The sequence below is a fragment of the Bradyrhizobium sp. genome (genome assembly GCF_030693485.1).
Taxonomy (GTDB): Bacteria; Pseudomonadota; Alphaproteobacteria; order Rhizobiales; family Xanthobacteraceae; genus Bradyrhizobium.
In genome coordinates this window covers 1-55,932 of record NZ_JAUYAN010000180.1, presented here as the reverse complement: position 1 = coordinate 55,932, position 55,932 = coordinate 1, and the positions used below count along the sequence as shown (strand labels likewise).

Below are 55,932 nucleotides of genomic sequence, written 5' to 3'. Positions count from 1 at the left end.
ACGAAGATATCGCAAGGACCTATCAACCTTACCTCGAAAAAAAGGTCTCGCAGGCCGACCTCGCGGCGATCGCCTCGGCGGTCAGCGACCTCTACCGCGCGGCCGGATTTCACCTGAGCCGTGCCATCGTGCCGCCCCAGAACATTCAGGGTGGCCATGTCCGCCTTCAGGTGATCGAAGGCGGCATCACGGAAGTGGCGTTTAAGGGCGACGGCGCCGAGCAATTCGGCGTGCGGCCCCTGCTCGGCCCGGTGCTGGCCGAACAGCCGTCGCGCTTGACGACGCTGGAACGGCAATTGTTACTTATCAATGGTCGGCCGGGCGTGCGCGTCACCGATACCGAACTCGAAGAGATCGGCCTCGGCAGCGGGCGCTTTCGCCTCGTCGTTCATCTGAAAACCTGGCGCATCTTCACTTCGTTCGGGATTGATAATCTCGGCTCGTCGTCGGTCGGTCCCTGGCAGACCTATGCGGCGGGCGCGTTCAATTCCTACCTCGCACCCGGCGACGTGCTCGCGGTCAACCTTTCGACCATCACCAACGATCCGCGCCAACTGGCGTTCGGCCGGCTGTCCTATGACGTGCCTGTCGGCACCGACGGAGCGCAGCTTGGTGCGTCCATGCTATATAGCGAGGTCCGGCCCGGCGACATCCGCCGCCTGGACAACGACGTCACTACGACCGAGTCATTCGAGGTGCGCGGCAGCGTCGTCCCGCTGCAAGCGCAAAAATCGACTCTGACGGTCACCGGAGCGCTGGCCTTTACCAACGTCACCGAGAAGGACGTCTTTGGCGCGTTCTATATGGATCACATTCGCACCATCCGCCTGACCGCAGACTACCGGTTGCAAGACGATTTCGGCGGCACGAATTATCTGACGGCGACATGGCGTCAGGGTCTCGACGTCTTCGGCGCCTCGCGCTCGGGCGATTTTCTTGTGTCCCGCGACGGCGCATCCAGCACGTTCTCGGTGCTGAACCTCGGCTTCACACGGTACCAGACGCTGTCCGATGCATGGTCGGTGAAGCTGTCAGGGGCCGGCCAGCTTGCCTCCGGCCCGTTGTTCACCTCGCAGCAGTTCTATTTGGGCGGGGCGGTCTTCGGGCGCGGCTACGGCAGCGCCGCGATCAGCGGCGACAACGCCATGGCCGGTTCGTTCGAATTGCGTTTCGATCAGAAGCTCACTTTCAAATATCTGACGGGCTATCAGTTCTACGGCTTCGTCGATGCCGGAACCGCCTGGAATCACGGATACAGCTACACCGATGGTTTTGCACTCACCTCTGTCGGTCTTGGCGCTCGGCTCTTCCTGGGCAACGATCTGCGGGCGGACATCGCAGTGGCCGCGCCACTGAACTATCGCGCGCTCGACAACACGACGCGCAGCGCACGCGTGCTGTTTTCGCTGTCGAACTCCTTCAAGCTCTGTCCCGAAAGAGCGCTGGCGCAATGCCTGTAAGTCGGACGGATACCGGCACGTCCGCTCCGCCTCCAACCATCGTTGAATCGGCTTTGGCCGGACCATCCGTTCCGAACAATTTGTCGCCTTGTTGAAGCAAATTTTCGCGAAAATTCCACGCCTCGATGTCACGGCTGCTTAAACCTTGAGCCACAGGATATGCGGCTCCTGCGCGGAATGATTGCGCGGACTCTGCCAGGGAAAACAGCTCCGGGGTGTCTCCATGTACTTTGTGGCCGCCGTACTGGCGATCTTGTCTGCCTTGTTCTATGCCGCCGGTAATCAGGAAATTGGCACGCTTGGCGTCGAAATGTGCCGATATGGCAGCACGTTCTGTCGGAGTCCAACTTACGTTCTGGCGGGCGCCATTCTCGCTGCCCTGTGGGGTGCATTTGTCAGCGTCCGCTGAGGGATGGTCATGCCTGCGGGAAAACAGAAGCCCGGGGCGTGACGCGGCACGGGTGGCGAAAAAACCGGCTTGATTAATCCCCCGCTTTTTGCTGGAATCAGGCCCGGGTGAGGTGCGTAATGAAGTGGGTAATGGAGCGCGATCTCTTAATCGCGCAAACAATGGCATTTGTGCAGGCTGTCACCGGGAAGAAGCCGGAGGCTGATGTTCAGGTTGAGCCGCCCGCTTCCCTCGTGTCCCCCGTGGTTTTTGAAACGCTTGAATCGCCGGTTGAAGTCGCGGACCCCCCGCGCAGATTACCCGTTGCCCGGAGCCCCATTCGCGAAGAAATTGAAGGCAGGGTCGCGGCTTTTCGCGCCCATCAGCAGCGCTTCGATCGGGAACGCGACAAGCATTTCAATTCCGTATTGACCGGAATTCGCGCTGCGATCACGGACCCGTCCAGGGGGCCGTCGCCGTAAGCCCGGCGATCGACAGAGCGAAGCGCCACAGCGTCGGCAGGGAACTCACCGGTCCGCATCCTCATTGGCGTACTCATCGGGCACCTGCCCAAACCGGCGCAGCACCAACCTGTGGTTGAATTTGCCCTGCTCGAAATCGCTGGTACGGCTGAACGCTATGGCTCCGGCGTGACCGAACAGTTTCCACTGCCCTTGCGCCGTTTGGATCGCGAGGGCGGGACTTGCGCAGTCAACGGTTTCACTCGGAACAAGCCCGCCATCAACGAGATCGAAAGCCAATGCAATGAACTGAGTGATTTCAGCCATGAATGCCCGCCTTGGAGTTTCCTCACCGATCGCTCTATCTAGCTGATTATCGAGCCCATTGCATTGGCGCTGGCGAACAGCGTAGTCCTTTGGCAGGGAGAGGCTGCAGGCAGAGCCCGTCACCGGCCAGAAGAAAAGCCGGCGCGGGCCGCATCGGTAAGGAGTAAGTTGCCGCAAATGGATCAAAACGAAAGTGACGAAACTCGAGAATCCATAGCGGACGATGCCTTCGTCGCGCTGGTCGGCAGCCGGCAAATCTCACCCTTCTCCTCGAAGCCCGGTGGCCTGAGCGTCGATGACGCCTACCGTGTAACGCCGCGGATTCGACGACTATACGAGGCAGGCGGCGCCAGGGTGATGGGGCGAAAAATTGGTTTCACCAATCGCACGATCTGGCCGGAATATGGCGTCTATGCCCCGATCTGGGGCTATGTGTTCGACCGCAGCCTGCACGCCCTCACCGCTCTCGACACGCTGCCCCTGGGCTCATTTTCCGAACCGCGCATCGAGCCCGAAATCGTGTTCGGCCTTTCGGCTGCGCCCTCCGCATGGATGGACGAGACGGCTTTGTCGTCGTGCATCGAATGGGTCGCACTCGGCTTCGAGATCGTGCAGTCGATCTTTCCGGGGTGGAAGTTCTCCGCGGCTGATACGATTGCAGCCAACGGGTTGCATGGGGCACTCCTGATCGGGCCGCGCCATCCGTTTGCGCCGCGCGCAACGGAGTGGCAACGGACGCTGCCGGCATTCCAGATCGATCTGAATTGCGGCGGTCGGCTGATCGACCGGGGCCATGCCGACAACGTGCTGGGCGGCCCGCTTTCGGCGCTGCGCCACCTTGCGGGATTGTTGGCGAACGACCCGCTCAATCCGCCGCTAGCCGCCGGCGAGATCATCAGCACCGGCACGCTGACAAGGGCCATGCCGGTGGCGGCCGGGGAGGTCTGGAGCGCCGCGCCAGCCGGAATTGCGCTGGACGAAATTCGCGTTCGCTTTGGCTGAGCGCGTCAGGCCGGGATCCGCCCGGGAATAGCGGTTAGAACTTGCCTTTCGACGCATCCTTCGCGGCCGACATCACGCCGCCGGTGATCTGTCTCATATGCTCGCCGGCATTGGTGAACTGGCTCCTCAGGAATTCCGACTGAATTCGCATCGCCTCCTGGAGATCGGTTGCATGAACCAGCTTTCGTGCATGATCGAACGCAGCCTTCATGTTCTGTTCGGTGAACGACAGCGCCTGCCTGGACATCTCCGTTCCCGGGCTCGGAACCGACGCCATCGACTTGCCCGCGGCATCGAAAAACATCCCGAAGGCCTTTTCCGCCTGGTCGATGGTTTTTTCGGCCAGTTCGCGCAATTCGGTCGGGACTTCCAGTTTCGGTTCAATCATTCCGCCATCCTCCGGTTTGGGCCGAGAATTATCACATTTCCGCAGCGACGTCTTTGCAGAGTTTGGCCGGACCGCCGGACAGCGGCGTGACCGGCTTTACCGGACTGGGCCTTGCTGAGAGGAAAAACCGTCCGGCTTAAGCCAAAAAATCGAGCCTTTCCGCGTAGCCCGCGAGAACTGCTCTCAATAATGGTAAGGCTCAATATCCAGCAGGGGGAAAGCGCTGAGCACATGGGGAGGATTGGTCGGCGTCCCCTGGTGTAGATAGGCCTTGTCGAGTTCGGCGAAACTGGTGACGCCAAGCAGCCCAAGGCACCGCATCACCTCGTCCTCCAGCAGTTCCAGCATGCGCACGACCCCGGCCTCACCGGCAGCCGCAAGCGCCCAGCATTGCAGGCGGCCGATACCGACGAGATCTGCGCCCATCGCGATCGCCTTGACGATATCGGTGCCGCGACAGAACGAACCGTCGACCATGATTTTTGCCCGACCGCCGACCGCAGCGACGATCTCGGGCAGAACCTGCATGGCGCCGCGGCCATGATCGAGCTGACGCCCGCCGTGGTTCGACACGTAGATCCACTCGACCCCATGATCGAGCGCGATGGCTGCGTCTTCCGCGGTCGCGATCCCCTTGATCACCAGCGGAATCCTGAATTTGTCCTTGATCAGCTTCACGGTGCGCCACTCCAGTCCCTTCTGGAAGTCGCCCCCGGTGGCGCGAACCCGGCTGGCACGGACGTAGCGCTTGGCAATATCGCGTTCGCGCCGGCTGTAATGCGCGGTATCGACGGTCAGGCAGAATGCAGCATATCCGTTCGCGATCGCGCGGCTGACACAATCCTCGACGAAGGCATCGCCGCCGCGAACGTAGAGTTGAAACATGCGCAGGGCATCCGGCGCGGCTTCGGCGACCCCCTCGAGGCCAGGTTCTGACACCGAACTCAACATATGCGCGGCACCGAATGTACCGGCCCCACGTGCCACGGCCGCGCCGGCGTCGGGATTGAATATCTCCAGCGCGCCGACCGGTGCCAGCACGACCGGCAATCGCAACTTGCGGCCGAACACCTCGACGGAGGTGTCGACATTGGTGACGTTGCGCAATACGCGTGGGCGAAATGCAATCTCGTCCAGAGCCATGCGGTTGCGCCGCATGGTGGTCTCGGTCTCGGCGGCCCCGACAATATAGTCCCAGGCATTCTGATTGAGATTCGCCCGTGCTCTGCGGATGAACTCGTGAAGGTTCTGGTACTCTTCGCCGCTCGCGCCGAGTTCGGCGGCCATCGGTTGAATGGGCGTCCCGTCATTCATGGTGTTTCGCTCCCCTTTTGGGGAACAATAGCCGCTGCGGACGGACTGGGAAAGCTGCCTGTCCTGTCGGCATCCTGTCTTTGCAGGAGTTGCATGCACCTACCCACGTCAACAGGCTCCCGATCCTGGACGTCGACGATCAGTCGCTGGTCTATTCGAGGCCGAGACGATAGCTAACCCGTCATCGGCTGGCGATTTGCATTGGTGCTGAGTGGAAAATTCCGCCCCCGGATACCTGCGATGCGATCAGGAATGCAGCCATGACGGCTGGTACGCTGATGAACCTCAAGAATTGATCCACGGAAAGCATCGGTGTCGTCCCCCCAGACAGAAAAGCCAGCGACAGCCGCCAGCTTCAGTTCTCGCCCTGCATCGCCTGATCGCCGATCAAAATCTGATCCGTGTAGGCTGCCCCGGAGATCGTAAGCAGCGCCAGAATCGAAATGACGGCCAAGGTTTTCATGGCGACATGGTTGATTTCGATTGTGGCGAAAAATGTCAGACGTTGGCGCATTTTCGAGACGAACCGGGGAAACATCGTGTCTGCCGCAGCAAGTGTCCGATCAGCCCGAAAAGCGGTTTCGATATTCCGAAGGCGATATACCGAGGTGCCGGATGAATGCCCGCCGCATCCGTTCGTCATCGCCGAAGCCTGCCCGCCGCGCCACGTCGACCACGCCGCGGATCTCGCTGCTTTCCAGCAGCAGCCGCGCGGTCTCCACGCGCAGCGCCTCTACCCCGCTTGCCGGCGTCATTCCTGTACGACTGGCATAGGCACGCGCGAAGGTTCGAGGGCTCATGCCGGCCTTTTCGGCGAGCGTTTCAACCTTGAGATCGCCGGCGATGTTTTCAATGATCCAGGCGTGCAGCGCACTGAAACGTCCCTCGACGTCGGAGGCCTGCGCCGCCAGCACTGTTGAGAACTGGCTTTGGCCACCGGGGCGTTTGAGAAACACCACCAGCCGGCGCGCGACGTCGAGCGCAGTGGTATGGCCAAAATCCTCCTCGATCATGGCGAGCGCGAGGTCGATGCCTGCGCTGACGCCGGCCGAGGTCCAGACCCGCCCGTCCTTGACAAAAATCGCATTCGGTTCGACGCGGATTTTTGGAAACCCGTCCGCCAGTCTTGGACAGTAGCGCCAATGCGTCGCGGCGCGTTTGCCGTCCAGCGCGCCGGTCCAGGCCAGTGCGAATGCTCCAAGACAGACGGACGCCACGCGCCGGGCCCTGGGCAGCACCTCTGAAATCCAATCCATCAGGATAACGTCCTGCCGCAACGCCCAGATTCCCGGGCCGCCCGGGATCACCAGGGTATCGACCTGGTTCGGCCGAATGCTGGAAATCGGGGCGGTATCGATCATCATCCCGACGTCGGTCGGCACTAATCCACCTGATGTCGAGAGGTACGACAGCGAGTAGCTCGGCGCGGGCAGTTCGATCGCCGGCAGTTCCGCGAACACCTGCGCCGGGCCTGAAATATCGAGCAGGGTCACCCCGGGAAACGCAACGATCGCCACGCGCCTTGCCGCGGCTTTTTCGCGCGGCTCCGGCCGCCGGGGGGTGGCAGATTTCGAGGGCATATTGTCCTTTAAGCCATTCGAGGCTCGCCTGTATAGCTCGCTCAGATAGCTGGGGTGTCGGATATGTCGCAAGAACTGCGCCGCCAATACGGAACCATCAAATCGCCCTGGCCCGATTACGCGGTCTACAGTTTCCCGGATGCGACGCGGGTCAGCCCCGCCGAACAACGGCCGTTGATGGATGCGATGAACAACATCATCGCCGTCAACTGGCAGGCGACGGAGCCGCATTGGACGCCGGCCGCCTCGCCGTTCGACAGGAAATTCAGCCTCATTCTGGTCTACGGCGCTTCCGGACTGGTGGCGTTTTCGGTCTATCGCAAGCTGCGGATCGCAGGGCAACCGGCCATCTATCGCAGTGGCACCGAAGTGCTTCCGGTCCATCAGGGCCGCGGCCTCTACGGGTTTTTTACCACCGAGATCCTGAGGTCTTCGGGCGGCGCTGCCAGCGACGACGGACGCATCTTCTACGGATGGCGCACGCGCAATCCCATCGTGTGGGCGGCAAACGCCAGGATCTGCGAGAAAGTTACGCCCTCGCTGCTCAGCGGCGTCGAGGACGATACGCTGCGGGCGGCCTGCGTCGAAATGTGTGCCTTGCTCTATCCCGGCAAGCTTCTCGAAATGCCCGGCATGATCATGCGCGGCGCCTACGGCCATATCAAACATCACCGTCAGACCTATCACGGCGCGGCGTCGCAGGTTGATGAAGCGATGCAGCGTATCATCCCGAACTCGGCGGATGCGCTGTTCTCGGTCGGCCGCGTGAGGGTCTGATGGCATTGACGGAGCAACACGCCGTACTCGCCCCGGCTGTTCGCCCGACGGATCGCGCCTATCTGGCGTGGGCGGCGGTGGCCACCGCCTACGCGATCGCGTTCCTGCAACGAGTCGCGCCGCAATCGGTCAGCCTGGATTTCATGGCGGACTTCTCTACTGACGCCGCCGGTGTCGCGATGCTCGCCTCAAGCTACTTCTGGGGCTACACCTTGATGCAGATTCCGGCCGGAATTCTGGTCGACCGCTTCGGCGTCAAACGCGTGGTGCTATGCAGCATGGCGGCGTCCTCGCTCGGAAGCGCGGCGTTCTCGCTGGCGCCGAACCTGCTCGACGTTTTTGCCGCAAGACTGATCATAGCCTGTGGCGATGCGCTGGTTTTCACTGCGCTCCTGAAGCTTGTCGCGCTCAGTTTCAGGGACGAACGGTTCGGCATGATGTCGGGCATCTCGCAGGTCTCGGGCTATGTCGGCGGCGTGCTGGCGACGACGCCGCTGGCCGCGGCGGTGACGGGCTTCGGCTGGCGCGCGTGCTTTGTCTTTATCGCCTGCGTCGGCGTGGCCAACCTCGCCTTTGCCTCCATCGTCCTCAAGCCGGATCCGGTATCGCACAGCACCCGAACCATGAGGAGCGTGCTCGCCGCCAGCCGGCAGTCGCTGGCGCGATTGGCGAACTGGGGATGCGCCATGACCTTTGCATCCCACTTTGCCGTGGTGACGACGCTGTCGGGCGTATGGGGAATTCCGATGGTGGCGCATTTCTTCAACATTTCCCCGGCGGCCGCCAGCACCCCCCTGCTCACCTTCATGGTCGGCAACGCGATCGGCTCGATCTTCCTCGGTCATATGGCGGACCGGGCAGCCGCAGCGCTCGATAGCGCACTGATCCGCATTTGTCTGCTGCGCATGCTTCTGATCGCGATGTTGCTGCCTCCGATCGCTCATGCGCTGGGCTTTCTGTATGTCACCGTGGTGTTCTCGGTGCTCGGACTGGTCGCTGGCGGGACCGTGCCGCTGGTGCTGAAATGTACCAAGAAGCTCTACACCGCTGATCTGATTGGCGTCGGCGCATCGGTCAACACGACGGCTGCAGGGATTTTCGCAGGCGCCTCGCAACCCATTATCGGGCTTGCCATGGTTAGCGCTAGCCAGCTTGCAGGCACCGGTCACGAGTACGGGGCCGGTTCGGTCAGCGATGCCGGCTACAGCGCGCTGATTGGAATTCTGCTGCTCATGTCGCTGCCGGGCATCGCCGGTCCACTGCTGATGAGGAGCCAGTTGATTGTTCGTTAGCTGCGTTAAATGGAAGAGGGGACAGAATGTCGCGATTGTATTTGAGAAGGGGCGAAGTCGCATCGAGCCACGCGGTGAGTACATGGCAGAGTGTGATGTTCTCGGAATTCGAAGCGCAGATGAGCAGTGAAGCGAGGCCCTTTCCCTGCATTTTCGGCGTCACCGGCTACCGACAGGACCAATTGCGCTATCTGTTTCTCGATCCCTACGACATTGAGGTTCTCGGCGCGCAGCTTGCGTTGTTCGTGGCCGAATCCCGCTCGCACGGGCCGAACACATCGCTGATCGTATTCACCCGGCCGCGGCCGGTGCAGACACTGGACGCCTATCACCGGAAGATGTGGCACACCCTCGACCAGCTGGCGCAGTTCGACAAGAGTCCGTGGCCGGACACCATTCCTGAACAGATCGACCATCCGATGTGGGAGTTCTCGTTTGCGGGTGAACCGATTTTCGTGGTGTGCAGCACACCGGCACATGTGATGCGGCAAAGCCGCCGTTGCAGCGCCTTCACGCTGACGTTTCAGCCGCGCTGGGTGTTTGAAAAGATTCTCGGAACGGAAAAGGCCGCGGCGGCCGCGTTCGCCGAAGTACGCAAGCGGCTTATCCCCTATGACGGCACAGGTCCTTCGCCGCTGCTTGGACGCTACGGCGCCACCGACGGGCGCGAATACCAGCAGTACTTTTTGACGGACGATAACGACACCGAAGCGGGATGTCCGTTTGCCAAGCTCGCGCAGAACAAGATCTCACCAACCAAAGACAGGGAGCAAGCGGCATGACCCAGATCATCGCTGGAACGAAGACGGAATTCGCGATCGACCCCGCTATTCTGGCGTTGCTCCCCGAACAGGGCTGCGTCGAACTGCAGCGCGATGCCGCCGGCAAGATACATCATTTCCACACCCACCCCGTGGATGAGATCCTGGTGATCATCAAGGGCGCACTGAAATTCGAGTGGGAGGGCGGCGAACGCATCTGCCGCCCCGGCGACACCATCCTTCTGCCCGCCGGCACACGGCACCAATCCGAGGCGCTGAATGAGGCGATCTACGCGATCGCCATGCTTCCACCCGCCGCCAATCCGGTCAGCAACTGACGCGACAGGTGTGCGGGAAAGCGAGGGTCTTCAGGACAATGAGGGATCGCTGCCGGCAGGCTCGTCGGCCAGGCGTTCGACCAGCTCGATGATTTCAAAGCGCTGGCCGGGTGCAAGTTTGAGAAAGGCCTTCAACAGCCGCAGGCTTTCGACAGTTTCGCTCGAAGGAGCTCCGAGCCTCTTCTGCAGCTCTGCAACAAACGTGGGATCTTTCATCTCGCACCTTCAATGAGGAACATGAATGACATATCCAGGCAAACGTGAAGGCTTGGCCCGAAAGGTCGATACGGCGGCACAAGAGGCTGAGCGTCTCGGCTTGACTACGGCTACATTGATACTTCGGATGGCTCGGCTGGAGATTGACCGCGCCGAACCCGACGAAGTTGAAAGTATGCCAAGGAACAACCCGCGCGGCAAGCCGAACTGAGGGTCGAAAATCGTCCGCAAAAGGCCAGGTTGCGCCAGATCGGGCTCCGGCGTGGCCCGGGGCCGGTGGGATTTGTCCAAAATTGCACACCCTGGGCCGCCTTGACGGCGGCCTCGATACGTCCTGCTTTTGGGATCCACGGCAAATGGCCGTTGGCGACCCCCCTCAGCCAACGTTTCGCATCGCCCCAAAAGCCCCCTTCTCGGCGAGCGCCGCGATGTGGGCATCGTCATAGCCGAGCGTCTTGCGCAGGACCTCCCTAGTATGCTCGCCCAGCATCGGTGCTGCAATGGGATCGGCGACCGGAGTCAAACCGAGGCTGATCGGCTGCTCGATGTGGGGCACGGTGCCCGCAGCCCGGTGCGGGATCTGGCTGACGCGATGGCGCTCGCGTACCTCCGGTGAGTTGAACGCTTCCTCGACGGTGCGGAGATAGCCGACCGGAATATTGGCCGACTTCATTTTGCTCACCCAACTTTCCCGGCTGTCTCCGGCAAAAATCCCCCTGAGAATCGCGCGCAGCTTGTCCTTGTTGGCCGTCCGCGCACGCCGGTCGGCGAACTCGCCGCTGGCGAGGTCGGGTCGGCCGAGCACGTCAACGACGAGTCGGCGATACAGCCGGTCGTTGGCGCAAGCGATATAAAACGGCGCATCGGCGGCATCGTAGAGCCCGACCGAGGGAGACCCGTTCGGCGAATTACCCTGACGGGCGAAATTCTCGCCGGTCATCAAATGGGCCATGCCGTAAAATCCCGTCATCCCCAAGGCCACGTCGAACAACGCCACCTCAACCTGCTGCCCGCGGCCGAGTCGATCGCGGGCCACCAGCGCCAGCAGGATCGCATTGCAGGCCGACATGCCCGTCACCATGTCGATCGCGGGCGGTCCGGTTCGCACCGGCGGACCGTCCGGAAAGCCGTTCAGCGACATGAAACCGCTTTCGGCCTGCGTGATCGGATCAAATCCAGGGCGGGAGGCAAACGGTCCCTGGCGGCCATAGGCCGAGATCGAGCAATAGACCAGCCGGGGATTGGCCGGCGCCACCGACGCATAGTCGAGGCCATACTTTTTCATGACGCTGGCGGAGAAATTTTCTACCACCACATCGGCCCGTGCGATCAGTTCGCGCGCGACCTCGCACGCTGCCGGGTTGGTAAAATCGAGAACGATGCCGCGCTTGTTGCGATTCAGACTGATAAACGCGGCACTTTCTCCGGCGAGATCGGCGTGCTCATAGCTCCGCGTATCGTCGCCACCATCCGGATTCTCGATCTTGATGACCTCGGCGCCGAAATCGGCAAGTGTTTGCGTGCAGGCCGGCCCGGCGACGACGCGGGTGAAATCCACCACCAGCAGCCCGTCAAGTGCGGTCGGCACATCCTTCGCGCGTGGCGTGCGATCCGGTAAATGCGGTCTGGCGGTCATTCGGTTGGTCCCAATAGTTTCGAAGAGCTGACGATTGATAGCGCGGGCGCGCATGGCTGCGCAATCAACCCTGGCGCATGGATGCCCCGCTCCCGCATCTCCGCCGCAAACAATCGCGAAAAGACCGGCGATCTTGCGTCCCTGGCCCCGGCATAGCGTCCGTTCGGCGGTGCACCGCAGGGCCAGGGTAGAAAATCGCGAAAACAACCCCATGCAATGAAAAGGGGCCTCGGGCTCGCAGCGCCCATGATTCAGACGATCCCGCCGGGCTGCCGCTATTTCAGCATATCCGGAACGATCAGGCGCGGCAGAAAAAGCGACACCTCCGGCCAGACGATCAGCGCCGCCAGCACCAGCAGCATCGGTATCAGCATGATCACCGTGTCCTTGAGGGCATAACGCAGCCGCACGCCGGCGATCGAGCACGCGATCATGAGACACAAGCCGTATGGCGGCGTCACCAGTCCGAAGGCCAGCGAAACGATCGAGATGATGGCAAATTGCACGGGGTGCAGATCGACCGACCTCGCCAGCGGCTCAAGCACGGTGCCGACGATTACGATCGCCGGAATGGCGTCGAGGAAGCAGCCGACAACCAGAAAGCAGAACGCGATGAAGAAGCCCGCCGCGATCGGTCCCATGCCCCAGGTGGAGACATTCTCCAGCAGCGCCTGCGGAATCTTGTAGTAGGCCAGCAACCACCCAAACGCGCTCGCGGTGCCGATGCAGAACAGCGCGACGCCGGCTAGCCGTCCGGTGTCGAGGAACGCCTTGTAGAGTTCCTTGGCGCCGGTTTCCCGGTAAAAGAACGTCGACAGCGCCATGGAATACAGCACCGCGACGCACGCGGACTCGGTCGCCGTGAACCAGCCGAGCAGGATGCCGCCGACGATAATGAACGGCGTCACCAGCGCCGGAATCGAGCGCCACAGCGAACAGCGCATCTCCACCCAGGTCGATTTCGGATAGGTCGGATAGCCACGGCGGACCGCATAAATATGCACGGTTGCCATCTGCGCGCCTGCGATCAGCAATCCCGGAATGATGCCGGCCAGATACATTGCGGCGATCGATGTCGAGATCAGCCCGCCCCACACGATCATCAAGATCGATGGCGGAATGATGACCGCAAGCACCGCCGACACCGCAGTAATGGCGATCGAAAACGAGAGGTCGTAACCCTCCTTGGTCTGAGCATCGATGAAGATCTTCGACTGGCTCGCCGCATCCGCCGTCGAGGAACCGGAGATGCCGGCGAAGAACACCGAGAGCACGACGTTGATCTGCGCCAGCGACCCCGGCCAATGCCCGACCATCGCGCGCGATAGCGCCACCAGCCGGTCGGTGATGCCGCCGATGCTCATCAGGTTCGCCGTCAACAGGAAGAACGGCACCGACAGCAGGATGAAGGAGTTGTAGGCGTTGAAGGTTTCCTGCGCCAGCATCATCATCGATAGCCGCGGCTCGATCAGCAGGATCGGCAGGCATGCGAGCCCGAGCGCGAAGGCGACCGGCACGCGGATGACGAGTAACGCCACGAAGGTGCCGAACAGAACCATTGCGGCCTGCCCGGCGGAAAGAACGCTACCACTCATCGTGCTGCCCCGAACAAGATCCGCGCTTCATCCACGATCTGTTCGCCCGCAAACGCGATCCAGGTGAAGCCCGCAACCGGCCACGCGACGTGGATCACCCAGAGCGGCAGATCGGCCAGCTCCGAGGTTCGATTCCAGGCGAACCGTGTGAACTCGATACCAGCCCACACGAACACCAGTGCCAGCGCCAGGATGCCGAGGCGCGACAGGATCCGTAGCGCGGCCTCGGACCGCCGCGACAAATCGGGCCAGACATCGACTTCGAAATGCTGCGCCTCCCTGACGCCGACCATCGCCCCGATCATGATGGTCCATACGAACAGGAACCGTGCCATCTCCTCGGTCCAGATGTAGGACGGAATGAAGGGGGTGTAGCGCGAGATGATTTGCAGCGTGACGGGAATGATCAGGATACCGACGCAGGCTCCGAGCAGGATTTCGAGCAATTTGGCATAGCCGGCCGTCACGCGTCGCCACAGCGACGGGTTGGATGGCATCGGTATTTCGGTCATTGGCCCCCGCGAAGTCACAGTCATCAAGCGGGGCAAGCCGCGAGGCTTGCCCCGGTATCTTGTTCGGCGCTTTCCGGTTCAGGCGGCGTTGATCTTTTCAAAGATGGCTTCGGCGCCGATTTCCTTGGCATAGCCGGCCATCACGGGATCGGTGAGCTTCTTCATGGCATCGCGTTCCTCGAACGGAACCCGCTTGAGCTTGCCCGCCTTCTCCAGGGTATCGAGCTTGACGACTTCTTCGCTCGACTCGAGCTGCCGGCCGAAATCGCCGGCCTCCTTGCCCGCCTTCATGATGGCATCCTGCAATTCCTTGGGCAGGGTCTTGAGCGTCTTCACCGAGAAGCAGATCGGGCGGATCGACACCGCGTGCTGGGTCAGATTGAGATGCGGCGCGACTTCGTAGAACTTCATCGCCTCGACCCCGGCGGCCTCGTTCTCGCCGGCCGAGATCACGCCGTTCTGAATGGCATTGTAGACCTCATTATAGGCAATGACCGTCGGAGACATGCCGGCGGCCGCGAACGTCTTCGACCAGATCGGCGCGCCCTGCACGCGTACCTTGAGGCCCTTGATATCGGCAAGGTTCTTGAGCGGCTTGTTGGCGAAGATATTGCGGATGCCACCGCCGGCATAGCCGATCAGCACCACCTCGGCCTTCCCGGCGACTTCGTCGGCGATCGGCGCCAGGATGTTCGCTGCTACGACCTTGTTCATGTGCTCGATGCCTTTGAAGACGAACGGAGCATCGATGAACGGAGCCGCCTTGGCGAAGGTCGACATATGGGCGGGAGAGACGATCCCGTAATCGACCGCCTTGCCTTGCGACATATACTCGAAATACTGCTTTTCGAGACCGAGCGATGAGTTCTTGTGCAGGGTGAAATTGACCGGCTTGCCGTAGTATTTCTTCACCAGCTCTTCGAACCTGACCAGCGCCTTGGTGAAGGCGTGATCGTCGTTGAACTGTACGGCACCGTTGAGCGTAACGGGCGCCTGCGCTTTCAGGATCGATGGCATCCCGAGCGCGCCAGCGGCGGCCGTTGCACCAAGCCCGGCAAGTACTGTTCTGCGCTTCATAGACTTCCTCCCTGATACCCCACCCCTGTGGTCGGGATTTTGGGCATTCCGCGACTGACGGCAGTCGCCTTGCAGCATGCCTGCAAACGCCTAGCGTATGCAAGGGAGGGCGGCGATGGAAGCCAATTTTGACGTGCACATCCCGAAAGGGAATTTTAACGAAACGGAAGCAGCGCTATTGCCAAGCCATTCGGGGTGGGAGGTTTTCGCCAAGTTGCGGTGCACACTGCCGCTACCCCGTCGCAAACCCGTAGATCAACGCCAACCGGTCGAGGCATTCCCGGAACCTGCGTACATAATAGTCCTTCCAGCGCTGGGCGCGCAGTCCGCGCCGTTCCCCGACCTGCTCCATCGTCATGCCCTGGATCAGAACGTCATGCACCAGTGCCGCGCCATCGGCGCCGAGTTCACGCTGCGACCGGTTCAACCTCAACACTGCCTTGCGCTGGGCCTCGGTAATCGGCTCCCGCATAAGACCGCCATCGACATACTCCCTGGTCGGATCGACCGCTTGTGGGCCGCGCTCGGCCCTTTCCCAATCGGCCTGAAAGGCCCGCCCGCTTTGGTATTGCGCCTCATCGACATGGCGATGAGAGTGCATGCGCCCCAGCGGATCGTTGCGGATCGAGCGCAGCGCGACGATCTTGTCGTTCGGCTCCAGACCGAGGGGATCGTCCACTTCAACCGCGGCCACTTCCGCGTTGCGCGGCAGATCGCGGGATCGTCGATCGTGCACCTTGGCGGGATCGTGCGGCTTTCTGCGTCTGGCCCGTGCCATACTTTACTTCTCCATTGGTAGGATTTGATTTGCCGGCCAATCGACAGTGGTCATGCCGCTGTCACCAGCCGCAGGGCGACCGGAACGGCCGCCCGTTCCGAGGCGGAGCCCGGACCACGAGTCAGGTTAAAATGCCCAAGGCAATAGCTCGAGCCTTCGCGCCGCGGATGACCGCAGAAGGTAATGGCCTCGTCCTCGGCGTCGCCGCCATAGGGATACCGACAATCGCCGGCTTCCAGTTCAATCAGCGGCAGATGGCGAGGCAGTATCTGGACGCAGCGGAGCTTGACGCGGCGCGGCCGTTCGGTCGGCTGCGATTCGACAGGGTATTCGCGAGTTTGGTGAGACCTGGACGATTCTGACTGTTGCGGTACCCTCAAGAACCGCTGCGGTCGGTCGAGGGCCGCGAGTCCCATTCGTTTGGCGCGCCCGATCGTGGCACAGCGCGAATAGGCGGTATCGAACCTGGCGTTGATAGCACCTGCAGATTCGGCAAAGGACATGCCTTTGGCAAGGCATTCCCGCAACGCGTCACAATGTTCGGAAGGCCAGTTGATCTGCATTGCCTCTCCCCGATGATTGCGGCGAAGGGTAGGAATCGCCCAAAAAGCGAACTGTATTTTCCGATATACAGAATTTGATGTCAAGCGTTATTTCTGATAATCGCAATTGCCAAGCTTCTGAAATTCGGAAAGTATGGGCGCATCGAAAAAGGAGATGCAGTATGCTGGATGTCAGTCTGATCGAACGGGCGCTGAAAAAGCCGGGCAAGACCAAGGGGGGGCTGGCGGCGGCGATGGGCGTTCGTCCAGGGGCCGTCTCGGAACTCTTTTCTGGGATACGGCTTATCAAGGCGTCGGAAATCCCCCTTATCATCGACTATCTGAATCTGAACTCGGTGCCGATCATGGGCCGGGTCGGCGCCGGTGCCGTGATCGAACCGGAACACGAGCAGGTGCCCCCGGAAGGCCTCGGCGAGGTCGAACTGCCCTTCCCCATCGCGGAGGAAACCGTCGCTTTCGAGGTGTCCGGGGATTCAATGCTGCCGAAATACGAAAACGGCGACATTATCGTGGTTTTCAAGGAGCAGCGGCATCCGGTCTCGAGCTTTTACGGCGAAGAGGCCGTGGTGCGGCTGAAAACCGGGGAGCGCTACCTGAAAACGATCGAGCGCGGCAAATCCGCCGCTCATGTCAATCTCACCAGTTTCAACGCCAAGGCGATCAACGGCGTGAAGCTGGAATGGATCGGCGAGATCTACGTGACCCTGCCAAGAGGCCAGATCCAGCGGCTACGGGCCAAGGCCGCCGCCCGGGCGCGCAAGGCGGCAAAAACCCATGGCGGCCGCGCGCACGAGAAATGATGACACCGCCCAAAGGGATGCGCCGCCCGACTGATTCTCATCGGCGGCGAGCCGGCGAATGCGGTAGACCCGAATCTTTTCTGATTTTATGAATTACAGCTTGACTTCATGCTGATTATCAGAAATATTGGAAACTCCTCGTCAACCCATCTCGCACTGGTGGCGGTACGAGATATGGGGGACCCCATGCAGTATTTCGTCGTGATGATCGACTATGGGCGGCGCGGACGTGAGGCGATTGTCGATCCTGAAATCACCCGGCGCGAAGTCATTTCGCGCGTAGCGGCGGGCGAATACAACAACATCAGTTTCATCCACGAAATCGCCGACTCCTCGGTCGACGATGTCACGGCGGAAATTCTGGCCGAGGCGGCCGTTCCCGAGATCCAGACAGTTGATGCCGATTCGCAAGCCAGCCGCTTCGATCACGCCCGCGATCTCAGGAAGCACGAGCTGGTTTGATCGAAGCGCGTCGACCGCAACAGCAGATTTGCCCGGCACTTCCCGGCCAATTCAGATGTTGCCACAAAGTCACAAGCGCCAGGATTGTGCGGCCGTTCTTTGTCCGTTCACAAGAGTTGATAATGAGCATCCAGCCTACACGGTAAGTTAGCCTTGGGGTTGAGATCCACGCGCCTCTGCTGTGAAGGAGAGCCGACATGCCAGCCTACATCCAGATCCAGCATCACGAAGCTGAGACCGCGCCGATCATCTGCCCCGGCTGTATTGGACTACTCCCAATGTTCGTGAGGGAGGTCGAGCCGCATTGGAGCATGGCGAAGATCGACTTTATCTACGAGTGCTCCGACTGCGGCGCCGAGGTCAGGCAGACCATTACCAAGCCGGAACCGCGACATTAACGCGTTCACTTCGTCGCCTGTTTGGAACGAAAAGCTTACAGCCGTGGGCGCTCCCGAAGCCAGACGAGCTAGAAAATTGTGAGGCCCGCCCTCGGCATGCAGCCTGCGGCAAGCTTCAGCCATCCACTCTAGCGTGCAGCGGCCTGGGAAGCGGCCATATCGAGGTTGCATTCTCTGAAGTGGAACGCAATTTCATCGGGCGCGCACCGTTCCCGCTCCTCCGCCTTCGTCATCCAGAAGACTTTGCGCTCGGAATCCCGTGAAATACGCTCCTGGCAAAGGAATTCCTGCTGGCTAATCTCAACGAGCCTTTTCATTAACTCCACTCCCTCACTGTGAAGCCAATCGGCCGTTCTACAGTAGCAGAGTCGGGATCGACAGTCTTTCGGTTTCCCCGGCGAAAACGAGACAGGCCTGTTGTCTAATTTTGCCTGCCCCCTTTCCAGCATTTTATCGGCCAAGTAACGTCCGAGGCCACAGATGGGGAGCGCGCCAATGTACGACCCTTCCGGCGTTACGAGATCACCCGATTTTCCTGTCCCCGCGCGGATGAAAGCCTGGGTTCTGGGAAACCCGAACGAACTCCTTCTTCGCGACAAGCCCACCCCGGTGCCGGGGCGCGCTGAAATTCTGGTCCGTATCGACGCCGTAGCGATCTGCGCCACCGACCTCGAGATCATCCACAGCGGGTCGCCGGCAAGCATCCAGGGAGGCCTGCCCTTCAACAAGAATTTTACGCCGGGTCATGAATATATGGGCACCGTCGCCGCCCTCGGACCCGCCGTCGATGAATTTGCCATCGGCGAACGTGTCAGCGTGGAAATCCATGCCGGCTGCGGTCAGTGCAAGCGCTGCCGCCAGGGCATGTACACCTCGTGCCTCAACTACGGAAAGCCCGACAAGGGTCACCGCGCCAACGGCTTCACGACCGACGGCGGGTTCGCCGAATACGCGGTCAATCATATCAACACGCTGGCGCGAGTGCCCGACACCATGAGCGATGCTGAAGCCACGCTCGTCGTCACTGCAGGGACGTCGATGTACGGCCTGACCGAACTCGGCGGGCTGGTCGCCGGCGAAAGCGTCGTGGTCATTGGCCCCGGTCCGATCGGACTGCTCGCGGTGGCCGTTGCCAAGGCGCTCGGCGCAAGCCCCGTGATCCTGACGGGAACGCGCAACAAGCGCCTCGCGATCGGTACGGCGCTCGGGGCGGACCGCGTCATCAATATCGCCGATGAGAACGCCGTCGATGTCGTGAGACAGCTCACCGGCGGGATCGGCGCGGACTATGTGATCGAGTGCGCCGGCACGGAAGCCACGGTCAATCAGGCTATCCACATGGCCAATCGCGGTGGAAAGATCTGCCTGGCGGCCTTTCCGCACGATCCTGTCACGACCGATCTGGCGCATCTGGTGAAGAACAACATCTACGTCTACGGCATCAGGGGCGAAGGCCGTAGCGCGACACGGCGCGCGATGACGCTGATGGCGGAAAAGCGCTTCGACGCGACAAAGATTCATACCCATACGTTCGCGCTCGACGATTTGCCCACCGCACTGCGATACGCACGCGATCGGGTCGAGGACGCCATCAAGGTGGTGGTGACCGCGCGTCAGGCTGTAATGCTCAAGAACGTGGCGGCAGAATGATGCTGTCACCTGCCGAACGAGACGAACTGCTCAAAGGTTTCGCGCGCGCCTTGTTCCGGAATGACCTGGACGCGCTCTACAGGATCGTCACGCCCGACTTCCTCTGGAGCTTCCATGACGGTCTCGACACAACCAAAACCCTCTCCGGCCCCGCGGCGATTGGCGAGCATCTGGCCGGGCAGAAGGCGCTGTTCTCAGCGCAGCGCTTCCACGAGGTGGCCTACCATCATGCCGGCGAGGTGACCTTCATGACGTTTCGCGTCAGCGAAACCGTAAGCGCCAGCGGCGAGCAGCGGGAACAGCGCGGCATCGAGCGCTATACCTTCAGGGACGGCATGCTCGCGACCAAGGACGTCTATCGCAAGCCGGTCACGCCCTGATCGCATCAGCTGTTCCTGCCTCGTCCTCGCTCAAATTCGTCCCAACGCCGTCAGGATGGTCTGCGGCGTCAGCGGAATCTCGGTGATCACGGCGCCGAACGGCCTGAGCGCATCGTTCACCGCGTTCGCCACCGCCGCGGCGGCCCCCGCGGTACCGGCCTCGCCCGCGCCCTTTGCCCCGAGTTCGGTCTCTGCCGTCGGCGACACCACGTGGCCGACGTCGATATCGGGCATTTCGCCCGACATCGGCACCAGATAGTCGGCCATGTTGGCGTTGGTCAGCTGTCCCCGTTCATCGTAGGCGCACTTCTCGAACAGCGCCGCGCCAAGACCCTGCACCACGCCGCCCCTGATCTGCTCGTCGACCAGTTGCGGATTGATGAGGGTTCCGCAGTCCTCGACGACCCAATGCCGGAGCAGCTTGACGAAGCCGGTGTCCGTGTCGACCTCCAGCCATGAGGCCTGCACGCCATTGGTGAAGGCAAAGGGGTATTCGCGCGGCACGAAGTGGCGCGTCGCCATCAGCTCGGGCTGAACGCCCGGCGGCAAGGTGTCGGGACGAAAGTACACGATCCGCGCGAGTTCGCGCAACTCCATGCGCGACGCGCCATCGCCGGCATTGACGATCGCATTGTCCGCGATGTCGAGTTCAGCCGACGACGACTGCAGGATGGCGGCGGCGACATCGAGGATGTTCCTGCGCAGAACTTTCGCCGCCTGGAGTGCTGCCTCGCCGCCGATGCCGGCGCCGCGCGAGGCCCAGGTACCGCCGCCGTAAGGCGTGTTGTCGGTATCGCCGAGAATGACGCGGACGCGTTCCATCGAGACGCCGAGCACGCTGCCGACGATCTGCGCCGTGAGCGATTCGGAGCCCTGCCCCTGTTCGGTGATGCTTGTCTGGCAGATCACGGAGCCCTGCGCGTCCAGCCGCACCGCGACGCCGTCCTGCGAGGATATTTTGGCGCCGCCGACGCCGTAAAACGCTGCACTGGGATTGGTGACTTCGATGAAGCTCGCTATGCCGATACCGCGGTGAATGCCCTTGCTTCGCAAGGCCGCCTGTTCGGCGCGCAGCGCGTCGTAATCCATCATCGTCATCAGCTTGTTCATCGCGGCGTGATGCGACAACAATTCAAACCGCAGGCCCGACGGCGACGCGCAAGGATAGGCATTGTCGGCAATCAGGTTGCGGCGGCGGATTTCCACCGGGTCCATCCCGATCTTGGCTGCCGCGAGATCGACCAGGCCTTCGGTCACGGAGCAAGCGATCGGGTGGCCGACGGCCCGATACTGGCACATCACGTTCTTGTTCTGGAGCACGACACGGGTCCGCGCGCGATAATTCTTCGTCACATAGGGGCCGCCGACCAGATTGACGACCTGGTTGGCTTCGATGGCGCTCGTGCGGGGATACATCGAATAGGGTCCGATGCCGGTGAGATCGTCGATCTCGAACGCCGTGATCACCCCGTCGCGCCGGACGCCGATCCGACCCAAGCAACGATGGTCGCGGGCATGGATATCGGTGTTGAAGCTTTCGACCCGGTCGGCGACGAACTTGATCGGCCGACGCAGCAGTTTCGACAGTGCATAGGTCGCCATTTCGTCGGCGTAGAGATGGACCTTGATTCCGAAGGAGCCGCCGACATCCTTGCAGACCACGCGAACTTGCGATTCCGAAAGGCCTAGATGCAGTGCCGCGAGGTTCTGCACCATGTGCGGCGCCTGCGTGCCCTGGTAGATCGTCAGCCTCACCTCGGCGGCATTCCAGTCGGCGACGACCGAGCGGGGCTCCAGTGTGACGCCGGTATGCCGCCCAAAGATGAAATCGGCTTCCACCACGGCATCGGAGCCGGCGAATGCCGCATCGACCTCGCCGGCATCGAGGTTGCGCTCGAAGGCCAGATTGTCGCCGAGCGAGGGATGAATCACCGGCGTTGCCGGATCAAGCGCGGTGCGCATGTCCGTCACCGCCTCCAGCTCTTCGTAATCAACCCTGACGATTTCCGCGGCATCCTCCGCCACGGCTCGGCTGGTCGCCACGATGGCGGCGACGGCTTCGCCCTGCCAGCAAACGCGGCCGATCGCGATGGCATGCTGGGGGGCGGATTTGAGACCCTTCAGATGTGAGAGCACACCCACCCACGGCGTGATGACGGCGGCAAGCTCCTTGCCCGTCACGACGGCGATGACACCGGGCACGCTCCTCGCCGCGGCGGCATCGATGCCGGCGATCTTCGCATGCGCATGGGGCGAGCGCAGGAACACCACGTGTCCCATGCGCGGCAGCTCCATATCGCTGACATAGAGCCCGCGTCCCTGCATCAGCCGCTCGAGGTTCGGCCGCGGCACGGACTTGCCGATATAGGAGTTCGGCCGATCAAGTTCGGAGAGCACTTCGGGATTGGATGTCGTGACGGTCATGCCGTGCGGCTCCCACGCGCCCGCGCCGTGGTCTCGACCGCGTCGATAATGGCCTGATAGCCGGTGCAGCGGCAGTAGTTGCCGGAAAGGTGCTCGCGGATTTGCTCACGGTTGGGCTCGGCCTGCTGCTGCAGCAGATCCTGAGCCGCCATCAGCATGCCTGGCGTGCAGAACCCACACTGCAAGGCGTTGCGATTGCGAAAGGCGGCCTGTAGATCGGCGACCTCGCCGCTGTCGGACAATCCCTCGATGGTTTGAACGGACGCGCCATGCGTCTGAACTGCCAGCATCAGGCAGGAACGAACGATCTCCCCGTTCACCCGCACCGTGCATGCGCCACAGACTCCATGCTCGCAGCCGACATGCGTTCCCGTAAGTTGCAGCTGCTCCCGCAGGAAATCCGCCAGATTGAGACGCGGCAGAACCTGCGCGTCGACGCGCTCGCCATTCACCTCGAGCGAGATTGGCATGGGAGCCGTCACGCACGCCCCCCGGCATTGAGATCAGGTCGGCCCAGTAGCGCGGATGCGCCGCGCGCCAGCAGCACCTTCGCCAGGTGCCGGCGCATGGAGGCCGACGCCTGCTGGTCATCCTGCGGGTCGAGGTCTTCGCCGAGGGCCGCGGAAGCCGTTGCCAGCACCGGGGGCGTGATGGTGACGTTGACCAGGTTCGTTGCGGCCCTGGCCAATACCGGCCGGTCGCCGACGGCAAAGAAGACCAGCCGAAGATCGGTGAACGCATCCTTTTCCACGATCGCCTGCGCAGCGAGGCCGGCAATGGCGTAGTCGCCGTGCCGCCGGGCGAACTCGTGGAAGAAATGCCTGGAATTCTTGCCCGCTACCGGCAGTTCGACCGATATCAGCAATTCCTGCGCTGACAGGTCCGTCTCATAGATCCCCTTGAAGAAATCTTCGGCTGCAACCCGTCTTTCGCCGCCCTGACCGCGTACTATAATGGTCGCATTCAGCGCGACCATGCAGGCCGGCAGTTCGGAGGCGGGATCGGCATGAGCGAGGCTGCCGCCGATCGTGCCACGGTTGCGGATCGCGGGATGCGCGACATGGGCAATCGCTTCGGTCAATAGCGGCGCATGCGCGGCAATATCAGGGGATTTCAGCAGATCGACATGCCGGGTCAGCGCGCCTATCCTGATGATGCTGCCGCTTACCGCAATGCCGCGCAGCTCGGCGAGTTCGCCGATATCAATGATGAGTTCGGGGGAGATGAGGCGTAGATTCATCGCCGGCATCAGGCTCTGTCCGCCGGACAGCACCTTCGCCCTGTCGCCATGGGCCCCCAGCAATTCCAGCGCATTCATGACGCTGGTTGCGCGTGCGTAAGCGAAAGCCGCGGCTTTCATTTAGCGAGACCTCCCCCGGCCGTTATGGCGTATTTTTTTCGATTAGACGGCGACGACCTGCAAAGGTCAAGCTTGTTTATCGAACGATTATTTCTGATGACTCGGCCTCCGCTCTTGTCATAATGGCATCGACGGCACACGGTTCGATTCTCACGCAGCGCCAGAAAGGAGCGCCAATGAATCTTGGATTCTTTACGATGCCGATTCATCCTCTCGACAAGGATTGGCGGTTGTCGCTGCAGGAAGACCGCGAAGCTTTCCTGCTCGCCGACGAACTGGGATTTACCGAGGCCTATGTCGGCGAACACGTCACCGATCAGGCCGAGAACATCACCTCCTGCATCGCATTTATCGCGTGGGTCGCGGCTGCCACCAAGCAAATCAGGCTCGGCACCGGCACCATCAACATGCCGAACACCCACCCCGCCACCGTCGCCGCCTCCATGGCGATGCTCGACCACATGCTGAATGGCCGCCTGATTTTCGGGATAAGCCCCGGCGGCCTGCTGTCGGACGCGGAATTGTTCGGCAATCTCGACGCCGACCGCAACGCGATGTTCCTGGAATCGATCAACCAGGTACTTGAGATCTGGGCCGGCGAGGCGCCTTACAATATCGCGGGGAAATACTGGAACATCTCGACGCAAAAGACCTTCATCAGGGAAATCGGCCAGGGCATCATTGCGCGCCCGTTGCAGCGGCCGCATCCGCCCATCGTCGTCACCGCCGTGGCGCCGTTCTCCAGGGGCGTCACCGAGGCTGCCGCGCGGGGCTGGGATCCGATCTCGGCCAATTTTCTGATGCCGGCCTGGGTGAAAAGCCACTGGCCGAAATACGTCGAGGGCTGCGAGCGCGGCGGCCGGCCGGCCGAACCCGCGAACTGGCGCGTCGCCAAGAGCGTGTTTGTCGCCAGGGACGCGGCGACCGCGAAAGCCTATGCCACCGACCCCGATGGGCCCTATGTCTATTACTACCGTTCGCTGTTCACCAAACTGAAGAAGAACGGCCGCATCGAGCTGTTCAAGACGCGGCGCGATCAGCCGGACGACGAGGTGACGCTGGAAATGATCTGCGACAGGCTGATCATTCATGGGACGCCTGACAGCGTCGCGGACCAATTGCTGGCTTTCCAGGACGAAGTCGGCCAGTTCGGCACGCTGCTGTATGCGGGCAAGGACTGGAAGGACCGCGAGCTTGGTCGCCAGTCCATGATCCTGATGGCCGAAAAGGTGATGCCACTCGTCAATGCCGGCAGCTCGGACCAGTCCAGCGCGGCAGAATAGTCTGCCAATCCATTTGAGAGGCGCGCCGTGGCTCTGACCGATCGCATACCCTATCAGGCGCAGGTCGACCGGCCGAGACTCAAGCTGCCCGGCGGCAAGAGACTGGCGGTATGGGTCATCCTCAATGTCGAGGAGTGGCGGATCGAGAACGCCATGCCGCGAACCGTACTTAGCCCGCCGATGGGACAGCCGCTGTTGCCGGACGTGCCGAACTGGTCGTGGCACGAATACGGCATGCGCGCCGGCTTCTGGCGGCAGTTCAAGGCGCTGACTGACCGCAACATGCCGGTGACCCTGGCGCTGAACGCCAACGTCTGCCACTCTTACCCCCGCGTCGCATCGGCCGCGCTTGAAGCCGGTTTCGAATTCATGGGCCACGGCTTCGTTCAGGGCCCGATGCACAAACTCGACAATCAGGCCGATGCGATCAGGCGGTCGGTCGAGACCATCGCTGACTTCACCGGCAAGCCGCCGCGGTCGTGGGAAAGTCCGGGGCTGACGGAGACCGAGGAAACCCTCGATCTGCTGCGCCTCAACGGCATTGAATATGTCGCGGACTGGGTGATCGACGATCTTCCGCAGGACATCGCGACGCCGCATGGCACCATCACCACCATTCCCTACTCGGTTGAAACCAATGACATCGTCATCCACGCGCTGCAGCATCTGACGTCCGAGCAATTCCTGCAGCGCTGCACCGACCAGTTCGACCGGCTGTACCTCGAAGGCGCCGACAATGCCCGGGTCATGGCGATCTCGATTCACCCCTACATCACCGGCGTTCCGCATCGCATCAAATATCTGGAAGCGCTGCTCGACTATGTCATCGGCCATGACGGCGTCGCGCTGATGACCGCCAGCGAGATCGGCGACTGGTACCGGGCGGAAATGTCGGGAGCGTAACTGCACCTGCGCAGGAACGAACGGATCATGCCAGCGCCACTCTTCCAGTCGCTTTCACCGTTGCGCGCGCAGGCCCGCCGGCGGCCGAGAAAACCTGTGCGAATCCTGTTAGAAAGACATTCAGCGCATTGCCGATCATCTGGCGCTTGTCTTCGAGCACCGGGGAGTCGAAAATGTATTTGCGAACCCCGTAATAGAAGATCCCGCTTTGGAGGACCCAGGCCATCTCGAGCTCGGGCGCGGTCGGCTTGCCCTGCTGCGGCAGCCCCACTTCATGGCGGCACTCACTGACGATACGCGACAGAATCTTGTCCTCCACCACCCCGATGTACCAGCGATTGATGTCGAGTCCCTTCAGGCCCGCATAGAAGTAGATCCGAAGCCATCTGCGGGTGAAGATTACATCGGTGTAGGCTTGATAGAACTCCTGCAACCGCTCGCGCAGCGGCCGTGTTCGGTCGGTGAGCAGCTTCTCCCAGCCCGCGTCGAACGGCTCCAGGTAGACGGTGCGATAGACCTCCTTGATCAGGTCGTCCTTGCTCGGAAAATAGCGATACAGCAGCGGCTGCGTCACGCCGAGCCGCCGCGCCAGATCGCGGGTCCCGCCGTCGAATCCCTCCTCCGAGAAAAATTCCGTGGCCTTGGCCACGAACTCCCTGCGGCGGTCGTCAGGCGAAAGCCGCTTCTGCTTCGCGCGGGCGCGCTTTGGCACGGCTTTATTCATGAGGAGCCGTCGGGCTTGAGAAACCGGCCGTAGCTGCCGCGGGCAAACAACAGCGGCTCCTGCGGGTTGTAGGCATAGGCCTCGACGGCGCCCAGGAAGATGACGTGATCGCCGCCGTAGTATCGATTGGCCGCACGGCACTGGAAATTCGCGACGCTGTCCGCGAGAACGGGCGCATTGCCAAGGCCCGGCGTCCATTCCACGCCTGCGAATTTGTCTTCCGAGGATTTCGCGAATCTGTTGGCGAGCGCCTGCTGCGATGCGCCCAGCACGTTGACGGTAAAATGACTGGCGTTCTGGAACGTGCTCAGCCCCTGCGAAAACATTCCGAGGCTCCACAGCACCAGCGGCGGGTTCAGCGACACCGAGGCGAACGAATTGCAGGTCAGCCCATAGGGCTTGCCATCGGCCGCAACCGCCGTGATGATGGTGACGCCGGTGGCGTAGGTGCCGAGCGCATTGCGGAAATCCCTGGGATCGATCACCGAGCTGTCGCTGGCCAGCTCATTGGCCGGATCTGGATGGATCGGATGCTTGGGTGCGTCGGTCATCCCCCGAGCCTCAAAGCGTCAGGTTTTCGGAGGGCAGGCCGAGCGCCACGCGGCCGTAATTGGTGCCAGCCGCATCGAAATTGAACGCAAGGTGCGAATTGATGGCGTGGGCATCGCGAAACTGCCGCTGCAAGGCGCCGGTCGTGAACAGGCCGCGCGCGCCGCTCGCGGACGACAGCAGCGATACCGCCTCGGTACAGAGATTGACGGAATAGGCCCCGTCGCGCCGCAACCTGGTCTTGGCGGCAATGCTCGGGATGTGGCCGGAGCGCGCATCTGCCATCGCCTCGATACATCTCGAACGCATGATCAGGCGGGCGGCATCGATCTTGGCGGAAGCCTCGGCAATCTTGATCTGGGTGCTCTGGAAGTCGCCGAGCTTGGCGCGATTATAGGTCGAGGCGCGATGGCGCGTGATGTCGATATAGTCGTCGAGGCAGGCCTGCGCATTGCCCAGCGCCGCGCCTGACAGCACATAGGGAAACAGCGAGAATACCGGCAGCGCATAGAGCGCATCAGGATTGTCCGGGCTTCCGGGGGTCGGACCGCCCGAAAGATCGCCCACCGCCACCGTCATCGGTTCGGCGACGAAGACATCGATGACTTCGACATCGTTCGATCCCGTCCCCCGCAATCCGCTCGCATTCCAGGTGTCGGTGACCTTGTAGTCGTCCTTGTGGAGCAGGAAGATCCGGTATTCGATGCCATCGGCTTCATCGTCCGATGAGACGACGCCACCAAGCATGTTCCATTCGCTCGAATTCACGCCGGAGGAAAACGGCCAGTGACCCCGCAGCCTATATCCGCCGTCGACCTTGCTGGCACGGCCGGAGGGAAAGATGAAGGAGGATGCGATCAGCGCGTCAGGGTGCTTGCTCCAGACCAGATCCTGGGCACGCCTGTCGAACATGCCGAGCATCCAGTGATGGCTGGCGAGATTGGCGAAATTCCAGGCCACCGACGCATCGCCCTGCGCCAGCACATCGGCGCAATCGACCAGTGCGACGTAATCAAGTTCGGCGCCGCCGACCCGCTTCGGCTGCACGATCCGGAACAGACCGGCATCATGCAGATCGCGTTCGGTCTCCGGCGGCAGGCGCCGCAGCTCCTCGGTTTTAAAGGCACGATCGCGCAAACGCGGAACCAGCGCCCTGGCACGTTCAATCATGGCGGCATAGAGGCTGATGTCCGCGAGCGGACTTGTCTTTGGCATTTCGCCAACACCTCCCATTTCAGCATTCCCTGCTATCCCGCCGCTCATCGCGGTCTCAAGATGCGGCCGATCGGAGCGAAACCTGCTTGACCCGTCGAAGCTATCTGATGATTGTTTATCGCCTGATCACCAACTATTCAAGGCGTGGCCGGCATAGGGAGCGAGCGCTGATGGACAAGACCGTTGGAATCGTCGGGCTTGGCATCATGGGCGGCGCGATCGCCCGCAATCTGGTCGAACGCGGGTGGCGCGTCATCGGCTTTGACATTGACGCCGCGCGATGCGCCGAGCTCGCGCTGGCCGGTGTCACGATCGCCGATGACAGCGCGCAGGTCGCGCTGGACGCGCCTGTTATCATGACCACCCTGCCCAGCCCCGAAGCAGTTGAGAATGTCGCGCAGCGCATTGCCAACTCCGGTGCGCCGCCGCGGATTGTGGCCGAACTCTCTACGCTCACCATCGCCGACAAGCTCCGTTGCGAAGAAATCCTGAAGCAGGCCGGGCACATTGCGCTGGATTGTCCGCTGAGCGGAACCGGCGCACAGGCGAAAGCCCGCGATCTCGTCGTCTACGCCAGCGGCGACAGCCCGGCCATTGCAAGTTGCGCCGGCCTGTTTGCCGATTTCGCCAGGCAAAGCGCCGATCTCGGCGCCTACGGCAATGGCAGCCGGATGAAATTCATCGCCAATCATCTGGTCGCCATTCACAACGTCGCCACCGCCGAAGCGATGCTGCTGGCGCAATGCGCCGGGCTCGATCCGAAGTTGGTGGTCGACATGGTTGGTCCCGGCGCCGGCGGCTCGCGAATGTTTCAGATGCGCGCGCCGATGATGGTCGAAGGCGTTTACGCGCCTGCGACCATGAAGGTCTCGATGTGGGAGAAGGACATGGCGATTATCGCCGAATTCGCCGCCGCTGTCGGCTGTGCCACTCCGCTGTTTACGTTGACGCAGCCGGTCTATGCGCAGGCAATGGCCATGGGGCTGGGTGAGCAGGACACGGCGTCGGTGTTCGAGGTGCTGAAGAAGAACTTCGCTGCCGATCCGTGTTGACGCAAGCGCTCCATCCGGGACTACGCAACGATATCTCCGCGTCGTCCCTGCGAAAGCAGGGACCGATAGCCACCGGCGTTAGCCTGGCGAAGATTTGCGTCATCCATCGCGCTATATCGAGGGCACAACGCGGTTTGGGTCCCGGATCGGCGTTCGCTACCGCTCACTTGTCCGGGACGACGTGGGGTGAGTTTCGGATTCAGCTGTAAAACAGCGAGGATACGCGTCCGCGATCTCGCGGCGCGATACGCCCGAAGTTTTCCAGATCGTTTGCCCTCCAAAACGAGAGGGCGCAGGGAAGACCGGGTGCGCGCTGCACCCGCGGTCTCGTGTGCAAAAAGTGTACGAGTAGGCGCACACGAGCATACAGGTTCAGCGGAAACACTCCGGCCTTCCCTGCGCAGTGGTGTAAGGCTTATAAGTGATCTCCCCGGTGAGCCCAGCTCTATTGCCACCGTCACCTGCGGGACTGACCGCAAGCTTGACACCGACGTCGGGGGTGTCAGAACCACACTATTTCGCCATCCACATCCGCGCCGTTCGTCAAAGGCGCATCCGCGTCCACCGCATCCCACCGCGCGTTTCGTGACGATCGCGAGCCGCCCCTCTTGTCGGGTGGGACGGGCAAGAATGTACGGGTGATTTGCCCTTCTGGAAAAGCGAAATCTTGCCCGACGGGTTAATTTGTCGCACCGGGGACTCAGGGGTTGCACTTGCGCGCAACTACCCCGCCGCGCTGGAGAAATTCGGCTGACGGCGCTCGGCGAACGCGGTAAACGCCTCGCGGGCCTCGGCGGTCTGCAGCCGCTCCGCGAAGACCACGCTCTCGCGATCGATCCGTGCGGCGATCGCTTCGAACTCGCGCATCAGGGCCTTGGTGTGACTGAGCGCGCCGGGTGGACGCCTGGTCAGGGCTTCGGCTGCCGCGCGCGCACGGCCGCGCAGTTCAGTTGCCGGTACCACCGCATTGGCCAAACCACAGGCCAGCGCCGACGCCGCATCGAGCGGCTCGCCGAGCGCGAACATGGCGTAGGCGCGGACATGGCCAATCCGCGCCGGCAACAACCAGCTCGATGCCGCCTCGGGCACCAGCGCGAGATTGACGAACGGCGTGGTCAGCCGCGCGCTCTCGGCCAGGAAGACCAGATCGCAGTGCAGCAGCATGGTGGTGCCGACGCCAACGGCATTGCCCTGCACGGCCGCGATCAGCGGCTTGGTCGCTTTGCCCAAATTCCTGATGAAGCGGCCTGCCTGATTCTCGCCCCGATCCTTTTTAGCCGCCTGGGCAGCGAAATCGGCGAGATCGTTGCCGGCGGTAAAGCTGTCGCCGTCGCCCTGGAACACGACGACACGAATTTCCGGATCCTTCTCCGCGCGCTCGAGCCCGTCCGACAGGGCGCTGTACATCGCGCTGCTCAGCGCATTTTTCTTGTCCGGCCGGGCCAGCGTCAACGTCATGATCCCGGCCGCGACTTCGGTCTTCACATAGTCAGTCATCAGGAATCTCCTCAAGGGGAAATGCGTTTCGCTTCAGGCGACTTTCGTCGATTTTTCCTGTCCGGCGCCATCGAGGAAACCGACCAGCCGGTCACGAATGATGCGTTCGGCATCCGCCATGATGCGGTCGATCAATTCCTTCACGGTTGGCACATCGTTGATCAGGCCGGCCACCATGCCGCAGCTCCAGGCCCCCGCGTCCACATCGCCGTCGATCATGACCTTGGGATAGGCGCCGGCGACCTGATCGTGGATGTCAGCGATCTTCAGGCTCGCACCCTTCTCGCGCTCGATTTCCAGCAACCGGTCGACGGCCTTGTTCTTCAGTACCCGCTCGGTGTTCCTGAGCGCCCGCATGACCAGGCGGGTGTCGAGTTCGGAGGCCGCCACCAGCGCCTTCTTGACGTTGTCGTGGATCGGCGCCTCCCTGGTCGCCATGAAGCGCGTGCCCATGTTCATGCCGGCCGCGCCCATCGCCAGTACCGCCACCAGGCTGCGCGCGTCGGCCATGCCGCCCGACGCCACGAAGGGAATCTTCAATTCCTCGGCGGCGCGCGGCAGCAGGATCATGTTCGGCATGTCGTCTTCACCGGGATGTCCGCCGCACTCGAAGCCATCGACGCTGACCGCATCGCAGCCGATCGCCTCGGCCTTCAGCGAGTGACGGACCGAGGTGCATTTGTGGATGACCTTGATACCTCCCGCCTTGAGCGCCGGCATGTATTGCTCGGGGCTTCGGCCTGCGGTTTCAACGATCTTGATGCCGCCTTCCCGGATGGCGGCGATGTATTCCGGATAAGGCGGCGTCGTGAAGGCAGGCAGGAAGGTCAGGTTCACGCCGAACGGCTTGTCCGTCATGTCGTGGCAACGCGCGATCTCCTTTGCCAGCAATTCCGGCGTCCGCTGCGTCAGACCGGTAATGATGCCAAGGCCGCCGGCATTCGACACCGCCGACGCCAGTTCGGCGAAGCCGACATAATGCATGCCGCCCTGAATGATGGGGTGCGCGATGCCGAACATTTCAGTGATGGCTGTTTTCACGAATTCCTCCGATGGTTTTTCAAATTGTTTCCCGGCAAGCCTATAGCAATCAAAGAATATCTTCTCCCTCCCCTCGCGAAGCGGTGGGGAGGGGTCGGGGGTGGGGGGTCTATTCGCGCGTACAACTGTCAGCGAATTTGCCGGGGCACCCCCCACCCCCGACCTCTCCCCGCCACGCGCAAGGGCGCGTGGAGGGAGGGGAGTGATGGTTACCACTTCTCGCCGAAGGGGCGTATCTCCAGTTCGAACGTCCAGGCGCTGCGCGGTTGCTGATACAGCAACCAGTAGGATTCCGCGACCGACGACGGCGGCATCAGGAGGTCGGGATTGTCGAGCGCATCGGGTCCCAGCGCCTCGATCCGCCGCTGGCGCACCCATTCGGTGTCGACGCCGGAATCGATGATGAGGTGGGCGACATGGATGTTTTTCGGACCCAGCTCACGCGCGGTCGCTTGCGCAACGGCGCGCAGGCCGAACTTGGCGCTGGCGAACGCGGCATAGCCCGATCCGCCGCGCAGGCTGGCGGTCGCACCGGTGAAGAAGATGTTGCCCTTGCCCCTCGGCAACATCAGACGCGCAGCCTCGCGGCCGGCGAGAAAGCCGGAATAGCAGGCCATTTCCCACACCTTGCGGAACACCCGTTCGGTGGTCTCCAGAATCGGGAAATTGACGTTGGCGCCGACGTTGAAGATGCAGACCTCGAGCGGAGCATGCTTGTTGGCATCGCCGAGGAAGGAGGTAATTTCCTCCTCCTTGCGCGCATCGAGCGACCTCGCGTGAATTTCGCCCCCGGACGCCTGGATCTCCTTGACCAGCGGTTCGAGCTTGGCGCCGTTGCGGCGCCCGGCGAACACCGTGAATCCTTCCGAGGCAAACTTCTTCGCGATCTCGCTGCCGATGAAGTCACCGGCGCCGATCACAGCCACCGTCGCGTTTCTCTTCTGCAAGGCTGCTCTCCCGGCGCAAGGATTCAACGATAAAGTTCTATTATAGAACTGTCAAGACGAGCACAGACATGTTGGTCGGCCGGCATAGCATTGCCACAGCAGAACGCCAGAAGACGGCGAAGACCTGGGCCCGCAGCCGCGCCGTCTTAACGCGCGGCGGTTTCGCTCAATCGACCGTGCGGTACATCGGCGGCCGGGCGCGAACCGGATCGAGCAGCGACCAGTCGCCCTGCTCCACCACATGCCCTTTGGGAAACGGCGGACGTGCTTCCTGGCCAAGCGATCGCATCACCCGGTCGTCGCGGTAGTAGCAAAGCAGCACCACGCGGACCAACGCAGCCAACGGCGCACCGCCGACCTCGCGAAAAGCGGCTGCTACTTCGGTGCGGCGCTCCGCCTCCAGGTCGGCGAAGGCGCATCCGCCGATCGCGGCCAGATGCGACAATGCGCGACGGATGTCGTCGCGGTCGCGCTCGAGGCTGCGCAGGATATCGTTGAATATCTTCTCGTCGTCGGCTCCCGGCACGTCATAGGCCGCGCTCGGCGGGATAATCATGCCGGCCAGCGCGCGCAGGTCGCGGACTTGGTCGGCGGAAAGGTCGTGGTTCTGCATGGAATTCGTTCTCAGTCGAACAGATTGGCGAGACGCTGCTTGATGCTGTCGGCGATATAGAGCGCAAGCGCCTGGATGGTGGAGGTCGGATTCACGCCGCCCGATGTCACCCAGATGCTGCCGTCGACGATGAACAGGTTCTTCACATCATGGCACCGGCCCCATTCATTGACCACCGAACGCTCGGGGTCGGTGCCCATCCGCGCGGTGCCGAGCAGATGCCAGCCGCCGTTCAGGATCGGACTCTCGACCGCAATGTTGCTGGCGCCGGCGGCGGTCAGAACTTCCTTCGCCCGCGCGATGCCGTGGTCCATCATCTTCAGGCTGTTGGCGCTGATGGTGTAGTCGAGTTTTGGCGCGGGGATGCCGCTGGAATCCTTCAGGTCGGGATCGAGCGTGACGCGATTATGCTCATCGGGAAGGTCCTCGCAGATCGCCGAAAGCCCGATGCGGCGGTTTACCAGTTTCCGGTAGGCCCCATGATGCTCTTCACCCCAGGGCAACCGCCCCGCATTGGCGCTGACGATGGCTTCCATGATCGCGCCGACGCCGCGGCCGAACTGGAAAGTATAGCCGCGCACGAAATCGCGGCCGGGGTCGGTCTCGTAGAATTGCTGGCTCCACAGGCACAGCGGCGGGCCGTGATTGCCGTCGAGCGGCTCGTCGACATAGCCGTAGGTCAGGGCATAGGGGTGAAACATCAGGTTCTTGCCGACCAACCCCGAGGAATTGGCAATGCCGTTGGGGAATTTCGCCGATACCGAGTTCAGCATCAGGCGCGGCGTGCCGACGCCGTTGCAGGCGAGGATGACGACTTCGGCAGGCTGAAACTGTTCCTTGCCCTCGGCGTCGTAATAGATCACGCCGGAGGCCATGCCGTGCGCGTCGACCGTGACCTCGCGAACCCGGCACATCGTGCGCAGTTCGACGCCGGCGCGGATCGCATGCGGCCAATAGGTGATGTCGGTACTGGCCTTGGCGCCCTGCGCGCAGCCCGGCGTACAGTGACCGAGGTTGATGCAACGCGCCCGCCCCTCATAATCCGTGGTGGCGATCGTCGAGTCGGACGGCCACCAGTGCCAACCGAGCTGGTTCATCGCCTTGCCGAACCGCGCGCCGGATTTGCCGAGCGGCAATGGCGGCATCGGCGGCTGATGCGGCGGATAGGCGGGATCGCCGGCGAGACCGGAAACGCCCATCATGCGGTCGTTCTCGGCGAAATACGGCTCCAGCGTGGCATAGTCGATCGGCCAGTCGTCGGCGACCCCATCGAGCGTGCGCACCCTGAAATCCGAGGGATGCATGCGGGGAAAATGCGCCGTGTACATGATGGTGCTGCCGCCGACGCCGTTGAAGTTCACCACCTTGATCGGCGAATTGGCGTCGTTGATCGGATAATCGGTCGGCCGCGCCCGGCGGTTGGGATTGATGGCGAAATCGCTGAACAGGCGCGCTTCCCAGTCCCTGCCATTGCTGGGATAGTCCGTCGGCTTGACCCAGTCGCCCTGCTCGAGGCAGACGATGCGCATCCGGGTATCGGCCAGACTCCAGGCCACCGCGGCGCCCGACGCCCCGGAACCGACGATCAGGGCATCGACTTTATCAAGCATCGATTTTCCTCCCAAGTGAATCCATTGTTAGCCAGTTCGATCCCGGCTGTCAGCAGGCGCGACAGCATGGGTGATGCTATTGTAGGTTCGGATGGAAACGACAAGAACCGGGAGAGTCGCGTGACTGACGGCGTGCGCACTGGCGCAGACACTACCTACGAATGCGACGTGCTCATCGTCGGCTCCGGCTGCGCCGGCATGTCCGCCGCCGTCACCGCCGGCCACGCCGGTCTCAAGGTCCTCATCGTCGAGAAGGAGCCGCGCTTCGGCGGCACTACGGCGCGTTCCGGCGGCTGGCTCTGGATACCCGGAACGTCGCTGGCGCGGGACTGGGGCATCAACGAAAGCCCGGACCAGGCGCGGACCTATCTGCGGCACGAAGCCGGCAACAGTTACGATGCCGCCCGGGTCGACGCTTTTCTGACCGCCGGGCCCGAGGCGGTCGACTTCTTCACCACAAAAACGGCGCTGCGATTCGACATGCCGCTGGTGTTTCCCGACTATCACGCCGAAGCCCCCGGCGGCACGCAGGGCGGCCGCTCGATGGTGACGCGGCCGTTTGACGGCCGCGAACTCGGGCCGCATATCCAGACGCTCGGCGCGCCGCTGCCGGAATTGACCGTGTTCGGCATGATGCTGGGATCGGGCAAGGAGATCATCCACTTCATGCGCGCGACCAAATCGCTGACCTCGGCGGTCTATGTCGCCAAGCGGCTGTCCCGCCATTTGATGGATGTGATGCGCCATGGCCGCGGCATGACGCTCACCAACGGCAACGCGCTGGCCGGACGGCTGGCGAAATCCGCCTTCGACCTCAACATACCCTTGTGGCTGTCCTCTCCGGTCCGCGAGCTGATCGTCGAGGACGGCGCGGTACGCGGCGGCCTGGTCGAACGCGAGGGACGGCTGGTTCGCGTCCATGCCAAACGCGGTGTGATCCTGGCCTGCGGTGGATTCCCGCATGACGTCGCAAGGCGCAAGGCGATGTTCCCGCATGCCCCTGATGGTACCCAGCATTACTCACCCGGTCCTGCCGGCAACACCGGCGACGGACTGCGCCTGGCGGAAGCGGTCGGCGGGCGCGTCGAGGACACGCTGCCGAATGCCGCCGCATGGGTGCCGGTGTCGGTCACCACACGGAAGGACGGCAGCAGTGGCGTGATGCCGCATTTCATCGATCGAGCCAAGCCCGGCGTGATCGCTGTGATGCGCGACGGCGCGCGCTTTGCCAACGAGGGCAATTCCTATCACGACTTCGTCCAGGCGATGATGAAGGCCGCCAAGCACGGTGAGGAGATCGCCGCCTTCCTGATCTGCGATCACAAGACCCTGCGCAAATACGGCCTCGGCTGCGTGCCGCCGTTTCCGATGCCGATCGGGCATCACGTCAGGACCGGCTATCTGATGCGCGGCGCTACGCTGGCGGAACTGGCAGCGCAGGCCGGTATCGATGCGCGGGGGCTGGAGGCGACGATTGCGCAGTTCAACGCGTCGGCGGCGACCGGACAGGACACCGCCTTCGGCAAGGGATCGCGGGCCTACAACCGCTTTCAGGGCGATGCCCTGAATGGACCGAATCCCTGCATCGGCCCGATCGAGCAGGGTCCGTTCTACGCCATCAAGATGGTGATCGGCGATCTCGGCACCTATGCCGGCATCAAGACCGACGAGAATGCCCGTGCGCTGAACGCAGATGGGCGCCCGATCGACGGGCTCTATGCCGCCGGCAACGACATGGCGAGCATCATGGGCGGCAACTATCCTGGCGCCGGGATCACGCTCGGACCCGCGCTGACCTTCGGCTATATCGCTGGCCGGCATATCGCGGATACATCGAAGCCGATGAAGGCATGCTAAGTGACCGAAGCCCAGACGAACTGCCGCTTCGACACGCCGGGCATGCAAATCGATCCTACCAGGCATCGATACAGGGGCGCTTGCGGTGGCTGCGCGGCGCGGGCTTCGGCACCGACTGGAGGCCGGCCATGATCCAGCGCCGGGTTTCGGCCGGATCGATCACTTCGTCGATCTCCAGCACCGATGCGATCGAGGTTGCCTTGCCGTTGGCATAGAGCTCCGCGACCTTGGCCTGATAGTATTTCTCCCGCTCGCCCGGATCCGATATCGCTTCCATTTCCTTGCGGAAGCCGAGCCGCACATAGCCTTCCAGCCCCATGCCGCCGAATTCGCCGGTCGGCCAGGCCACGGTGAAGAAGGAAGCGTGGAAGCCGCCGCCTATCATCGATTGCGCGCCGAGGCCATAACCCTTGCGCAGCACGATGCCGAACAGCGGCACGGTGAGGCTGGCCCCGGTCACGAACATGCGCGCGACATGGCGCACGATCGCGGTCTTCTCGGCCTCGGGTCCCACCATGAAGCCGGGCGTATCGCACAGCGACACGATCGGGATGTCGAAGGCATCGCACAGCTGCAGGAAGCGGGCGGCCTTGTCCCCGGCCGGCGCGTCGATCGCGCCGCCGAGATGCTTTGGGTTGTTGGCGATCAACCCGAACGGCTTGCCTTCGATGCGAATGAAGGCCGTGATCATGCCGACACCAAAGTCCCGGCGTATCTCCAGCACCGAGCCTTCGTCGGCCAGCAGATCGATGACATTGCGGATGTCGTAGACGCGCAGCCGGTTCTCGGGGATGGCGCGCCGCAGCAGGCGCTGATCCGGCGCCTTCCATTCGGCGAGGGCACCCTGAAAATAGGACAGGTATTTTTGCGCCGCGCTGGTGGCCGCCTCCTCGTCCTCGACCAGAATGTCGATCACGCCGTTCGGCGACTGGAACGACACTGGCCCGACATCGGCGGGGTGATAGACGCCGAGGCCGCCACCCTCGATCATCGCCGGCCCACCCATGCCGATCGATGCATTCTGCGTCGCGATGATGACATCGCAGCAGCCGAGCATCGCGGCATTGCCGGCGAAGCAATAGCCGGACACCACGCCCACGACGGGCACCAGTCCGGACAGCTTTGCAAATTGCACGAAGGATGGCCCGTCAAGACCGGTCATGCCGAGCCTGTCGGTATCGCCCGGGCGGCCGCCGCCGCCTTCGCCATAAAATACCAGCGGCATCCGCCACTGCTCGGCAAGGCCCAGCATGCGGTCGATCTTCTTGTGGTTCATGTGACCCTGGGTGCCCGCCAGCACGGTGTAGTCGTAGGAGATCACCATGCAACGCGCGTCATGGGCGCCGAACTTCCCGGCGTTGACGGTGGCGACGCCGGCAATCAGCCCGTCGGCGGGCGTGTTCCTGATGAGGTCTTCGACCTTGCGCCGGCGCCGCTGGGCGGCGATCGCCAGCGAGCCGTATTCGACGAAGGACCCATCGTCGACCAGCTGTGCGATATTTTCCCGCGCGGTTCGCTGGCTGGTCTTGCGCCGGCGCGCGACCGAGGCCGGGCGGTTGGCGTCAAGCGTGATGGCATGCCGCGCAATCAGCTCCGCCAGGTCGGGCCTGATGTGGTCGAGATCAACGGCAGCTTCTTCGGCGGCCTCATCGCCTGCGACTTCGGCGGGTTCGAGGAACAGGATGGTCTCGCCGTGCATCAACGTCGTGCCGTTTCCGGCGACGATCTTTGTCACCTTGCCACCGTGTGGCGCTGCGACGAGGTGTTCCATCTTCATGGATTCGAGGATGGCGATCTGCTGACCCGGACGAACCATATCGCCTTCCGCCACCTCGATCGCGACGATGGTGCCCTGCAACGGCGCCGGTACCGCCACTGATCCCACCGGAGCGGCCGCGGGATCGCCGGCTTTGGAGGTGGGAGCCGCTCCGCTCGCGCCCTCCGAGCTGGCGAAGAACAATGGCCGGGCCATGTCCCTGGACGAGCCGACCAGTGCGGCGACGTGGGTGTCGATAAAGCCGGTGCTGATGCGATTGCTGACAAAATCGGGATGCGCCAGCACCGCCTGGATGAACGGAATATTGGTGTCGACGCCGGCGATGCGAAATTCGCGCAAGGCGCGCGCGGCTTTCTGCACCACATCCGGCCAGCTCGGGCCAGGCGAATGAACGATGACCTTGGCCAGCAGGGAATCGAAGGCAGCACTGGTTTTGTACCCGGCATAACCGAAAGTATCGACCCGCACGCCCGGGCCGGACGGCGGATCGAACACACCGAGGGTGCCGCCGGTCGGCCTGGTCGCGCCCTTCTCGTCCATCACTTCCATGTTGATGCGAAGCTGCATGGCAAAGCCGCGCGGCGCCGGGACGTCGGATTGCGCAAGGCCGAGCGAGGCCAGGCTTGCACCGGCGGCAACCGCGAGCTGCGATTTGACCAGATCGATGCCGAGCACCTCCTCGGTCACGGTGTGCTCGACCTGCAACCGCGGGTTGGCCTCGATGAAGGCGAATGCAGGATCGCCAGAGGTGGTTTCGCCGTCGACCAGGAATTCGAAGGTGCCGAGATTGTCGTAGTGTGCCTCGGCTGCCAACTGCCGGGCGGCGGCGATGATGCGCGCGCGCAAGCCGTCGCTCAGGGTGGGGCTGGGCGCCACTTCGATGAGCTTCTGATTGCGGCGCTGGATCGTGCATTCGCGTTCCCACAGATGGCTGATCGCCCCAAAGTGGTCGCCGATGATCTGCACCTCGATATGGCGCGCCTTGCGGATAAGGCGCTCGACGTAGACGGCGTCATTGCCGAAAGCGGCCCTGGCCTCGGATTGGCAGCGCGCATAGGCTTCCTCCAGCCTTGAAGCGTCCTCGACGAAGCGCATCCCGCGCCCGCCGCCGCCGGCCACCGCCTTGATCATGACGGCGCCGCCGGCGCCGAGCGAGGCGAAGAAGGCCAGGGTCTCGTCCAGCGTGGTTGGGCCGCTGGTCCCTTCGATCACGGGCACGCCGCAACGCCTGGCGAGCGCCTTGGCCGCAATCTTGTCGCCGAACAGATCCAGCGCTTCGGGAGACGGTCCGACGAAAGCGATCCCCTCCTGCGCGCAACGCCGCGCCAGCTGCGAATTCTCGCTGAGAAAGCCATAGCCGGGATGCAGCGCGTCGCAATTGGCAGCCTTGGCGGCGGCGATGACCGCCTCGATATCGAGATAGGCGCGCGCGCCGCGGCCCGGGATCTCAACACTCTCGTCGGCGGCGCGGACGTGCAGCGACAGCGCGTCGTCCTGGGAGTGGATGGCGACGGTGGCAAGGCCGGCTTCGCCCGCGGCGCGGCTGATACGGATGGCGATCTCGCCGCGATTGGCGATCAGGAGTCGATGAAAGGGCATGAACGGTTCCGGTTAAAACTCAGCGATCCTTCATGGTGGGATCGAGCACGATGCGCAAGGACTCTCCCAGCGCGTTGAAGGCCAGTGAGACGACCAAAATGGCCAGGCCGGGCGCATACATCTGCTCCGGCGCAATCTCCATGTATTGATAGGCGCGGGCCAGCATCGCGCCCCAGCTCGGGTTGGGTGGCTGAATCCCGAGACCGAGGAAGCTGAGGCTGGCTTCCGCCAGCAGCGCGGCGGCCAGAAGCAGCGTCACCTGGACGATCACCGGCTGCAAGGCGTTCGGCAGCACGTGCTTCCACAGGATATGCAAGACCGGGGCGCCGAAGCAGCGGGACGCATCGACATAGAGTTCCTGGCGCACGATCAGCGTGCGCGCCCGCACGATCCGCGCCAGCGACGGAAACATCACGATGCCGACCGCGATCATGCCGTTGGTCAGGCCGATGCCGAGTGCTCCGGTCACCGCGATCGCCAGCACGATGGCCGGAAACGAGAGAAACGTATCGATCACACGGCTGATGACATCATCGGCCCAGCCGCCGAAGAAACCGGCCATCAATCCGATTGGCAAGCCGATGGCGACGGCGACGCTGACCGCCAGCAGGCTGGCATATACGGTGGCCGGCGCGCCCCAGATCAGCCGGCTGAAGATGTCGCGGCCGAGATCGTCGGTCCCGAGCAGGTGGTCCGGCCCGGGCGCCGCCAGCATATTGTTGACGTCCTGCGCCGTCGGCTGATACGGCGCGATCCACGGCGCGCCGACGGCGACGACGACCAGCCCAAGCAGCACGACAATCGCCAGCGCGGCGCGCAGATCCGACGCCAGCCACCTGACGAAACGGCTTGCGCGGCCTATCTTCGCCGGGTGGGGTCGGCCTGCCAGCGCGAGCTCGGTCATTGCTCGATCCTCGGATCGACCGCCGCGCACAGCAAGTCGGCGATCAAATTGACCGTGATCACGACGATCACCATGGTGAACACCACGCCCTGCACGATCGGGAAATCGCGCTGAATGGCGCCGCGCACGATCAGGCTGCCGAGGCCGGGAATCGCGAACACCGCTTCGATGACGACGGTCGCCGCCAGCATCCGATTGACCAGCAGGCTGATGATGGTGAACAGGTTGACGCTGACGTTCTTGAGGCCGTGCTGCCAGAGGATCCGCGTCATCGAGAGCCCCTTGGCGTGCAGTGTCCGCACATATTGCGACGACAGCACTTCCAGCAGTGAGCCCCGCAACTGCCGCGCCACCTCGGCCATCCCGTAGGCAGCGATGGCGATTCCCGGCAGCAACGCATGCCGGATCGCTTCCAGCGGCGACACTCCGAAGGATTTCGCCCCGGTGGCCGGCAGCCAGTTCAGTTTCAGCGAGATTTCGGCAACCAGGATCATGGCGAGCCAGAAACCGGGTATCGCCACGCCGAGCGAGGCGATCATGCTGACGATCTTGTCGACCCAGCCGTTGGGCTTGATCGCCGCCACGATGCCCATCGGAATTCCCGTGGCCAGCGCCAGCAACAACGCGATGGCGACGATCAGCAGCGTGTTCGGAAAGGCCCTCGAGATCGAGGTTGCGACTTTCTCACCCGACAGCAGCGATTGCGACAGATCGCCTTGCACGGCATTGCCGAGCCAGGCGCCGTATTGCACCAGGAAAGGCCGGTCGAGGCCATATACCCGCCTGATCTCGGTAATGCGCGCATCGGTGGCGTTATCGCCTGCCAGCGTCACCGCGATGTCGCCGGGCACCAGTTTGAGCAGCGAGAACACCATGAAAGTCGCGAGCAGGATCACCGGCAGCGCCTGCAACAGGCGGCTGCCGATGACTTTTGCCGGACTTCGTCGCGCCATCCCCTAGCTCTCCAGCCAGACGTCGTCGTATTTCGGCTTGCCAAGCAGGTTCGGCCTGTAGCCTTGCACTTTCTTGTTCATCGCCACCAGTTCGTACTGGAATGCCAGCGGCACCACGAAGGCATTGTCCATCACCAGCCGTTGCACCGTGGCAAACGCCTTGCGGCGTATCTCGATGTCTTCGGAGGCGCGCGACTCCTTGATCGCAGCCTCCAGTTCCGGCGGAACCGGCGCCCTGCCGCCATTGAAATACGCATCCTTGGTGAACATCAGCGCATAGGTCAGGCTCGGATCCGGCCGGCCGGTCCAGGCGGCGAGCAGCCCGGAGCCACGTTTCTCGGCGCCGAAAAACGCACCTGCCGCCTCGGCAACCGGTGCGTTGATGAAGCGCAGGCCGATACCGACCTTGCGGAGTTGCTCGATCAGGATCTCCTGACGCTGAACCGAATCCTGATCGGGATAGCTGCCGATCTCGATCGTCGTTCCCTCCTTGAAACCCGCTTCTGCCAGCAGCTTGCGCGCCTTGTCGGGATCATAGGAATAGAGCCCGGCGACCGACTTGTCGTAGGCCCAATGCGATTTCGGCAGGTTCATGTAGGCGGGTTCGGCGAGGCCCGCGAGCGACGCCTTGACGAAAGCTTCCCGATCGATGCCAAAGTTGATGGCCTTGCGGATCCGGATATCGTCGAATGGCGGCTTCGCCCAGTTCAGGAAGATCTGAAAGACATAGAGTGTCGGCCCGTTGACGACCTTGAGCGTGTTCGAGCGATCCACGACGACCTTCTGGCGCGGCGGCAGCTGGTAGATCAGGTCGTTTTGCCCCGCAGTGACCGAGCGCACTCCCGTCGTCAGTTCGGGAATGATCGCAAACTCGATACCATCGGGGTAAGGCCGGTTTGCTTTCCAGTATTTTTCATTGCGCTTGACCACGATCCGTTCGCCGTCCGCCCAGCTGACAAAGGCATAGGCGCCGGCGCCGACCGGCGTACGCGTCAGATTGCCGGCCGCGCTCGCCTTGACGGCGGCGGGCGAGACCATCATCCCGGCCCGGTCGCTGAGGATGCCGGGCATTGCGGCGTCGGGCGTATTGAGCTTCAGCGTGACCTGCATCGGACCGGTGACGGCCACGGACGCCATGGTCGCGAGGTCGGCCTTGATGTTCGATTTCGGGTCGGTCTTGTTGCGCTCGAAGTTGAACTTGACCGCTTCGGCGTCGAGCGGCGTGCCGTCGTGAAAGGTGACGCCCGGCCGGATGTTGAGTACGAAGGTCGTCGGATCGGTGAAGCTCCAGCTTTCAGCGAGGCCCGGCCTCGGCTTCAGGGTGTCGAAGTCCCACTCGGTCAGTGTATCGTACATGGTGAACAAGAAGGCGTGATCCGAGCCGGCGCCGCCGGTGGCCGGATCAAGGCTCGAGGGGTTGGTGAAAGCCGAGACGCGCAGGATGCCGCCGCGCTTCGGCGCAGCCTGCGCGCGGGCATCGCCGCCGAGCGCGACACCGGCTACGGCGCCCGAAAGCAATGCCATTGCCTCGCGGCGCGTTGTCCAAATCGCTTTCGTGGTCATGGCGTAGTCCTCCATCGAACGTGACTATTGCGGGCTCGGCGAAAAATTCGGGCGGTCGGCGAAATGGCAGGCGACCCAGTGATCGGGCTCGAGTTCGCGCCACGCCGGAGTCTGTTCCGCGCAGAGCGATTGCGCATACTGGCAGCGGGTGCGGAAGCGGCATCCCGAGGGCGGATCGATCGGGCTCGGTATTTCTCCCTGCAGGATGATGCGGCGATCGCTGCGCATGGTCGAGGGCAGCGGCAGCGGTTCCGCCGACAGCAGCGCCTGGGTATAGGGATGCAACGGCCGTCCGGAAACGCTCTCGGTCGGGCCGAGTTCGACGAAGCGGCCGAGATACATCACCGCGATGCGGTCGCTGATGTGGGATACCACCGACAGATCATGCGTGATGAAGACGTAGGTCAGCCCGAGGTCGCGCTGCAGTTCGGCGAACAGATTGAGCACGTCGCCGCGGATCGACATATCGAGCGCCGCGACGACCTCGTCGCACACGATCAGCTTCGGCCGCAGCGTGAGCGCGCGCGCAATGATCACGCGCTGCTTCTGCCCGCCGGACAGCTGGTGCGGATAGCGTTCGCCCAGTTCCTGAGGCAGGCCGACGCGCTCCATGGCCTCCCGCGCCCGCGACAGGCGCTCGGCCTTGGTCCCGGCGCCCGCGAGTTCGAGCGGCTCCAGCACGGACGATATGATCGTCATGCGGGGATTCAGCGCCGCATTGGGATCCTGGAAGATGATCTGGTAATCGCGGCGATGGCGCTGGAATTGCCTGCGCGGCAATGCCTGTGGATCGACGCCATTATGCAGGATGGCGCCCGCGGTCGGCTTCAGCAGAAACACCAGCGCTCGGCCGATCGTGGTCTTGCCCGATCCGGATTCGCCGATGATCCCGAACGTCTCGCCGCGACGGACATCGAAGGAGACGCCATCGACCGCCTTCACGGTTGCACGACGGTCCATGGTCTGAAAGCCGACTTCGAGGTTTCGCACCGAGACGATCGGATCCGCCTTGCCGTCGCTGGCCAAGGGCATCATTGCCTGATGACCCTTCCCGCGATCGGCGCCGAGGCAGCGTGCTGCAAGGCGCCAGGCAGTTCGAGTTCCCTGAAACGCCAGCAGCGCACCTTGCGGCCGTCCCCGGCGTCAAGCAATTCCTGCTCCGCTTCACAGCCGGCTATCGCATGCGGACAGCGCGCCTTGAAGCGACATCCGTCGGGCATTTCGGCAATGGAGGGAACCCGGCCGGGGATCGAGGGCAACTTGCCGAGGCGCGGGCTCAAATGCGGCAGCGAGCGCAGCAGGCCGGATGTATAGGGATGCAGCGGCCGGACCAGCGCGGCGTCGACCGCGGCATCCTCGATCACCTCGCCGGCATACATCGTGATCATCCGCGTACAGGTCTCGGCGACCACGCCAAGATCATGGGTAATCAGCATCAGCGCGGTCTTCGATGTTTCGCTCAGGTTTCGCAGCAGATCGAGAATCTGCGCCTGCACGGTGACGTCGAGTGCGGTGGTCGGCTCGTCGGCGATGAGGAGCTGCGGCCCGCAGATCAGCGCCGCCGCGATCATGACGCGCTGGCGCATGCCTCCGGAGAGCTGATGCGGATATTCGTCAATTCGGCGCTCGGGCGACGCGATGCCGACGCGGCGCAGCATATCGATGGTCTGCGCTCGCGCCGCTTCCTTGCTGACATCGGTGTGAATCCGCAGCGTCTCGGCGATCTGGTGTCCGACGGTGAACACGGGATCGAGCGCGCTCATCGGCTCCTGAAAGATCATTGCGATCCGGCGTCCGCGTATGGCGCGCATCGTCCTGGTGCTGCACGAGGCCAGATCGATATCGTCGAACATGATCGAGCCGTCCAGGCGGGAAAGATTATTCGGCAACAGGCGCAGGATCGAAAGCCCGGTGATGGTCTTGCCGCAACCGCTTTCACCGACGATTCCGACGCGCTCGCCCGGCGCGATGTCGAAATTGATCTTGCGCGTCGCCTGCCAGACCCCCTGTGCAGTCTTGAAACGAATGCCCAGCCCACGCACCGACATCAACGCCTGCTGGCTGCCAGCGGCGACCGCTTCCGGTATGCGCTCTGCCGGATCAGCCGTTTCCATCAGCCTGCCACCCGTTTCTTCGTTGTCACGAGTTGTTCTTCCATCAGCATCTCGGTGCCGATAATGCCGTCACGCGCCAACTGGTCGATCTCGGCGGCGGACAGTCCAAGCATGCCCGCGAGGATTTCATGGTTATGCTCGCCGAGCGTCGGCGGGGCGGAGCGAATCTCAAACGGCCGGTCGGTTTCACGGAACGGCATCGATGGCTGCGGGTGCCGGCCGATGAAGGCGCGATCGATCTCCTGAATAAATCCGCGCGCATGCAATTGCGGATCTGCCAGAAGCTCGATCGGCAGCCGTGCCACGCCCGATGCGACGCCGGCGGACTGCAATGCATTCATGGCGTCGTCAGGTGTCCGCGCTGACGCCCAGGCGGCGATGGCCGCCTCGATCTCGTTCTCGATCCGGCGCCGCGCCGTGGCGCTCTTCAGGGCTTCATCCGCGACCCAATCCGAGCGGCCCAGCAGCTTGCAGAGCTTGGGCCACATCGCATCGCTGGAAATGGCGACCACGATCCAGTTATCGCTGCCGGCGCAAGGAAAGCAGCCGTGCGGCACAAAATCCGGATGGCGGTTGCCGTATTTGGCGGGGACCCTGCCGTCGATCGAATGCGCGGTTATCCAGGGTGCGGCGAACGGCATCATGCATTCGATCTGCGCGAGATCGATGAACTGGCCCTTGCCGGTCAACCTCGCATGGATCAGGGCGGTCAGCACCGCGGCACAGCCATTCAGCCCGCCGACGGCGTCGCCGAATGCGATGTGGCTCATGACCGGCGGCCCATTGGCATCGCCGACGACACTCGGCAGGCCGGAGCCCTGTTCGAGCGTCGAGCCATAGGCGCGGCAATCGCGGTGGATGCTCCCGGTGCCGAACGCCGACATCGACATCATCACCAGCTTTGGATTGAGCTGGTGCAGCACCTCGTAGCCGAGCCCAAGCTTCGGCAGTACCTCGACCGAGTAGTTGTCGACGACGAGATCGGCGTCCGCGAGCAGCCGCTTGGCCAGCTGCAGGCCCTGCGGCCTGGTCAGATCCAGCGTAATGCCGCGCTTGTTGCGGTTCATGATGCAATAGCGCACCGACTTCTCGTACATTCGTTCGAGAACGTAGGCCGGACGCCGGTCGACACCGCGCCACCAGTCCGGATACTGGATCGCCTCGATCTTGATGACGTCGGCGCCGAGATCGGCCAGCGTGCGCGTGCAGATCGGACCGGCCCAGCCCATCGAGAAATCGATCACGCGCACGCCGTCGAGAGGCAGGCGCTTTGTCGCCTCGACGGCGGGCGTCGCAGCGCGCGCGGCCGCACCGCCGGGGTGAGCCATGACGGGCTGGGCCTCACCGATGTCAGGCACGGACCCACCGCGCCGCGGCGGCGTGCCGGTCAATCGCTGCATGGAACCCGCGGTAAACCCGGTCTCGTTGCCGATCGTGATCGGGACGATGGCGCCGCGCGATCGCTTCTCCGCATCGCCGATCAGATCGCCGATACCGGGCACCGGCACGATCGGGATCTTTCGTCGCAACGCCTCGGCGAACCATTCCTGCGCAGTGCGCTGCTTCAGCCTCGGAATGAACTTGCCCTCGATTTCTTCCATGCGCTGCAGCCGATCGACGCCCATGGACAGCGTGGCGTCGTCGCGCAGGTCGTGGAGTCCGAGCATCTCGCAGAAGGCGCGCCATTGCGCGGGGGTCACCGTGGTAACACCAAGCCAGCCTTGTTTGGTTTCATAGATGCCGACGGGAAAGGTCGGCCAGAAGCGGTTGACGCCGATCCGCCGCATGATGTCGCCGTGCACGAACGATTCGAACATGGTGTATTCGGTGACGGCGATGCTCGATTCGAAAATGCTGAGCGAACTGGAACGGCCATGTCCGTCCTGCATACGGCCGAACACCGAGGATGCCGCTGCGATGAAACCCCAAAGGCCGGCGAAGATGCCGGTCTGGAAATCCGGCGCATGCATCGGCGGTCCCTCGACCGGACCGACCAGCTTGATCAGGCCCGTCAGCGCACGGATCGTCGAGTCCGTGGCTTCGAACTTCGCATATGGTCCTTCACGGCCGAACCAGCTGACATCGAGATGAATGAGGCCGGGATTTTTCTGCCTGAGCGCGGCAAGATCGAATGCCGGACAATCCGCCGCGTCGACCTCGCGGCCGTCGATCAGCACATCGCAGTTGGCTATCAACTCGGTCAGGCGCGCCGGGGCACCGGCATCACGGGGATCGAGTACAATGCTGGACTTGTTGAAATTCAGGAACGCGAACCAGGCGCTCTGGCCCTTCGGCGTCAATGGCGCGGTGCGGCGAAGCGGATCACCCTGCGGCGGCTCGATCTTCTCAACGGTCGCACCGAAGTCCGCGAACAGCCGGGCGCAGTAGCTCGCCGCCGCCGCGCTTCCGATCTCGACAATTCGCAGATGCGACAACGCCTCCATCACGCTCCCTCATTCCCGGATGACCAGAGCGCTTCGCGTCCAGTTTCGCTTTGTTGTTGCCGGACATGAAACCTTGGTTGGTTTGCGATGCAAGCGGAATTTTGTTCCGTGCTACGGAATTGGCGCGGGCTCCTCCAACTTCGCTCCGAATGCCGATTGTGCGACGATGGAAAGCAGAGCAAATTCCTTTCTCCTGATCTCAGTGCGCCGTGGTCCGCGTACTCGCCACCATGCAGATCGACGATGAACCGACTTACAAAGAGGTACTGCAACAGTACCCGACTCCGGGAGTGAACTGACATGCGTCTTAGAGATCGCGTTGCCATCGTCGTCGGTGCCGGCCAAAGCCCCGGGGAAGGCATCGGCAACGGCCGCGCCACCGCCCTGACCTTCGCGCGCGAAGGCGCTCGCGTGCTGTGCGTGGATCACAATCTCAGATCGGCCCAGGAAACGGTCGACATGATCGGCGCCAGTGGCGGCACGGCGGCGGCCTTCCGGGCCGACGTTACCAACAATGCCGAGATCGAGGCCATGGTAGCGGATGCGCACACCCGCTGGAGCCGCATCGACATCCTGCACAACAATGTGGGAGTCAGCATCGCGGGCGGCGACGCCGAACTGCTCGATTTCACCGAGCAGGCGCTCGAACGCTGCGTGGCCATCAACCTCAAGAGCTGCATCTTCGCCGCCAAGCATGTCATCCCGATCATGCGCCAGCAGAAAGGCGGGACCATCATCAACATCTCCTCGATGGCCGCCATCACCACCTATCCCTACGTCGCCTACAAGGCGACCAAATCGGCGATGATCGCCTTCACCGAACAGCTCGCCTACCAGAATGCCCAGTACGGTATCCGCGCCAACGTCATCCTGCCCGGCCTGATGAACACGCCGATGGCGGTCGACACCCGCGCCCGCGAGTTCAAGAAGAGCCGCGCCGAGGTTGAGGCCGAGCGGGACGCGAAGGTGCCGTTGCGCGGCAAGATGGGCACCGGCTGGGACGTCGCCAACGCGGCCCTGTTCCTGGCCTCGGACGAGGCCAGCTTCATTACCGGCGTGACGCTGCCGGTGGATGGCGGCGCGAGCGTGCGGCGGGGTTAGGCTGGCGCATGGCCCCATTGGCGCAACGGGCGTTGCACGAAGCCCGTCACGCTGATTAGCCTGCCGGCGAACAGCCGACCGGCTACATCGCCCGCAGGGAGAGACAGCACATGGCCGCCACGCACGAAGCCAGAGCCCCAGGCGCCGCGGTTCCGGCTCCCGACTTCGACGCCATCATCATCGGGGCGGGCATGTCGGGCATGTACCAGCTGCACCGGTTGCGCCAACAGGGCCTGCGGGTGCGGGTATTCGAGGCCGGCACCGGCGTCGGCGGCACCTGGTACTGGAACCGCTATCCGGGCGCGCGTTTCGATTCCGAAAGCTACTCCTACGGCTATTCCTTTTCGCAGGAATTGCTGGAGGAATGGGACTGGTCGGAGCATTTCGCCGGACAGCCGGAGACGCTGCGATATCTCAATCATGTCGCTGACAAGTTCGACCTGCGCCGCGACATTCAGTTCCGCAGCCTGGTCACCGCAGCGATCTGGGTCGAGGACACCCGCAGCTGGACCATCACGCTGCAGGACGGCAGCCAGTTCCGCGCCCGCTTCCTGATCACCGCGATCGGTCCGCTCTCCGCGCCTACCTTGCCACGGATCGAAGGCGTGGACTCGTTCAAGGGCCAGTCGTTCCATACCGCCCGATGGCCGCACGAGCCCGTCGACTTCACAGGCAAGCGCGTGGCGGTGATCGGTACCGGCGCCACCGGCGTGCAGACCATCCAGACGATCGCCGGAAGCGTCGGCCACCTCACCGTGTTTCAGCGCACGCCGAACTGGTGCGCGCCGCTGCACAACGGCAAGATCGATGCCGAGACGCAGAGCAGGATCAAGGCCGGCTATCCCGAGATGTTCAGGCGATGCCAGGAAACCTTTGCCTGTTTCATCCATACCCCGGATCCGCGCGGGACCTTCGAGGTGTCCGACGATGAGCGCGAAGCCTTCTTCGAGAAACTCTATGCCGAGCGCGGCTTTGGCATCTGGCAGGGCAATTTTCGTGACATCCTGATCGACCGGAAAGCCAACGCCCTCATCAGCGATTTCGTGGCGCGCAAGATCCGTCAGCGGGTGAAGGATCCACAGATTGCGGAAAAGCTGATCCCCGGGAATCATGGCTTCGGCACGAGGCGGTTGCCGCTGGAGACTTTCTATTACGAGGTCTACAACCGGGACAATGTCGAGCTGGTCGACATCACGGAGACGCCGATCGAGCGGATCACGCCGGAGGGTATCAAGACCAGCGACAGGGAATTCGAGTTCGACATCATCATCTACGCCACCGGCTTCGACGCCATCACCGGCAGTTTTGACAAGATCGATCTGCGCGGAGCCAACGGCGCGCGGCTGAAGGACCGATGGAAAAGCGGGCCGGAGACATTTCTCGGCGTCATGGTCGACGGTTTTCCCAACATGCTGATGCTGATGGGACCGCACACGGCGCTCGGCAATATCCCGCGCAGCATCGAATACAATGTCGATTGGGTGACGGGGCTGTTGAGCTACGCCAGGGAAACCGGCCTGACGCGTGTCGAAGCCACCCCATCGGGCGTGGCGTCCTGGACCGATCACGTCAAGGCGCTCGGCGTCGGCATGCTATCCAACGAGGTCAACTCGTGGATGACCGGGATCAACAGCAACGTGGAAGGCAAGCAGACCCGTATCGTCGCGCGCTACAGCGGCAGTGCACCCGCCTACCGCGCCAGATGCGACGAGGTGACGGCGCAGCGATATCAGGAGCTTGCGCTGGCTTAGGCGGCCGGCAGCCCGAATGCTGCCGGCGAAGCTCCAAAAGCCCGAAATGCAAAAGGTCCCGGGTGGGACCTTTTGAAGCTTTAGACCGCGTCTTTTGCCGCCTTGACGGGGCGCGCCCTGACGATCTTCCGGGCCGGCTTGGCCTTGAACGTCATGGCCTCGCCGGTGAAGGGGTTGGTGCCCTTGCGCGCCTTGGTGGCGGGCTTCTTGATCACCACGAACTTGGCGAATCCGGGAACGAGGAACACGCCGGACTTCTTGAGCTCTTTGTAACCGATGGTCGCCAACGTCTCGAGCACGCCCTTGACGTCCTTCTTGGCGATTTCGTTCTCGGCAGAGATCTTTTCGATCAGCTGCGACTTTGTCATTTGTACTGCCATTTGGGCTCCTGTAAGTTGATTCGCATCGCAGACAGTATTGGGAATCTAGCGTAAAAACCGCGTATTTCGCGATCTGCACAGTTTTGTTGCTGCGCCAGATAGCCCCTGCCCGCTTCGCCTGCTGCTTCAGCCGCGAGGTTCAACTCGCCGAATCAGCAGTCCTGCAGGCTGAAAGTAACAAAACCGCGGCCGCCATGCGAAGATTCGTTCAACGGGGCACCACGGCGGTCGCCTCGATTTCGACTCTGGCCGTCTTTTCCACAAGGCGTACGACCTGGACCAGCGCCATGGCCGGATAGTGCGCACCGAAGATCTCGCGATAGGCCTGGCCCAGCAGCTTCAGGTTCGCCAGATACTCCTCGATATCGACGACGTACCAGGTCAGCCGAACGAGGTGTTCAGGCCGCGCGCCGCCCTCGCCAAGAATGGCCGAGATGTTGCTCAGGGTTTGACGGACCTGCGCGACAAAATCGGCCGGCAGATGTCCCTGGTTGTCCCAGCCGATCACGCCACCGGTCACCACGAGGCGGCCGTCGGCCGCCATGCCGTTGGCATAACCCTTCGGCGCCGGCCAGCCGGCCGGCTGCAGAATCTGAGGACCGGCGGCCGGCGTCTCGCCCTTGGCGATCGGCAGCACTGCAAGGGTGGGCGCTTTTGGCGTGCTCACGAACAGTTCTCCATCACATGCATCATTCGGCGGCCATGCCGGAGGATGGCGCGGCCGATCCGGCCTGAGCCATCTGCCGCAACGCAAATCGCTGAAGTTTGCCGGTCCCGGTCTTGGGCAATTGCGCGACGAATTCAACCGCGCGCGGATATTTGTATGGCGCGATCTCGCGCTTGACGTGATCCTGCAATTCGATCGCCAGCGCAGCATCTCCGTCGATGCCGGGAGCGAGCACCACATAGGCCTTGACGATCATGCCGCGCGCCTCGTCGGGTGCGCCGACGACGCCGCATTCGGCCACTGCCGCATGACCCAGCAACGCCGCTTCAACCTCGGGGCCGGCGATATTGTAGCCGGAGGACACGATCATATCGTCGGATCGGGCGACAAACGAAAAGCGGCCTTGCTCGTCGCGGACGAACGTATCACCGGTCAGGTTCCAGCCGTCGCGGACATAGTTCGATTGCCTGCTATCCGCGAGATAGCGGCATCCGGTGGGACCGCGAACCGCCAGCTTGCCTGATGTGCCCGGCGGCAATTCGTTCATGTCGGCATCGACGATTCTGGCTTCGTAACCGGAAACCGGACGCCCCGTGCTGCCGGCGACGGCGTCGCCGGTCCGGTTGGTGATGAAGATGTGCAGCAACTCCGTGCTGCCGATGCCGTCGAGAATGGTCTTGCCGGTCCTTCGGGTCCAGCTGTCGAACACCGGCGCCGGCAAGGTCTCGCCGGCCGAAACGGCAATACGCAGCGACGACAGATCGGCGCCCTTGTCCATCGCCGCCATCATCGCCCGATACGCCGTTGGCGACGTGAAGCAGATCGTCGCCTTGTAGGTCTCGATGATCTTGACGATCTCGGCGGGCGCCGCGTTCTCCAGCAGCGTCGCGGTGGCGCCGAACCGCAGCGGAAAGATCGCGAGCCCGCCCAGCCCGAACGTAAAGGCCAGCGGCGGCGATCCCACGAAGACGTCCTGCGGCGTGACCTTGAGCACTTCCCTGGCATAGCCATCCGCGACGATCAGGAGATCGCGATGGAAATGCATCGTCGCTTTCGGCTCGCCGGTGGTGCCCGAGGTAAATCCGAGCAGTGCCACATCGTCGCGACCGGTTCTGACCGCATCGAAACGGACCGGTTTGCTCAACGCTACCCGGTCCAGTTCGGCGTCATGGTTTGAGGTTCCGTCGAAATTCACCACCTGCTTGAGAAACCGGCTGGTCTTGGCGCAGGCGACCAGTTCGTCGGCGATGCGGCTGTCGGTCAGCGCAAGGCCGATCTCGGCCTTGTCGACGATTTTTGTCAGCTCGCCGGCGCGCAACATCGGCATGGTGTTGACGACGACGGCGCCGGCCTTGGTGGCCGCGAGCCATGCCGCGACCAGCGCCGGATTGTTGCCCGAGCGGATCAGGACGCGGTTGCCGGGCTTGACGCCGTAGTTCTCTACCAAGGCATGCGCCAGGCGGTTCGACCAGTCGGTCAGTTCCTTGTAGGTGCGCTGGCGGCCGTTGCCGATCAGCGCGACATGATCGCCGAACCCCTGCGCGACCATACGGTCGGTCAGCTCGACCGCGGCGTTGAGATAGTCGGGGTATTGAAACTCCGGCCGGTCGAGTACCAGCTCCGGCCAGTGCTCTGACGGCGGAAGATTGCGCCGCGCGAAATCATCAATGTGGCCTGACGGGCCCAGCAATCGACCTTCGTTTGGAATTCCACCTGACATTTCCATCGCCTCCATCGTCCCTGTATTCGGGATGAAAGGGTTGAGACCGATATCCAGGCCGTCCGGCAGCGGACCATTCCAAAACATTTTATACTTAAAGTAATTTGGCGCAAGAGCCCAGACCGGGGCCACGCCGTACTTTTTAAGAGCTAGCGGCTCGCCAGCTGCTTCAGCCGAAGCACCATCGGAGAACCGGGATCGGCGAGCGGGGCGATGGCGGTAAAATGGTTGGCGCCGGCGACCACGCCGAACCGTGTCGCGACGCCTGCTGCGCCCCAGGCATCGACGATGGTTCGGCTTTGCCGGAAATACTCGGCACTTTCGTTCTCGCCCACCACCGCATCGAGACTCTTGTCCGAGGGCGGACTCCAGAACAGCGGACTTGCCGCCCGGGCGGCCGCGGCATCGAGGTGCAAGGCGCGGTTGATCGACGTCTCGACCAGCGGCCCGAGATCGAACAGGCCCGAAATGCAATAGGCCGATGCGACGAGGTCCCGTGGCAGCGAAGCATCAACAGCCGGCCAGTCGGTCGCCAGCATGCAGGCCGCGAGGTGCCCGCCCGCGGAATGGCCGCTGACAACAAGGGTCTGACCCAGCCGCGCCAATTCGCGGCAGGCCTCCCGCATCTCACCGATGATGCTGTCGACGCTGACATCCGGGCAAAGGTCATAGCTCGGAATGGCAACGCCGATGCCATGGGCATTCAGCCCGCCGGCGAGATGGCTGAAGAACGAATTGTCCAGTGCCTGCCAGTAACCGCCATGGATGAAGACGACGATCGGCCCGTCATGGTTGCCGGGAAAGTAGTCGATCACATTGCGCGTGCCGGAGCCGTAGCGGACAAGGCGCGGCACGTGCCGCTCGCGATGGGCCACCGCGTCCCTCGCCCAGCCCGCGATCAAGGCGGGGTTTTCCGGAACGCGCGCCCGGTTGTTGTATTCGGCCTCATAGTCCGGAGCACTCACGCCTGAAGTGCCCGCTTTTGCGCGGACTTCTGCGCCGAGCCCTTGGTCTTGGCCAACAGCCGCATTAATTCGCGAACGTCCTTCGGCGAAAGATCCGAAAATATGTCGGCGATCCAGGTCTGGTGCTCCGCCGCCATCCGGCGAAATTCGGCGCGGCCGGCCTTGGTCAATCGGATCACCTGGACGCGCCGGTCGGTGTCCGAGGTGCGCCGGTCGAGGTGGCCGGACTCGACCAGCCGTTCGACCAGCCCGGTGACGTTGCCGTTGGAAACCATCATCCGTTTCGAGACATCGGACAACGTCATGCCGTCAGGCACCTTGTCGAGCTGGGCCATCAGATCGAAGCGCGGCAGGGTGACATCGAACCGCTCCCGCAGCCGGCCGCGCACCTCGCCCTCGATCAGGGTGGTGCAGGTCAGGAGGCGGAGCCACAGCCTGATCTCATCCCCGTGGTCCTCGGGAAGTTCGACGGCCTTGGTCTCTGAATCCAGAATCATGACGCCATCTTGTCTGATTTTCGGTCGCGAAATCCAAGCAGACCGCAGCTGGGCATCATTGTCCAGATTTCTTTAGGGTTCAAGTAATTGGCGCGCGGCTTGCATGGATCGCAATGTCGAGCGTTGTTGCTTGCAGCCGTCATCATCCTCGGAATAAGCTCACTTCCGAGGATTTGCCGTGGGATGGTTTCGGCTGCGGCCGAGTGAGGGAGTAGTCATGATGCAACCGTTGAAACTAGCGGGACTTAAACTGGCCTTGCTTCCGGT

The 55,932-nt window shown here is 62.8% G+C and carries 55 protein-coding genes (1 of these 55 only partly in view); 19 read left to right on the top strand and 36 right to left on the bottom strand.

Features of this window, described 5'->3' with window-relative positions:
• The 3 genes from Q8N40_RS13440 to Q8N40_RS13430 form a co-directional block, all read left to right on the top strand.
• Positions 1 to 1,460 carry the 3' portion of a ShlB/FhaC/HecB family hemolysin secretion/activation protein gene (locus Q8N40_RS13440; protein WP_305712159.1) on the top strand. It extends 232 nt beyond the left edge of the window, so 1,460 of the gene's 1,692 nt are visible here — the last part of the coding sequence; its start codon lies off the left edge, out of view; the stop codon is at positions 1,458 to 1,460.
• A gap of 223 nt (positions 1,461 to 1,683) precedes the next feature.
• Positions 1,684 to 1,869, top strand: coding sequence for a hypothetical protein (locus tag Q8N40_RS13435; protein WP_305321269.1), 186 nt, complete (start codon positions 1,684 to 1,686; stop codon positions 1,867 to 1,869).
• Between the two features lie 131 nt (positions 1,870 to 2,000).
• Entirely contained in the window at positions 2,001 to 2,330 is a 330-nt protein-coding gene (locus Q8N40_RS13430) for a hypothetical protein (RefSeq protein WP_305712158.1), read from the top strand.
• A gap of 45 nt (positions 2,331 to 2,375) precedes the next feature.
• Here Q8N40_RS13430 and Q8N40_RS13425 read toward each other — a convergent pair whose 3' ends face one another.
• Positions 2,376 to 2,636, bottom strand: a complete 261-nt coding sequence (locus Q8N40_RS13425; protein WP_305321271.1) for a hypothetical protein — start codon at positions 2,634 to 2,636, stop codon at positions 2,376 to 2,378.
• Positions 2,637 to 2,699: 63 nt separating this feature from the next.
• Here Q8N40_RS13425 and Q8N40_RS13420 point away from each other — a divergent pair, with 63 nt between their 5' ends.
• Entirely contained in the window at positions 2,700 to 3,638 is a 939-nt protein-coding gene (locus Q8N40_RS13420; RefSeq protein ID WP_305712157.1) for a 2-keto-4-pentenoate hydratase, read from the top strand.
• Between the two features lie 34 nt (positions 3,639 to 3,672).
• On the opposite strand, the gene Q8N40_RS13415 is transcribed toward Q8N40_RS13420, so the two are convergent.
• From Q8N40_RS13415 to Q8N40_RS13400, 4 genes are all read right to left on the bottom strand, one after another.
• Positions 3,673 to 4,026 carry a phasin gene (locus Q8N40_RS13415; RefSeq protein WP_305321273.1) on the bottom strand — a complete coding sequence of 118 codons (354 nt, stop codon included), beginning with the start codon at positions 4,024 to 4,026 and terminating at the stop codon, positions 3,673 to 3,675.
• 183 nt (positions 4,027 to 4,209) lie between these two features.
• Positions 4,210 to 5,340 (bottom strand): alpha-hydroxy acid oxidase, encoded by a 1,131-nt coding sequence (locus tag Q8N40_RS13410; RefSeq protein ID WP_371135697.1) that lies wholly within the window; start codon positions 5,338 to 5,340, stop codon positions 4,210 to 4,212.
• Between the two features lie 355 nt (positions 5,341 to 5,695).
• The gene (locus Q8N40_RS13405; protein ID WP_305320654.1) at positions 5,696 to 5,878 is read right to left on the bottom strand and encodes a hypothetical protein; all 183 of its coding nucleotides are present in this window, start codon (positions 5,876 to 5,878) and stop codon (positions 5,696 to 5,698) included.
• Positions 5,879 to 5,903: 25 nt separating this feature from the next.
• On the bottom strand, positions 5,904 to 6,920 hold the full coding sequence (locus Q8N40_RS13400; protein ID WP_305712155.1) for a GlxA family transcriptional regulator: 1,017 nt from the start codon (positions 6,918 to 6,920) through the stop codon (positions 5,904 to 5,906).
• Between the two features lie 63 nt (positions 6,921 to 6,983).
• On the opposite strand from Q8N40_RS13400, the gene Q8N40_RS13395 reads away from it, so the two are divergent.
• From Q8N40_RS13395 to Q8N40_RS13380, 4 genes are read left to right on the top strand one after another with little or no spacing between them, the layout of a single operon-like run.
• Positions 6,984 to 7,697 carry a hypothetical protein gene (locus tag Q8N40_RS13395; protein WP_305712154.1) on the top strand — a complete coding sequence of 238 codons (714 nt, stop codon included), beginning with the start codon at positions 6,984 to 6,986 and terminating at the stop codon, positions 7,695 to 7,697.
• A complete protein-coding gene (locus Q8N40_RS13390; protein WP_305712153.1) occupies positions 7,697 to 8,989 on the top strand; it encodes an MFS transporter in 1,293 nt (430 codons plus the stop codon). The genes Q8N40_RS13395 and Q8N40_RS13390 overlap by 1 nt, the downstream gene beginning before the upstream one ends.
• Before the next feature lie 26 nt (positions 8,990 to 9,015).
• A complete protein-coding gene (locus Q8N40_RS13385) occupies positions 9,016 to 9,771 on the top strand; it encodes a YqcI/YcgG family protein (RefSeq protein WP_305712152.1) in 756 nt (251 codons plus the stop codon).
• Positions 9,768 to 10,088: a cupin domain-containing protein gene (locus Q8N40_RS13380; protein WP_305320649.1), complete on the top strand. Its 321-nt coding sequence runs from the start codon at positions 9,768 to 9,770 to the stop codon at positions 10,086 to 10,088. The genes Q8N40_RS13385 and Q8N40_RS13380 overlap by 4 nt, the downstream gene beginning before the upstream one ends.
• Positions 10,089 to 10,118: 30 nt before the next feature.
• Here Q8N40_RS13380 and Q8N40_RS13375 read toward each other — a convergent pair whose 3' ends face one another.
• From Q8N40_RS13375 to Q8N40_RS13345, 7 genes are all read right to left on the bottom strand, one after another.
• Complete coding sequence (locus Q8N40_RS13375; RefSeq protein ID WP_305320648.1) at positions 10,119 to 10,304, bottom strand: hypothetical protein; 186 nt, start codon at positions 10,302 to 10,304, stop codon at positions 10,119 to 10,121.
• A 376-nt stretch (positions 10,305 to 10,680) separates the two neighbouring features.
• A complete protein-coding gene (locus Q8N40_RS13370; RefSeq protein WP_305320657.1) occupies positions 10,681 to 11,940 on the bottom strand; it encodes a CaiB/BaiF CoA-transferase family protein in 1,260 nt (419 codons plus the stop codon).
• Between the two features lie 275 nt (positions 11,941 to 12,215).
• On the bottom strand, positions 12,216 to 13,535 hold the full coding sequence (locus Q8N40_RS13365) for a TRAP transporter large permease (RefSeq protein WP_305320647.1): 1,320 nt from the start codon (positions 13,533 to 13,535) through the stop codon (positions 12,216 to 12,218).
• Positions 13,532 to 14,047, bottom strand: a complete 516-nt coding sequence (locus Q8N40_RS13360; RefSeq protein WP_305712151.1) for a TRAP transporter small permease — start codon at positions 14,045 to 14,047, stop codon at positions 13,532 to 13,534. The genes Q8N40_RS13365 and Q8N40_RS13360 overlap by 4 nt, the downstream gene beginning before the upstream one ends.
• A gap of 78 nt (positions 14,048 to 14,125) precedes the next feature.
• Positions 14,126 to 15,124: a TRAP transporter substrate-binding protein gene (locus tag Q8N40_RS13355; RefSeq protein WP_305712150.1), complete on the bottom strand. Its 999-nt coding sequence runs from the start codon at positions 15,122 to 15,124 to the stop codon at positions 14,126 to 14,128.
• A 232-nt stretch (positions 15,125 to 15,356) separates the two neighbouring features.
• Complete coding sequence (locus Q8N40_RS13350; protein ID WP_305712149.1) at positions 15,357 to 15,902, bottom strand: DUF6456 domain-containing protein; 546 nt, start codon at positions 15,900 to 15,902, stop codon at positions 15,357 to 15,359.
• Positions 15,903 to 15,952: 50 nt separating this feature from the next.
• Entirely contained in the window at positions 15,953 to 16,465 is a 513-nt protein-coding gene (locus Q8N40_RS13345; protein WP_305712148.1) for a GcrA family cell cycle regulator, read from the bottom strand.
• A gap of 161 nt (positions 16,466 to 16,626) precedes the next feature.
• On the opposite strand from Q8N40_RS13345, the gene Q8N40_RS13340 reads away from it, so the two are divergent.
• The 3 genes from Q8N40_RS13340 to Q8N40_RS13330 all read left to right on the top strand — a co-directional run bounded on the left by Q8N40_RS13340 (position 16,627) and on the right by Q8N40_RS13330 (position 18,125).
• A complete protein-coding gene (locus Q8N40_RS13340) occupies positions 16,627 to 17,265 on the top strand; it encodes an XRE family transcriptional regulator (protein WP_305712191.1) in 639 nt (212 codons plus the stop codon).
• 186 nt (positions 17,266 to 17,451) lie between these two features.
• Positions 17,452 to 17,727 (top strand): hypothetical protein, encoded by a 276-nt coding sequence (locus Q8N40_RS13335; protein ID WP_305712190.1) that lies wholly within the window; start codon positions 17,452 to 17,454, stop codon positions 17,725 to 17,727.
• Positions 17,728 to 17,924: 197 nt separating this feature from the next.
• Positions 17,925 to 18,125, top strand: a complete 201-nt coding sequence (locus tag Q8N40_RS13330) for a hypothetical protein (protein ID WP_305320641.1) — start codon at positions 17,925 to 17,927, stop codon at positions 18,123 to 18,125.
• Positions 18,126 to 18,253: 128 nt separating this feature from the next.
• On the opposite strand, the gene Q8N40_RS13325 is transcribed toward Q8N40_RS13330, so the two are convergent.
• Complete coding sequence (locus Q8N40_RS13325) at positions 18,254 to 18,442, bottom strand: hypothetical protein (protein WP_305320640.1); 189 nt, start codon at positions 18,440 to 18,442, stop codon at positions 18,254 to 18,256.
• A 178-nt stretch (positions 18,443 to 18,620) separates the two neighbouring features.
• Here Q8N40_RS13325 and Q8N40_RS13320 point away from each other — a divergent pair, with 178 nt between their 5' ends.
• On the top strand, positions 18,621 to 19,775 hold the full coding sequence (locus tag Q8N40_RS13320) for a zinc-binding dehydrogenase (protein WP_305712147.1): 1,155 nt from the start codon (positions 18,621 to 18,623) through the stop codon (positions 19,773 to 19,775).
• Positions 19,772 to 20,155, top strand: coding sequence for a nuclear transport factor 2 family protein (locus Q8N40_RS13315; RefSeq protein WP_305321135.1), 384 nt, complete (start codon positions 19,772 to 19,774; stop codon positions 20,153 to 20,155). The genes Q8N40_RS13320 and Q8N40_RS13315 overlap by 4 nt, the downstream gene beginning before the upstream one ends.
• A gap of 30 nt (positions 20,156 to 20,185) precedes the next feature.
• Here Q8N40_RS13315 and Q8N40_RS13310 read toward each other — a convergent pair whose 3' ends face one another.
• Genes Q8N40_RS13310 through Q8N40_RS13300 form a run of 3 tightly spaced genes read right to left on the bottom strand, consistent with a single transcriptional unit; the run spans position 20,186 to position 23,939 of the window.
• On the bottom strand, positions 20,186 to 22,579 hold the full coding sequence (locus tag Q8N40_RS13310; RefSeq protein WP_305712146.1) for a xanthine dehydrogenase family protein molybdopterin-binding subunit: 2,394 nt from the start codon (positions 22,577 to 22,579) through the stop codon (positions 20,186 to 20,188).
• Positions 22,576 to 23,061 carry a (2Fe-2S)-binding protein gene (locus Q8N40_RS13305; protein ID WP_305321137.1) on the bottom strand — a complete coding sequence of 162 codons (486 nt, stop codon included), beginning with the start codon at positions 23,059 to 23,061 and terminating at the stop codon, positions 22,576 to 22,578. The genes Q8N40_RS13310 and Q8N40_RS13305 overlap by 4 nt, the downstream gene beginning before the upstream one ends.
• Entirely contained in the window at positions 23,058 to 23,939 is an 882-nt protein-coding gene (locus tag Q8N40_RS13300; RefSeq protein ID WP_305321138.1) for a xanthine dehydrogenase family protein subunit M, read from the bottom strand. The genes Q8N40_RS13305 and Q8N40_RS13300 overlap by 4 nt, the downstream gene beginning before the upstream one ends.
• Positions 23,940 to 24,115: 176 nt before the next feature.
• Here Q8N40_RS13300 and Q8N40_RS13295 point away from each other — a divergent pair, with 176 nt between their 5' ends.
• Both Q8N40_RS13295 and Q8N40_RS13290 read left to right on the top strand, forming a co-directional pair.
• Positions 24,116 to 25,222 carry an LLM class flavin-dependent oxidoreductase gene (locus tag Q8N40_RS13295; RefSeq protein WP_370870901.1) on the top strand — a complete coding sequence of 369 codons (1,107 nt, stop codon included), beginning with the start codon at positions 24,116 to 24,118 and terminating at the stop codon, positions 25,220 to 25,222.
• Between the two features lie 27 nt (positions 25,223 to 25,249).
• Positions 25,250 to 26,125 (top strand): polysaccharide deacetylase family protein, encoded by an 876-nt coding sequence (locus Q8N40_RS13290; protein WP_305321140.1) that lies wholly within the window; start codon positions 25,250 to 25,252, stop codon positions 26,123 to 26,125.
• Between the two features lie 25 nt (positions 26,126 to 26,150).
• On the opposite strand, the gene Q8N40_RS13285 is transcribed toward Q8N40_RS13290, so the two are convergent.
• Genes Q8N40_RS13285 through Q8N40_RS13275 form a run of 3 tightly spaced genes read right to left on the bottom strand, consistent with a single transcriptional unit; the run spans position 26,151 to position 28,613 of the window.
• Entirely contained in the window at positions 26,151 to 26,837 is a 687-nt protein-coding gene (locus tag Q8N40_RS13285) for a TetR/AcrR family transcriptional regulator (RefSeq protein WP_305712145.1), read from the bottom strand.
• A gap of 8 nt (positions 26,838 to 26,845) precedes the next feature.
• On the bottom strand, positions 26,846 to 27,400 hold the full coding sequence (locus Q8N40_RS13280; protein ID WP_305321142.1) for a flavin reductase family protein: 555 nt from the start codon (positions 27,398 to 27,400) through the stop codon (positions 26,846 to 26,848).
• 10 nt (positions 27,401 to 27,410) lie between these two features.
• On the bottom strand, positions 27,411 to 28,613 hold the full coding sequence (locus Q8N40_RS13275; RefSeq protein WP_305321143.1) for an acyl-CoA dehydrogenase family protein: 1,203 nt from the start codon (positions 28,611 to 28,613) through the stop codon (positions 27,411 to 27,413).
• 107 nt (positions 28,614 to 28,720) lie between these two features.
• Here Q8N40_RS13275 and Q8N40_RS13270 point away from each other — a divergent pair, with 107 nt between their 5' ends.
• A complete protein-coding gene (locus tag Q8N40_RS13270; protein ID WP_305321144.1) occupies positions 28,721 to 29,665 on the top strand; it encodes an NAD(P)-dependent oxidoreductase in 945 nt (314 codons plus the stop codon).
• A 723-nt stretch (positions 29,666 to 30,388) separates the two neighbouring features.
• On the opposite strand, the gene Q8N40_RS13265 is transcribed toward Q8N40_RS13270, so the two are convergent.
• The 5 genes from Q8N40_RS13265 to Q8N40_RS13245 form a co-directional block, all read right to left on the bottom strand.
• Complete coding sequence (locus Q8N40_RS13265) at positions 30,389 to 31,162, bottom strand: enoyl-CoA hydratase (RefSeq protein WP_305712144.1); 774 nt, start codon at positions 31,160 to 31,162, stop codon at positions 30,389 to 30,391.
• A 33-nt stretch (positions 31,163 to 31,195) separates the two neighbouring features.
• On the bottom strand, positions 31,196 to 32,203 hold the full coding sequence (locus Q8N40_RS13260; RefSeq protein ID WP_305321146.1) for a nitronate monooxygenase family protein: 1,008 nt from the start codon (positions 32,201 to 32,203) through the stop codon (positions 31,196 to 31,198).
• A 209-nt stretch (positions 32,204 to 32,412) separates the two neighbouring features.
• A complete protein-coding gene (locus Q8N40_RS13255; RefSeq protein WP_305712143.1) occupies positions 32,413 to 33,150 on the bottom strand; it encodes an SDR family oxidoreductase in 738 nt (245 codons plus the stop codon).
• A gap of 166 nt (positions 33,151 to 33,316) precedes the next feature.
• Positions 33,317 to 33,763, bottom strand: coding sequence for a hypothetical protein (locus Q8N40_RS13250; RefSeq protein WP_305321148.1), 447 nt, complete (start codon positions 33,761 to 33,763; stop codon positions 33,317 to 33,319).
• Positions 33,764 to 33,774: 11 nt separating this feature from the next.
• The gene (locus tag Q8N40_RS13245; RefSeq protein ID WP_305712142.1) at positions 33,775 to 35,373 is read right to left on the bottom strand and encodes a GMC family oxidoreductase; all 1,599 of its coding nucleotides are present in this window, start codon (positions 35,371 to 35,373) and stop codon (positions 33,775 to 33,777) included.
• 120 nt (positions 35,374 to 35,493) lie between these two features.
• Between Q8N40_RS13245 and Q8N40_RS13240 the strand changes: the two genes are divergently transcribed.
• Complete coding sequence (locus Q8N40_RS13240; RefSeq protein ID WP_305322844.1) at positions 35,494 to 37,230, top strand: FAD-dependent oxidoreductase; 1,737 nt, start codon at positions 35,494 to 35,496, stop codon at positions 37,228 to 37,230.
• A 55-nt stretch (positions 37,231 to 37,285) separates the two neighbouring features.
• On the opposite strand, the gene Q8N40_RS13235 is transcribed toward Q8N40_RS13240, so the two are convergent.
• From Q8N40_RS13235 to Q8N40_RS13205, 7 genes are read right to left on the bottom strand one after another with little or no spacing between them, the layout of a single operon-like run.
• Positions 37,286 to 40,606, bottom strand: coding sequence for a carboxyl transferase domain-containing protein (locus Q8N40_RS13235; RefSeq protein ID WP_305712141.1), 3,321 nt, complete (start codon positions 40,604 to 40,606; stop codon positions 37,286 to 37,288).
• A 19-nt stretch (positions 40,607 to 40,625) separates the two neighbouring features.
• Positions 40,626 to 41,510 carry an ABC transporter permease gene (locus tag Q8N40_RS13230; RefSeq protein ID WP_305712140.1) on the bottom strand — a complete coding sequence of 295 codons (885 nt, stop codon included), beginning with the start codon at positions 41,508 to 41,510 and terminating at the stop codon, positions 40,626 to 40,628.
• Positions 41,507 to 42,463, bottom strand: a complete 957-nt coding sequence (locus Q8N40_RS13225; protein WP_305712139.1) for an ABC transporter permease — start codon at positions 42,461 to 42,463, stop codon at positions 41,507 to 41,509. The genes Q8N40_RS13230 and Q8N40_RS13225 overlap by 4 nt, the downstream gene beginning before the upstream one ends.
• Before the next feature lie 3 nt (positions 42,464 to 42,466).
• Entirely contained in the window at positions 42,467 to 44,026 is a 1,560-nt protein-coding gene (locus tag Q8N40_RS13220) for an ABC transporter substrate-binding protein (protein ID WP_305712138.1), read from the bottom strand.
• A 24-nt stretch (positions 44,027 to 44,050) separates the two neighbouring features.
• Positions 44,051 to 45,058, bottom strand: a complete 1,008-nt coding sequence (locus Q8N40_RS13215) for an ABC transporter ATP-binding protein (RefSeq protein ID WP_305712189.1) — start codon at positions 45,056 to 45,058, stop codon at positions 44,051 to 44,053.
• Positions 45,058 to 46,140, bottom strand: coding sequence for an ABC transporter ATP-binding protein (locus Q8N40_RS13210; protein WP_371135690.1), 1,083 nt, complete (start codon positions 46,138 to 46,140; stop codon positions 45,058 to 45,060). Before Q8N40_RS13210 ends, Q8N40_RS13215 begins: the two co-directional genes overlap by 1 nt.
• A complete protein-coding gene (locus Q8N40_RS13205; RefSeq protein WP_305712137.1) occupies positions 46,140 to 48,584 on the bottom strand; it encodes a CaiB/BaiF CoA-transferase family protein in 2,445 nt (814 codons plus the stop codon). The genes Q8N40_RS13210 and Q8N40_RS13205 overlap by 1 nt, the downstream gene beginning before the upstream one ends.
• Positions 48,585 to 48,884: 300 nt before the next feature.
• On the opposite strand from Q8N40_RS13205, the gene Q8N40_RS13200 reads away from it, so the two are divergent.
• Entirely contained in the window at positions 48,885 to 49,685 is an 801-nt protein-coding gene (locus Q8N40_RS13200) for an SDR family NAD(P)-dependent oxidoreductase (RefSeq protein ID WP_305712136.1), read from the top strand.
• Between the two features lie 110 nt (positions 49,686 to 49,795).
• Complete coding sequence (locus tag Q8N40_RS13195; RefSeq protein ID WP_305712135.1) at positions 49,796 to 51,436, top strand: NAD(P)/FAD-dependent oxidoreductase; 1,641 nt, start codon at positions 49,796 to 49,798, stop codon at positions 51,434 to 51,436.
• Between the two features lie 80 nt (positions 51,437 to 51,516).
• Here Q8N40_RS13195 and Q8N40_RS13190 read toward each other — a convergent pair whose 3' ends face one another.
• The 5 genes from Q8N40_RS13190 to Q8N40_RS13170 all read right to left on the bottom strand — a co-directional run bounded on the left by Q8N40_RS13190 (position 51,517) and on the right by Q8N40_RS13170 (position 55,665).
• Complete coding sequence (locus Q8N40_RS13190; RefSeq protein WP_305322835.1) at positions 51,517 to 51,816, bottom strand: HU family DNA-binding protein; 300 nt, start codon at positions 51,814 to 51,816, stop codon at positions 51,517 to 51,519.
• Positions 51,817 to 52,024: 208 nt separating this feature from the next.
• On the bottom strand, positions 52,025 to 52,483 hold the full coding sequence (locus Q8N40_RS13185; RefSeq protein ID WP_305712134.1) for a RidA family protein: 459 nt from the start codon (positions 52,481 to 52,483) through the stop codon (positions 52,025 to 52,027).
• Between the two features lie 22 nt (positions 52,484 to 52,505).
• Positions 52,506 to 54,173, bottom strand: a complete 1,668-nt coding sequence (locus Q8N40_RS13180; protein ID WP_305712133.1) for an AMP-binding protein — start codon at positions 54,171 to 54,173, stop codon at positions 52,506 to 52,508.
• Between the two features lie 179 nt (positions 54,174 to 54,352).
• Complete coding sequence (locus Q8N40_RS13175; RefSeq protein WP_305712132.1) at positions 54,353 to 55,168, bottom strand: alpha/beta hydrolase; 816 nt, start codon at positions 55,166 to 55,168, stop codon at positions 54,353 to 54,355.
• Complete coding sequence (locus Q8N40_RS13170) at positions 55,165 to 55,665, bottom strand: MarR family winged helix-turn-helix transcriptional regulator (protein ID WP_305712131.1); 501 nt, start codon at positions 55,663 to 55,665, stop codon at positions 55,165 to 55,167. The genes Q8N40_RS13175 and Q8N40_RS13170 overlap by 4 nt, the downstream gene beginning before the upstream one ends.
• Between the last annotated feature and the right edge of the window lie 267 nt (positions 55,666 to 55,932).

Excerpts from the sequence above, each read along its gene's own strand:
- Q8N40_RS13435 (WP_305321269.1), top strand. The coding sequence starts at position 1,684 with ATGTACTTTGTGGCCGCCGTACTGGCGATCTTGTCTGCCTTGTTCTAT.
- Q8N40_RS13430 (WP_305712158.1), top strand. The coding sequence starts at position 2,001 with ATGGAGCGCGATCTCTTAATCGCGCAAACAATGGCATTTGTGCAGGCT.
- Q8N40_RS13425 (WP_305321271.1), bottom strand. The coding sequence starts at position 2,636 with ATGGCTGAAATCACTCAGTTCATTGCATTGGCTTTCGATCTCGTTGAT.
- Q8N40_RS13415 (WP_305321273.1), bottom strand. The coding sequence starts at position 4,026 with ATGATTGAACCGAAACTGGAAGTCCCGACCGAATTGCGCGAACTGGCC.
- Q8N40_RS13410 (WP_371135697.1), bottom strand. The coding sequence starts at position 5,340 with ATGAATGACGGGACGCCCATTCAACCGATGGCCGCCGAACTCGGCGCG.
- Q8N40_RS13405 (WP_305320654.1), bottom strand. The coding sequence starts at position 5,878 with ATGTTTCCCCGGTTCGTCTCGAAAATGCGCCAACGTCTGACATTTTTC.
- Q8N40_RS13400 (WP_305712155.1), bottom strand. The coding sequence starts at position 6,920 with ATGCCCTCGAAATCTGCCACCCCCCGGCGGCCGGAGCCGCGCGAAAAA.
- Q8N40_RS13395 (WP_305712154.1), top strand. The coding sequence starts at position 6,984 with ATGTCGCAAGAACTGCGCCGCCAATACGGAACCATCAAATCGCCCTGG.
- Q8N40_RS13390 (WP_305712153.1), top strand. The coding sequence starts at position 7,697 with ATGGCATTGACGGAGCAACACGCCGTACTCGCCCCGGCTGTTCGCCCG.
- Q8N40_RS13385 (WP_305712152.1), top strand. The coding sequence starts at position 9,016 with ATGTCGCGATTGTATTTGAGAAGGGGCGAAGTCGCATCGAGCCACGCG.
- Q8N40_RS13380 (WP_305320649.1), top strand. The coding sequence starts at position 9,768 with ATGACCCAGATCATCGCTGGAACGAAGACGGAATTCGCGATCGACCCC.
- Q8N40_RS13375 (WP_305320648.1), bottom strand. The coding sequence starts at position 10,304 with ATGAAAGATCCCACGTTTGTTGCAGAGCTGCAGAAGAGGCTCGGAGCT.
- Q8N40_RS13370 (WP_305320657.1), bottom strand. The coding sequence starts at position 11,940 with ATGACCGCCAGACCGCATTTACCGGATCGCACGCCACGCGCGAAGGAT.
- Q8N40_RS13365 (WP_305320647.1), bottom strand. The coding sequence starts at position 13,535 with ATGAGTGGTAGCGTTCTTTCCGCCGGGCAGGCCGCAATGGTTCTGTTC.
- Q8N40_RS13360 (WP_305712151.1), bottom strand. The coding sequence starts at position 14,047 with ATGACCGAAATACCGATGCCATCCAACCCGTCGCTGTGGCGACGCGTG.
- Q8N40_RS13355 (WP_305712150.1), bottom strand. The coding sequence starts at position 15,124 with ATGAAGCGCAGAACAGTACTTGCCGGGCTTGGTGCAACGGCCGCCGCT.
- Q8N40_RS13350 (WP_305712149.1), bottom strand. The coding sequence starts at position 15,902 with ATGGCACGGGCCAGACGCAGAAAGCCGCACGATCCCGCCAAGGTGCAC.
- Q8N40_RS13345 (WP_305712148.1), bottom strand. The coding sequence starts at position 16,465 with ATGCAGATCAACTGGCCTTCCGAACATTGTGACGCGTTGCGGGAATGC.
- Q8N40_RS13340 (WP_305712191.1), top strand. The coding sequence starts at position 16,627 with ATGCTGGATGTCAGTCTGATCGAACGGGCGCTGAAAAAGCCGGGCAAG.
- Q8N40_RS13335 (WP_305712190.1), top strand. The coding sequence starts at position 17,452 with ATGCAGTATTTCGTCGTGATGATCGACTATGGGCGGCGCGGACGTGAG.
- Q8N40_RS13330 (WP_305320641.1), top strand. The coding sequence starts at position 17,925 with ATGCCAGCCTACATCCAGATCCAGCATCACGAAGCTGAGACCGCGCCG.
- Q8N40_RS13325 (WP_305320640.1), bottom strand. The coding sequence starts at position 18,442 with ATGAAAAGGCTCGTTGAGATTAGCCAGCAGGAATTCCTTTGCCAGGAG.
- Q8N40_RS13320 (WP_305712147.1), top strand. The coding sequence starts at position 18,621 with ATGTACGACCCTTCCGGCGTTACGAGATCACCCGATTTTCCTGTCCCC.
- Q8N40_RS13315 (WP_305321135.1), top strand. The coding sequence starts at position 19,772 with ATGATGCTGTCACCTGCCGAACGAGACGAACTGCTCAAAGGTTTCGCG.
- Q8N40_RS13310 (WP_305712146.1), bottom strand. The coding sequence starts at position 22,579 with ATGACCGTCACGACATCCAATCCCGAAGTGCTCTCCGAACTTGATCGG.
- Q8N40_RS13300 (WP_305321138.1), bottom strand. The coding sequence starts at position 23,939 with ATGAAAGCCGCGGCTTTCGCTTACGCACGCGCAACCAGCGTCATGAAT.
- Q8N40_RS13295 (WP_370870901.1), top strand. The coding sequence starts at position 24,116 with ATGAATCTTGGATTCTTTACGATGCCGATTCATCCTCTCGACAAGGAT.
- Q8N40_RS13280 (WP_305321142.1), bottom strand. The coding sequence starts at position 27,400 with ATGACCGACGCACCCAAGCATCCGATCCATCCAGATCCGGCCAATGAG.
- Q8N40_RS13275 (WP_305321143.1), bottom strand. The coding sequence starts at position 28,613 with ATGCCAAAGACAAGTCCGCTCGCGGACATCAGCCTCTATGCCGCCATG.
- Q8N40_RS13270 (WP_305321144.1), top strand. The coding sequence starts at position 28,721 with ATGATTGTTTATCGCCTGATCACCAACTATTCAAGGCGTGGCCGGCAT.
- Q8N40_RS13265 (WP_305712144.1), bottom strand. The coding sequence starts at position 31,162 with ATGACTGACTATGTGAAGACCGAAGTCGCGGCCGGGATCATGACGTTG.
- Q8N40_RS13250 (WP_305321148.1), bottom strand. The coding sequence starts at position 33,763 with ATGCAGAACCACGACCTTTCCGCCGACCAAGTCCGCGACCTGCGCGCG.
- Q8N40_RS13245 (WP_305712142.1), bottom strand. The coding sequence starts at position 35,373 with ATGCTTGATAAAGTCGATGCCCTGATCGTCGGTTCCGGGGCGTCGGGC.
- Q8N40_RS13235 (WP_305712141.1), bottom strand. The coding sequence starts at position 40,606 with ATGCCCTTTCATCGACTCCTGATCGCCAATCGCGGCGAGATCGCCATC.
- Q8N40_RS13230 (WP_305712140.1), bottom strand. The coding sequence starts at position 41,510 with ATGACCGAGCTCGCGCTGGCAGGCCGACCCCACCCGGCGAAGATAGGC.
- Q8N40_RS13225 (WP_305712139.1), bottom strand. The coding sequence starts at position 42,463 with ATGGCGCGACGAAGTCCGGCAAAAGTCATCGGCAGCCGCCTGTTGCAG.
- Q8N40_RS13220 (WP_305712138.1), bottom strand. The coding sequence starts at position 44,026 with ATGACCACGAAAGCGATTTGGACAACGCGCCGCGAGGCAATGGCATTG.
- Q8N40_RS13215 (WP_305712189.1), bottom strand. The coding sequence starts at position 45,058 with ATGCCCTTGGCCAGCGACGGCAAGGCGGATCCGATCGTCTCGGTGCGA.
- Q8N40_RS13210 (WP_371135690.1), bottom strand. The coding sequence starts at position 46,140 with ATGGAAACGGCTGATCCGGCAGAGCGCATACCGGAAGCGGTCGCCGCT.
- Q8N40_RS13205 (WP_305712137.1), bottom strand. The coding sequence starts at position 48,584 with ATGGAGGCGTTGTCGCATCTGCGAATTGTCGAGATCGGAAGCGCGGCG.
- Q8N40_RS13200 (WP_305712136.1), top strand. The coding sequence starts at position 48,885 with ATGCGTCTTAGAGATCGCGTTGCCATCGTCGTCGGTGCCGGCCAAAGC.
- Q8N40_RS13195 (WP_305712135.1), top strand. The coding sequence starts at position 49,796 with ATGGCCGCCACGCACGAAGCCAGAGCCCCAGGCGCCGCGGTTCCGGCT.
- Q8N40_RS13190 (WP_305322835.1), bottom strand. The coding sequence starts at position 51,816 with ATGGCAGTACAAATGACAAAGTCGCAGCTGATCGAAAAGATCTCTGCC.
- Q8N40_RS13170 (WP_305712131.1), bottom strand. The coding sequence starts at position 55,665 with ATGATTCTGGATTCAGAGACCAAGGCCGTCGAACTTCCCGAGGACCAC.